The organism is Hymenobacter daeguensis (assembly GCF_054780555.1).
In genome coordinates, this window is the sequence record NZ_BAAGWC010000031.1 from 1 (window position 1) to 53,155 (window position 53,155).

Consider the following 53,155-nt stretch of genomic DNA (forward strand, 5'->3'; position numbering starts at 1 on the left):
TCCGGCGCGGGCGCCACGGTGCGGGCAGGCTGATTGGCCGCCGCTGCCAGGGCCAGCGTCGCGGCAATTTCGGCGGGCTGCAGGCGGCTGCCCGCCACGCCGGGCCCAGGCCGCCGGGCCGCCGGGATTTCAATATCCGATAAATCAATGGGCTCGAGCGCAGGCTCAGCGGCCGGCGCCGGGGGTTGAGTTGCGGGCCTGGGGGCTGGCTCGCCGCTTACCAGCATGGGGCCCCGGCCCAGCAGCAGCCAGTCGCGTGACACATTTGGGTATATCTCAAAAACCTTGCACAGCAGGTCGTAGCCGGGCTTATTGCGGCCATCGATGAGGTGCTGCACTACGCTGGCCGTCTTGCCCAGTGAGACAGCGAAGCTGTTCTTGGTCAGGCCAAACTGCTGAATTAGCTGCGCGAAGCGTTGGTCGATGGGCACGACGGGAGTAACAGGAGCGGCCATTTGCACAAATGAGTAGTTGTGCAAATGTATAAGAAAGCGCCGCAAATCACCCGGTCCCTATTCGTAGCGCAGCGAATCGATGGGGTCGAGCGCGGCCGCTTTGCTGGCCGGGTAGTAGCCCGAAGCCAGCCCCACTCCCACGCAGATAACCAGCCCCACCACCATCCAAATCCACGGCACCAGGAACGCGCCGGAGCCCACAAACTTGGCCACCAGATTGCCGCTGAGCACGCCCAGGATGATGCCCACCGTGCCGCCCAGCAGGCAGATTACAATGGCTTCGATTAGAAATTGCAGCCGGATTTGCTTGGCCGTGGCGCCGAGGGCTTTTCGAATTCCGATTTCGCGGGTGCGCTCCGTCACCGATACCAGCATGATGTTCATGAGGGCAATGCTGGCGCCCAGCAGCGCGGTGAAGGCCATGATGCTGCCGCCGGCCCGCACTTTGCCCGAAATAGATTCGAGGTCGTTGGCCAGCGACTCGCTGCTTTCTACCACAAAGCTGTCTTCCTGGCCCAGCTTGTCGTGGCGCACGGCGCGCATCATGCCGGTGGCCTGGCCCATCAGGAAGTTAATCTCGCCGTGCTTGTCGGTGGCCGTCTTCACATCGAAGGTAAGGGCACGCTGGCGGGGCATGTGGTTGCCGGTTTCGAGGGGCAGCAGGGCAATGCGGTCGGCGCCGCCCCCACCACCGGCGCCACTGCCGCTTTTTTCGAGCAGGCCCACTATCAGAAAGCGGCGGCCCATGGCCATCACGTACTTGCCTATCGGGGTTTGCTTGGGGAACAGCTTGAGTTTGATTTCGTTGCCCACCACCATCACATTGGCTCCGCTGTTGAGCTCGGCCTGAGAAAAAATGCGGCCTTCGGCTAGGTTGTAGCCTTCGATTTTCAGGTAGTTTTCATCGCCCGCAATCACCTGCATGTTGGGGTTGGTTTTGATGCCGTCGGCCTTCATCTCGACGGCGCCCGCAATGAAAGCCGACAGGCCCACCTGGGCATCGTCGCCCATGGCTTTTTTGTAGAGCTTGGCCTGCAGCAGGCTGATGGGCGGGTACTGCCGGGCCTGCACCCCGCCGCGCCGGAAGCGGTTGGTGTAGCCCTTGGCGTGCAGCTCAAAGGAGTTGGCCCCGAGGCTGGCAAAGGTGTCGGACAGCGAATTCTTGATGGCATCGATGCAGGTGAGGATGCCCACCAGCGCCAGCAGCCCGATGCTGAGAATGAGCGCCGTGAGAATGGTCCGCAGCAGGTTGGCACGGATGGAGCGGAAGGCTTCGCGGACGTTTTCGAAGGGACTCATAAGGATGCGGATACGGGATTTTCGGGGCGCTCGTCGGGTAGCCGGTTGAGCGCGAAGTTGCTTATCGCGGCGGTGGCTGGTTGAATTACAGCAGCCACTTCGGCGGCAACGGCAGCCAAAGTTCGGCGGCCGGCACCTAACTTGAACCACAGCCGCCGCAACGTCGTTGGGCTGGTGCGTTTCTTTTGCTAAAAATGATGCTCATTAAGCGACTTCTTTTCTTTATGCTGGTGGCCCTGGCCGGGATGGCCGCCCCACTGGCGGCCCGCGCCAACCACGTGTTCATTCCGATGGACAACACCCAGAAAGAGTGCCTCAAGGCCTATGGGGTTGCGTTCTGGCTGCTGCAGCGCGAGGTGCCCGTCGACTGGCTCCTGAACTACCGGGGCGGGTCCTTTGCCTTCGAGGCCGTGGCCGGGGCCGAGAATGAGCTGGCCGTGCGCGGCGTCAGCTACCAGGTTATCAGCGAGGCGCAGTACACCGGCATTCTGCAGGAAATAGCCGACCCGAACGCCAACATGGACGTGATGAAGCTGGAAAAAGTGCCCAAAATTGCGGTGTACACGCCCAAAGGCAAGCAGCCCTGGGACGATGCCGTGACCATGGTGCTCACCTACGCAGAAATCCCCTACACCCAGATTTACGACGACGAGGTGCTGAAGGGCGAGCTGCCGAAGTACGACTGGCTGCACCTGCACCACGAAGACTTTACGGGCGAATACGGCAAGTTTTACGCCACCTACCGCAACGCGCCCTGGTACCAGCAGCAGCAGCGCGACGCCGAAGCCGCCGCCAAGCGGAACAACTTCGCCAAGGTGAGCCAGATGAAAGGCGCGGTGGCCACCAAAATGCAGGAATTCATTGCGGGCGGCGGCTTTTTATTTGCCATGTGCTCGGCCACCGACTCGTATGACATTGCCCTGGCCGGCCTGGGTATCGACATGGTGGAAACCATGTACGACGGCGACCCTGCCGACCCGGCCGCGCAATCGAAGCTGAACTTCAACCGCTGCCTGGCCTTCCAGAACTTTCAGCTCGAGCGCAACCCCTACCAGTACGAGTATTCCAACATCGACATGCAGCCCAACGAGCGGGGCCTGGGCGAGCAGAACGACTATTTCTCGCTCTTCACGTACTCGGCCAAGTACGACCCGGTGCCCACCATGCTCACCCAGGACCACGAAAAAACCATCCACGGCTTCATGGGCCAGACCACGGCTTTCCGCAAGAGCCTCATCAAGTCCGATGTCGTCATTATGGGCGAGACGAAGCAGACCGGCGAGGCGCGCTACATCCACGGCACGCTGGGCAAGGGCACCTGGACCTTTTACGGCGGCCACGACCCCGAGGACTACCAGCACCTGGTGGGCGAAGAGCCTACTGATTTGGCCCTGCACCCCAACTCGCCCGGCTACCGGCTGATATTGAACAATATTCTGTTTCCGGCGGCCAAAAAGAAGAAGCAGAAAACCTAAGCCCTGCACCGTATTCCAGTTGAGAAGCTCCCGCTGACCCAGGCGGGAGCTTTTTTTTGGCACCATGTGTACGCGCATTGAGCCGTTATTTATCGGCTTTCGCTTGGCATAAGTGGGCACTCACCCATTTTTATCAGGCTCCTGCGCCAGAGGATTGTAACTTTAACAACCACCGTTACACCCTCCTTTCATGCCATTGTTTCTGATACGCTTACGGCTTGTTTTGTTACTGCTCGCCGGCTTGCCCGGCGCGGCCGTCTCTGCTCAGCAACTGCCTGTCGGCGCGGCCGATTCGCTGGTTCGTGCGCCGCGCCTGACCAGCAGCCAACGGGCCGCGCTGCGCATTGCCGTGCCGTCGGCGCTGGTGGCGCTTGGCGTGCTGGCGCACAGCCCCACCTATAATGAAACGCTGTGCCGGGCGAAGCAGGATATGCAGCAGGAAACCCAGGAAATGTTCCGGGGCTTCGATGCTCACGGTATTGACGATTACACCCGTCATGTGCCTTTAGCTATGGCGTATGCCATGATGGCCACTGGCCACAAGGGCGAACGGTCGGCGGTCGGATTCACCCTCATTTACCTGGCCGCGCACGAGCTGGACGCCGGCGTGGTGAGCAACCTCAAGCGCATCACCGCCGAGCCTCGACCATACAACCCCAACGACCTCAGTTCGTTTCCGTCGTCGCACACCTCGCAGGCTTTTCTCACGGCCACGCTGCTGCACGAGCAATACGGCCGCCAGTACCCTTGGCTGAGCGTGAGCGGCTACGCCGTGGCCACCGCCACCGGCGCTATGCGTCTGTTGGGCAACAAGCACTGGGCCACCGATGTGCTGGCCGGCGCCGGCATCGGCTTTCTTTCGGCCGAAACCATCTGGCACCTCTACCCGGCCCTCACCAAGGCGCTGCCGCCGCGCCTGGCGCACAAGCTGCTGCTGGTGCCCACTTACGCGCCCGGCGGCGGAGCCGGACTGGCCCTGGCCTTCACGCCCCGCTAAGCGTTTACAGACCTGAATATTACAACAAGAGCCGGCAGCGCTGCCGGCTCTTGTTGCTTTTGTCCCGTTGAGCGGCGGCTGCCGCGCCTGGCGCAGTCCGTGCACCACTGCTGGCTTATAGCCGTGCCTGCCGCGATGCTCCGGCCGCTGCAAGCGTGGCCGTGGTGCACCATGCAGTGGCAAGGGCCGTGTTGTTTACCTGCAGCTGAACGAGTACCCGGCCGGGCACCGTGCTGCTCACCGCCAGGTGCTGCATTGCCCGGTTCGCCGTAGAAACCGGCTGGCGCAGTACGGTTACTGCCGTCATGGGCACTACCAGCTCCAGCACCAGCACCTCCGCTTGCTCATCCTCAGCGGCAGGTCCACTGTCCATAGGTAAAGCGTTGTTATTATATGTTTTGTAAAGTTCTTGCATAGGAAAAGGCGGTAAAGTTTCGGGAATATGCACTAGGTAAATATGGGTAATTTTCGCCGATTTCCCAGCGGCCCTGCTTGCAATTCATGAAACATTCATAAAAAGGCAATTTGGCCGCCGCCCGAACCGCCCCGCCGCTTCGTGGGTTATCTTTGCCGTACGCCAGTTTCCGGCGCTTTGCTTTCGCCAATGACCATTACCAAAGAAGCCGTTCTCAAAGCCCTGAGCTACGTGGAAGAGCCCGACCTGGGCCAGGACCTCGTGACGCTCAACATGATTGAGAACATTGCCATCGACGGCCTCACCGTCGCGTTTACCGTGGTGCTCACCACGCCCGCCTGCCCGCTCAAGCAGCTCATTCACGATGCCTGCGAGCGCGCCATCCACACGATGGTGGACAAGGATGCCAACGTGGTGATTACCATGACCTCGCGCGTGACCACCGGCCGCCACAACCGGAGCGACCTGCTGCCCGGCGTGAAAAACATCATCGCCATTGCCTCGGGCAAGGGCGGCGTGGGCAAGAGCACCGTGACGGCTAATCTGGCCGTGGCCCTGGCCGCCACCGGCGCCAAAGTCGGCTTGGTCGATGCCGACATTTCCGGCCCCAGCGTGCCGGTGATGTTCGACGTGGAGAACGAGGCTCCGCACGTTTTTCAGGGCCCGAACGGCAAAAACCTGATTCAGCCCATCATCAAATACGGCGTGAAGCTGATGAGCATCGGCTTCCTGGCCCCGGCCGAAAGCGCCATTGTGTGGCGTGGCCCCATGGCTTCGTCGGCGCTCAAGCAGTTCATTACCGAGGTTGATTGGGGCGAGCTCGACTACCTGCTGCTCGACCTGCCGCCCGGCACGTCCGACATTCACCTCACGCTGGTGCAAACCGTGCCCGTGACGGGTGCCGTCATCGTGACCACGCCGCAGAAAGTGGCCCTGGCCGATGCCCAGAAGGGCTTGCAGATGTTCCGTCAGCCGCAAATCAACGTGCCGGTGCTGGGCGTGGTGGAGAACATGGCGTGGTTTACGCCGGCCGAGCTGCCCGACAACAAATACTTTATTTTTGGCGAGAATGGCGGCCAGCGCCTGGCTGCGCAGCACGATGTGCCGCTGCTGGGCCAGCTGCCGCTGGTGCAGAGCATCCGCGAAAACGGCGACCAGGGCCAGCCCGCCGTACTGGACCCGGAGTCGGCCGTGGGCAAGCTCTTTGCCGACCTCGCCGAGGCCGTGGCCCGGCAAGTAAGTATCCGCAACAACGTGGCCCCCAAAACGGCCGTCGTCCAGATGAACTCCTAACAGCCGTGGAAACGACAACCTCTCCCCCCCCTTTCGACCACCCGCTGATGCCCCGCATCGAAGCGGCCCTGGACACCCTGCGCCCCTACCTGGCCACCGATGGCGGCAACGTGCGCGTGGCCAACATCACCCCCGAAGGCGTGCTCCAGCTGGAATGGGAAGGGGCCTGCGGGGCCTGCCCCATGTCGACCATGACCCGCGCCGGCCTGGAAGACACCGTGAAAAAAGCAGTGCCGGAAATCACGGCCGTGGAAGCGCGGTAAGCCTGAAATTGCTCTCATTCAGAACGTCATGCTGCGCTTAGCCGAAGCATCTCGCGTGCTCAGGTAATTCAGCCCGTACTTACGACGGGGTTGCTTACCACAGGCGAGAAGCTTTGGCTGCGCTTGGCATGACGTTCTTCTCTTCACCCCCATCCCGTTACTGTTAATGCCCACCAACGCGCTCAACTCGCCCAGCCTCCGTTCCTGGATTGACATTCGCCCCGAAAGCGACTTTCCCATTCAAAACCTGCCCTTTGGCGTGTTTGAAACCGACGAGCGGGGGCCGCACCTGGGCGTGGCCATTGGCGGCTACGTGTTTGATTTGTACGCGGCCAGCCAGTTCGGTTTTTTTGAGGATTTGGAGGAGCTGGGCGACGCGCAGCCCAAGGTTTTTCGCCGCCGCTCGCTCAATGCGTTTTTGCGGCTGGGCCGGCCGGCCTGGCGGGCCGTGCGCCAGCGCGTGAGCGAGCTGCTGCGCCACGACGAACCCCGCCTGCGCGACAACGAGCTGGCCGTGCGCGACTGCCTCCTGCGCCAGACCGAGGTGCGCATGCTGCGCCCCGTGAAGCCGGCCAACTACACCGATTTCTACAGCAGCATCGAGCACGCCACCAACGTGGGCACCATGTTCCGCGACCCGGCCAATGCCCTGCTGCCCAACTGGCGGCACCTGCCCATTGGCTACCACGGCCGCACCAGCAGCATCGTGGTGTCGGGCACCGACATCCGCCGGCCCAACGGCCAGCGCAAGGCCCCCGATGAGGCAGCCCCGACGTTCGGCCCCAGCCGGCAGCTCGATTTCGAGCTGGAAATGGCTTTTGTGGTCGGCACCGGCACCCCGCTGGGCAGTACCGTGAATATTGACGCGGCCGAGGACCATATTTTCGGGCTGTGCCTGTTCAATGACTGGAGCGCCCGCGACCTGCAAAGCTGGGAATACGTGCCGCTGGGGCCGTTTCTGGCCAAGAACTTCGGCAGCAGCATCGCGCCCTGGGTGGTGACGCTCGATGCGCTGGAGCCTTTCCGGCTGGCCGGCCCCACGCAGGAGCCCACGCCGCTGCCCTACCTGGCCCAAAGCGGCGCCCACAATTTCGACGTAAAGCTCGAAGTAGCCCTCACGCCCGCCAACGGCCCCGAAACCACCATCAGCCGCACCAATTTCGGCCTGATGTATTGGAGCATGGCCCAGCAGCTCACCCACCACGCCTCCAACGGCTGCAACCTCGAAGCCGGCGACCTCTACGCCTCGGGCACCATCTCCGGCCCCACGCCCGATTCCCTGGGCTCGATGCTGGAGCTGGCCTGGCGCGGCACCCGCCCCGTGCCGCTGGCCGATGGCTCGGAGCGCAAATTCCTGCTCGATGGCGACACGGTGACGATGCGCGGCTATGCCGAGAAAGACGGCGTCCGCATCGGCTTTGGCGAAGTGAGCGGCACGGTGCTGCCGGCGCTGTGACCAGCCCGGCCGGTGGCAGCAGCGCCTCCCGCGGGCTTCTGCGGCAGCATTGTGATTGCGCGGGCATAGAAAATTTCTGCATTGTGCCGCACAGCTGACAGACCGCTGAGGAATTAGGCGGATGGACTATTTTGCGTGCTTAATTGCAAGCGCGGCAAAGGCGCCGGCTCAGGGCCCGTACCTTCGTCGATGATTACCACGTAAGGGGGCTGACGCTGGTGAGCTGAGCAGCTTCTTTGCTCGTGCCCATTCGTAGCCCGGCGGCCCGGTTGGCCCAGCCGAAACCGAAAATTTGCCCATGCCGTGAACCTTTTGGCGGGGCGCGATATTGATACCCATTGGACCAGGCCCGATAGCAAGGGACCGGGGCTTGGTCTTGTCCCCATCCCAAAAACGAATTAGTCGTACCATTACCGAATGAGACAGCTCAAAATCAGCAAACAGATTACCAACCGCGAAAGCCAGTCGCTGGACAAGTACCTCCAGGAGATTGGCAAAGTGAGCCTGGTGTCGATAGACGAGGAAGTAGAACTCGCCCAGCGCATTCGCGAGGGCGACCAGATGGCCCTCGAAAAGCTGACCAAAGCCAACCTGCGCTTCGTGGTGTCGGTGTCGAAGCAATACCAGAACCAGGGCCTGACCCTGGGCGACCTCATCAACGAAGGCAACCTGGGCCTGATAAAAGCGGCCAAGCGCTTTGACGAAACCAAGGGCTTCAAGTTCATTTCCTACGCCGTATGGTGGATTCGCCAGTCCATCCTGCAGGCCCTGGCCGAGCAGAGCCGCATCGTGCGCCTGCCCCTGAACCGGGTGGGCTCGCTCAATAAAATCAGCCGCTCATTCTCGGAGCTGGAGCAGAAGTTCGAGCGCGAGCCCTCGCCCGATGAGATTGCCGAGCTGCTGGAGCTGAGCACCTCCGAAGTGGTGGACACGCTCAAAATCTCGGGCCGCCACGTCTCGATGGACGCGCCCTTCGTGCAGGGGGAGGAAAACCGCCTGCTCGATGTGATGGAGAACGAGGACGCGGAAAGCCCCGATGCCGGCTTGCTGAACGACTCCCTGCGCCGGGAGGTGCAGCGGGCCCTCTCGACCCTCACCATGCGCGAGGCCGATGTTGTCACGCTTCACTTCGGGCTGAATGGCCACGCGGCGCTGACGCTGGAGGAGATTGGCGAACAGTTCACCCTCACCCGGGAGCGGGTGCGGCAGATTAAGGAAAAGGCCATTCGCCGCCTCAAGCACACCACCCGCTCGCGGGCGTTGAAGCCGTACCTGGGCTAAGTTCTTCCCAGCGGCCCCGGTGCGGGGCCGCTACTAATTTCGGCCCGGTTGTCCGCCCAGCGGATAACCGGGCCGAAACACTTTCGTCCGGGTGCGTGAGCAGCCAGTCTGTGGCGCTGGCGCCGTTTCTTTTTGAGTTCCGAAGCACGGGCGCCGGCAAGCACATCAACGGTCGCGAAAGGCGGATGATTACGGACGCGGCAGGACGTTTTGCTTGTCAGCTTCACGTCCGCGACCCACGGCCAGGGCAGCACGGCTCTATTAGTGCATCCGGTCGTCGCGCACCGGCAAATTCGTTACGATTTCGCCTTCAATTACCAGCAATTCCTGCAGCCGCTCATCCACGGTTTTAGGGTCGCAATATTCTTTGGCCAGGTCCACGTAGCTCACAAAATGGGCGGCTTCCGACACCATTAATTCGTAGTAGAATTTACTCAGCTCCTGGTCGGCGATATGTTGCCAGAGCAATTTAAACCGCTCGCAGCTGCGGGCTTCAATCAGGGCCGAAACCAGGAGCTGGTCCATGAGCTGGCGCTCGCGGGCGCCGCCTTTGCGCACATGGGCCAACAGCTGCACTACGTACTCGTCTTTGCGCGGGCGGCCGAGCGCAAAACCGCGCTTGCGCAGCTCCAGGAGCACTCTTTCGAAATGGCTCCACTCTTCGGCCACGAGGTCGGTCAGCTCGGCCACGAGGCGGGTTTTCTCGGGATAATGAATAATCATGCTGATGCCGGTGCTGGCGGCTTTTTGCTCGCACCAGGCATGGTCAACCAAAATATCTTCGATGTTTTTCTCGGCGATATTTACCCAGCGCGGGTCGGTATTCAGCTTTAGTTTCAGAATTGTTTTCTCTTTCATTTCTGTATTTCTAATTAAAGAAATTCCATTTCACCCCGAACTGAAACCGGCGTGGATACCCGGTGTAATATGGCGTGGTGAAATAGCCGTTATCGAGCACACCCTGGTTCAGATAGGCCATTTTCAGGAAAACAGAAACTGTTTTAATATCGGCTGATAAAAAAACATCCACCACCGGGTAAGGGCGAATGCTGAAATGGTCCTGCTGGTAAAACTGCTGCGTGCTGGGGCTGTAATCGTACGCCTGGAAACGCGACTGGAAATACATTTCGGCCCCAACCTGAGTAAACAGCGCCTTGCGGAAAATATAGCTTTCGTAATACACCCGCGAATTAGAAACCAGGCCGGGAATTCGAATTCCGTCTTTGTCGGCCTCGCCGCCGCGCGTGTAGGTGGCCTGGTTATCGAACCCAACGCGGCCTATTTTATTCAGGTAGCGGGCGTACACAATCAGCAGGTTGCGCGTGCTGCTGAGCTGCGTGGGCCGGCCGTCGGTGCCGTAATACACCAGGTTGATGATGTTGGCCACGCTGGCGCTGGCCTCAAAACGCTGGTCGGTGAGGAGGCCGATAGCAGGCAATTTCAGGCGCAGCCGGCCGGTGAGCTGCTGGGTGCTGGTGTTATCAAAGGAGTTTTCCCACGAATAGTTATTGCCGACATGCTTCTGCTGCATGAGCGTGGGCGAATATGAATTTACCAGCGCCTCGGCCGACAGCGGCCCGGTCCGGATGGATGCCCGCGCCCAGTATTCATTGCCGAGCTTGTATTCACCCGCGGCTTCAACAGCGTAGATTTTTCGGTAATTAAAAGCGGCAGTGCCACCTACGAATACCTGATTGAACGTCTCTTTGTAAACCTGCTCCAGGTTCAGGCCGGTAGCAATTGGGGCCTGGTACAGGCGCTGGTTGTTCTGCAGCGACTGTTCCACCAGGCTGGCGTTGCGGAAGCGGCCGTAAACCCGGTATTCCACGGCATCGGTGCGCCCCAGCAGGCCCACGGTGTTTTCGACCTGCTGGTATTGGGCGCGGTCCAGAATAGCGGCCGTGTTGCGCAGCGCCCGGGGGTAGAAGAATACCCGGGGTTGGTAGAAATTGTCGAGCAGCGTCAGCGCGGCATCGAAATAGCTGTTGTACTGGCGCTTGGCATCGAAGGTATGGTAGGCGGTGAAGCCCCGGCCGAGCAGGCGGTAGGTTTGGGTGAAGTACAGCTCGTCGCGGTCTTCGGTATTGACGGCCTGGCTCAGGTTGACCTTCTGCTGGGCATATTTGAACAGCTCCTGGGGCCGGTTTTCGCCTTCGACGCTGAACGTGCCATCGCCATTATCCACCGTGGTGGTCACGGGCCGGATGCCGCCCTGCTCCACCGCCCGGTGGCGCACGTTGGTGAAATTAACCAGCAAATGGTAGCGCTCATCATCGGTCTGGTAGCGCCCGAACAGCAGGATATTGGAGTGCTCCACCAGCCCGTCGCGCGAGCGCACGGGGTCCAGCACCTTGTTCGAGGCAATGCGCTCGTAGGCCACGCCGATGCTGAAATTCTTTTTCAGGCTGCGGCTGTAGCTGATTTCGAACACCTGCTCGCCCGCCCCGGACTGAATGTAGCGGAAGAACGAGTACGGCGACCGGGAGTCGTAGTAGGGCACCGTGGCGGCATCGCGGGCGTATTTGTCGAACACGTTGCGGCCAAAACGGGCCCCCAGCTGGTAATTGGGCTGGTAGAGCAGCGGGCGCGAGGCCGTGCCCACGGCCCCCAAATCCTGCTGAAACGTGGTGTCGTGGAACCAGAACCGCGCCTGCGGCCAGCGCGTGAGCGTGGTATCGAGCGGCGTGCCGGCGGTGGAGTCGCGCAGCACTTCCGATTCGTAGATGAGGCGCGTGGTTTTGGGGCCGTAAAGGACCTTGGTAGAGTCGTCGCGCACCTGCGCCCGGGCGGCGGGTGCCCCACCCAGCGCCAGTGCCAGCGCCATCAGCACGGCGGCCAGCACCCGCAGCCGGGGCCGGGTTATCGAAAATACTCCTTGGGGGGATGCGTTCAAGCGGGTAGCAAATATGCCGGGATGCAAAAGCAGCCGGCCGGGTCAACGTAATAATCAGGCAGCCGGGGCGGCGACAGCTGGCAGCAGCCGGCACAACGCTGCGCCGCCCTCGCCCAGAAACGCCACCCGCACCGGAATGGTATAGAAGGGCAGCCCGGCCCGCGCCGCCCGCAATTCCGGGCTTTGCAGGCGTGTAGCGTCCTTTTCCGTGGTAAAAATAGGCCAGCCCGGCCGCCAATGCACGCGCAGCGCCGCCACATCGGCCGGCGCGAAGGCATGGTGGTCGGGAAAGTTGGCGTGGTACCGAATGGCAAACCCCTGCTTTTCAAGCTGCTCGCGCAGCGGGCCGGGCTGCGCAATGCCCGTGAGCAGCAGCGCCGGGCCCGCAGCGGGCGCCGCTGCCGCCCCGGCTGCCAGCGCGAGCCGCTGCGGCGGCGCATAGGCGTAGGCCGAAAAAAGCACGGAAGCCGGGGACCGGGCATACCGCCGGATGCGCTGCGCCACGGCCGTACGCCGGGCTTCGGAAAGGTCGGGCGGGCACTTGGTTACGATGACGACATCGGCCCGCCGGGCTCCGCGGCGGCTTTCGCGCAGGCGGCCGGCGGGCAGCACGTAGTCCTGGTAAAACGGCCGGGCCAGCTCCGTGAGCAGAATGTTCAGGGTGGGCTGCACGGCGCGGTGCTGGTAGGCATCGTCGAGCACGATGACGGTGGTTTCCGGATGGCTTTGCAGCAATAAATGCGCGCCGAGGCGGCGTTTTTCGGCCACCGCTACCGGCACGCTTTCGGCCGAAAACTGCTCGAAATACTGCCAGGGCTCATCGCCCACCGTGGCGGCCGAATCCTGGGCGGTGGCCAGGCGCGGGCCTTTGGTCTGGCGGCCGTAGCCCCGGCTCAGAATGGCCGGGCGGTGGCCCTGGCGCAGCAGCTCCGCCACCAGCCAGATGACGTGGGGCGTTTTGCCGGTGCCGCCCACCCGCAGGTTGCCCACGTTGATGAGGGGTACGGCGAAGGTTTCGGCCCGTTTCCAGCCGATGTCGTAGAGCCAGTTGCGCACGGCCAGTACCCCAGCATAAAGCCAGGAAAACGGCAGCAGCAAATAAGTCAGCACAGACGGCATACTCAGCAACCCACAGCAATGGCCCGCAAAAGTACGGCCGCTTCCAGGCTACTTCGCCGTTAATCATACCCTCCGCTTCTTGCCATGGCCCTTTTTGCCAACCAGTTCCTGCATTTTCTCCGCGCGTTTCCCCTGCCAACCAGCCTGCCGGCCGACATTGAAGCCCGCAGCCCCTTCCGCGAGCCGGAGGTTTACGCGCTCCTGAGCCAGTTTGCGCATAAATTCTACCCCGATGCCCCACCGCGCGTAGCCGTGCTGGGCATCAACCCCGGGCGGCTGGGCATGGGCCGCACCGGCGTGGCTTTCACCGACCCCACCGCGCTGGCCGAATTTTGCGGCATTCCGAACAGCCTGCCGCGCCAGCGCCCCGAAACGTCCACCCAATTCGTGTACAAAGTCATTGCCGGGATGGGCGGGCCGGCAGCTTTTTATCAGCATTTTTACGTTGGCTCGCTGTACCCGCTGGTCTTGCTCAGGCGCGGGCTGAATCACAATTATTACGATTCGCCGGCCCTGACCAGGGCGCTGTGGCCCGATATTCAACTATCCTTGCGCCAGCAGGTGCAGGCGTTAGGTTTGCGCCGCGATGTGGCCGTGAGCCTGGGCAAGCGCAACGGGGAATTTTTCAACCGCCTGAATGCCGAGCTGGGCCTGTTCGAAAAAATCATCGTGCTCGACCATCCGCGCTACCTCATGCAATACAAAAGCCGCAACACCGATGCCAACGTAGCGCATTACGTGGAAACCCTGGGACAGCTTCTGCCCAGCTTATAACGCATCATCCAAACCTCAACACCTTATCAAGTGCCTACCATTCAAGACCTTGCCCGCCTGCTGGAGGCCGCCGCGCCCCTCGCCTACCAGGAAAGCTACGATAATGCCGGCCTGCAATGCGGTGACCCACAGGCCGAAATAACCGGCGTGCTGATAACGCTGGACTGCACCCCCGCCGTGGTGGCCGAGGCCGTGCGCCGGGGCTGCAACGTGGTGGTGGCGCACCATCCGGTCATTTTCCGGCCCCTCAAACGCCTCACCGGGGCCAATGAAGTAGAGCAAACCATCATTGCGGCGCTCAAAAACGACGTGGCCATCTACGCCGCCCACACCAACCTCGACAACGTGCGCGGCGGCGTCAACGACAAGCTGGCCGAAAAATTAGGGCTGTTGAAAACCCGCGTGCTGGCCCCGCAAAGCGGTACCCTGGCCCGCCTCGTCACCTACGTGCCCAACCGCCCCGAAGACCAGCAAGCCGACGTGGCGGGCCGCGTGCTGGCCGCCCTCTACGCCGCCGGAGCGGGCCAGGTAGGCCAGTATTCCGACTGCAGCTTCCGCACCGAGGGCACCGGCACCTACACGCCGGGCATGGGTACGCAGCCCGCCATCGGCACGCAAAACCAGCCCGAAGCGGTGGCCGAAGTACGGCTCGAAGTGCTGCTGCCGCTGCACCGGCAGGCGCAGGCATTGCGGGCGCTGCGGGCCGCCCATCCCTACGAAGAGGTTGCCTATGAGCTGATTAAGCTGGAAAACGTGCACCAGGAAGTGGGGGCCGGCCTGGTTGGTGAGCTGCCCGAAGCACTGGCCCCGGCCGAGTTCCGGCAGCTGCTGAAGCGGCAGCTGCTGGTACCGGTGGTGCGCCACACGGCCTTCGAAAAACCGATTAAAACCGTGGCCATCTGCGGCGGGGCGGGCGCGTTTCTGATTGGCGCGGCGCGGGCCGCCGGCGCCGACGCCTACGTGACCGGCGATGTGAAATACCATGAGTTTTTTGGAGCCGAAGGCCAGCTCATGCTCTGCGACGTGGGCCATTTCGAGAGCGAACAGTTTACGGGCGAAGTGTTCCGGGATTTGCTAACGGCCGGATTTTCGCGTACTTTTGCGGTCTTAATCGCCGAAACCCCTACGAACCCCGTTCAGTATGACTGCTAAAAGTGCCGCCGTGGCCCCCGCCGACGTTCCCGTAGCCGCCAAGCTCGAAGCCCTGCTCACCCTGCAGCACCTCGACTCGCAGCTCGACGAAATCCGGCGCGTGCGCGGTGATTTGCCCGAGGAAGTGAGCGACCTGGAAGATGAGATTGCGGGCTACGAAGTGCGCGTGAAGAAATTCGACGAGGACATTCAGGGTCTTAACGACTTCATCAAGAGCCGCAAGCAGGCCAGCAAAGACGCGGAGTCGCTCATCAAGAAGTACGACGAGCAGCAGCAGAACGTGCGCAACAACCGCGAGTTCGAAGCCATTGCCAAGGAAATTGAGCTGCAGCGCCTGGAAATCCAGATTGCCGACAAGAAAATCAAAGAGGCTCAGTACCAGATTGATGTGAAAAACGCTGAAATCAGCGGCACGAAATCGAAGCTGGACGAGCGCCGCAAGGACCTCGACACCAAGAAGAGCGAGCTCGACACCATCATCTCGGAAAACGAGGAGGAAGAGCGCAGCATCATGGCCCAGCGTGAGGAGGCCACCAAGCCGGTGGAAGACCGCCTGCTGACGGCCTACACCCGCATTCGCGGCAACGTGCGCAACGGCCTGGCCGTGGTGCTGGTGCGCCGCGATGCCTGCGGCGGCTGCTTCAACACGGTGCCGCCCCAGCGCCAGGCCGACATCATCTCGCACAAGAAAATCATCGTGTGCGAGCACTGCGGCCGGATTCTGGCCGATGTGGAGGCCCGCATCTCGTAATTTTAACCGACTGGTTTTGATTGAAAAAGGAACGGCGCTGCCGTTCCTTTTTTATTGTTTGGCTTTGCTGCTTCATGATGTATCGCCCGCTGGCTGATTTTGCAACCCGGATGCGCGCCTGCCGGGCGGGGCTGCTGCTGGCGGCTTTGGTGAGCAGCCCTGGCCCAGGCCAGGCAAGTCCGCGCTGGCAGCAGGCAGCCGATACTGCCCAACCGGAAATCAGCAGCCAGGGGTTCGATGCGCTCACCGCCAACAGCCGCCGCGCTTACGCGGAGGTGCTGAAGCTGCGCCTGAACGTCGCCCGCGACCAGCTCCGCCCGGAGCTGGCCAGTACGCCCACGGCCGCCGCGCCCCTGCTGGTGGCCAACTGTGCCGATTTTGTGGAGCTGCTCTGCACCCAGGATGCCAGCCGCTACGAGGCGCTGGTTGCCCGCCAGGAAGCCCGTCTGGACGCCCTGGACGATGCGCCCGCCAGCGCCCTGCGCGATTACGCCCGGGCCGAAATAACGCTGCACCTGGGGCTGAGCCAGCTGCTGTTCAAACACCTGGTGGTGGGCGGCTACCACCTGCGCAGCGGCTACCACCAGATGCAGGACGTGGTGAAGCGCTATCCCGGCTTTATACCGGCACGCAAGACGCTGGGGCTTTGCGAGTTTGCGGTGGGCACCCTGCCCGAAGGCTACCACTGGCTGCTGCGCCTGCTGGGCCTGACGGCCAATCCGGCCACCGGCCTCCAGCGCCTGGCCCAGGCCGCCACCCAGCCCAACGACTTCCAGACCGAAAGTCAGATTTACCTGGCCATGATTCGGGAGGGCTACTACAAAAAACCGGAAGAAGCCCTGCGCCTGACGGAGCGTCTGGTGGCCCAACAGCCCGATAATCTGCTGTTTGCCTACCTGCTCATCAGCACCAATAAGCGCCAGCACCACGGCGATGCCGCCCTGGCCGCCTACCGCAGCCGTCCCATCGGCACGGCTTATCTGGCCATCCCCTACCTGCACCACATGGCCGCCGATTTGCTGCTTTACAAAGGGGATTATGCAGATTCGGAGCGGGAAAACCTGGCTTTTCTGCGCGATTACAAGGGCCAGCACTACCGCAAGGACGCGGCCTTCAAGCTATACCTGGCGGCGTGGCTGGGCGGGCAGCCGGCTGCCACGGCCGCCCGCTACCGCGAGCTGATTAACCGCCCCGGCCCTGCCGACGTGGAAGAAGACAACTACGCCCAGCACTACTACCACGAGGCCGTGGCCCTCAACCCCGTCCTTACGCGTGCCCGCCTGCAAAGCGACGGCGGCTACAACCAGCAGGCGCTCAGCACCCTGCGCAGCTTCCATGCCACGCCCGGCACGCTGTGGCGCGACCGCATTGAGGAGCCTTACCGCCGGGCCCGCGCCTTCCAGGGCCTGGGGCAGCTGGACTCGGCCTGGTTTTATTTCGAACGCACCCAGACGGTGGCCGGGCCTAAGGCTCCGTACTATTTCGCTCCGCAGGCGGCACTGCAACAGGGCTACATGGCCCTGGGCGCGGGCAATAAGCCGGTAGCGCGCAGGTATTTTGAGAAAGCGCTGAACTATCCCTGGCACGAATATAAAAACAGCACCGACGCCAAGGCCAAACTGGCGCTTCGGGAGTTAAAGTAACCCGACCTTTGGGCCGGGCTTTCCTGATTGTTTGTTGTGTCAACTTCTTCCGAAGCTTTTTTTTCGATTGCCCTGGCCGAGCTGCCCGCTGATTTTCAGGCCCGGGCGCTGCGCTGGGGGGCGGGCTTTGCGCACTGCTGCTACTTCGAGCCCAATGACCTGGGCTATCCGCAGGGACCGTTCGAGCGCCTGCTCGCGGTGGCACCGACCGGCGCCGCGGCGGCTTACTCACTCGCCGAATTAGGAAGAATGTCGTCGTCGCAGGCAGCCGCCAGCTTGCGCTGCGGCTTCATTACCTACGACCTTAAGAACGATATTGAGGAGCTGACAAGCCGGAATTTTGCGGGCTTTACCTGGCCTACGCTTCACTTCTTCACGCCCCAGACCTGGCTGCACTGGCGCGCAGACCGGCTCGAAATTCACGGCCGCACTGCGGGCGTTCTGGCGCAGATACTGGCGCAGCCACGGGTGGCTCAGGCTGCGCCTCGGGTGCCGGCTCTGCGGCCGCGCCTGCCCAGGGCCGACTACCTGCGCGCCGTGACGGCCGTTCGCGAGGACATTCTCAGCGGCGAAGTGTATGAGCTGAACCTCTGCCAGGAATTTTACGCCGAACACGTGGCGCTGGAGCCCGTGGACGTATTCTGGCGGCTCATGCAGGCCTCGCCCGCGCCCTTTGCCGGCTTCGTGCGCTGGCACGACCATTTCCTGCTCTGCGCCTCGCCCGAGCGGTTTTTGGCGCACCGCCACGGCCAGCTGATTTCCCAGCCCATCAAGGGCACCATCCGGCGCGGCACCACGCCGGAGGCCGACGAGCAGCAGCGCCAAACGCTTTTCCACGACGAAAAAGAGCGCGCCGAGAACCTCATGATTGTGGACCTCGTGCGCAACGACCTCGCCCGCGTGGCCCAAACCGGCACCGTGCGCGTGCCCGAGCTGTTCGGCCTCTACCCTTTCCGGCACCTCTGGCAAATGATTTCGACTGTCGCGGCCGACCGCCATCCGGCCGCGAATCTGGAAGCTATTCTGCGCGCCACCTTCCCCATGGGCTCGATGACCGGGGCGCCGAAAATCCGCGCCATGCAGCTCATTGAGCACTACGAACGCAGCCGGCGCGGCCTCTACAGCGGTAGCATGGGCTACGTGCGGCCCGATGGAAGCTTTGACTTTAACGTCGTCATCCGCTCGCTGCAATACCGCCAGGACACGGGCTACCTGAGCTTTCAGGTCGGCTCCGCCATCACCTACGACTCCGACCCGGAGCGGGAATACGAGGAATGCCTGCTGAAAGCCAAGGCGTTGCTGGAAGTATTAGGGGCGACCATTGAGTAGGGTGCGGGGCTTGCCCCTGCCCACAATTCGCGCCGTTTTAACAATGCTGTTCAACGGCGGGCGTGGGCAAGCCCCGCGCCCTACATTATTCTGCCATTCTGTCATTTTATCCTTACCCACCGTATCTTTGTTGTCCGCCGAAACGCGTTTAGAATATGGCCCAACCCCTGTTAACCCTTGATTTTTTAGACAAAGCCGCGCCCACCGCCGAGGCTACGCCCAGCGGCGACGTGCGCGTGACGGCCGCTACCCGCACCGGCCGCCAGCGCAAGCTCTACATTGAGAGCTACGGCTGCCAGATGAATTTCTCGGACTCCGAAATCGTGTCCAGTATCCTGTTCGACGAAGGGTTCGATACCACCGACGACCTGGCCAACGCCGACCTCGTGCTGCTCAACACCTGCTCTATCCGCGAGAAGGCCGAGCAAACGGTACGCATGCGCCTCAAGCAGATTAACTCGCACAAAAAGCGCAGGCCCGGCATGCTGGTGGGCGTGCTGGGCTGCATGGCCGAGCGCCTGAAAAGCAAGTTTCTGGAAGAAGAGAAGATTGTGGACCTCGTGGTGGGCCCCGATGCCTACCGCGACCTGCCCGGCCTCATCAGCCAGGTGGATGGCGGCCAGAAGGGCGTGAACGTGCTGCTGAGCCGCGAGGAAACCTACGCCGACATCACGCCGGTACGGTTGAATTCGAACGGCGTGTCGGCCTTCATCAGCATCATGCGCGGCTGCGACAACATGTGCTCGTTCTGCGTGGTGCCCTTCACACGGGGCCGTGAGCGCAGCCGCGACGCGCACAGCATCATTCAGGAAGCCAGCGCGCTGGTAGCGGCCGGCTACAAGGAAGTGACGCTGCTGGGCCAGAACGTGGACTCCTACAAGTGGGCCTCGGCCGACGGCACCGAGCACGTCAACTTCGCCCAGCTGCTGGAGCGCGTGGCCCTCATCAGCCCCGCGCTGCGCGTGCGCTTCTCCACCTCGCACCCCAAGGACATTACCGACGAGGTGCTGCACACGATGGCCCGCTACGCCAACATCTGCAAGTACATTCACCTGCCGGCGCAGAGCGGCAACTCGCGCGTGCTGGCCCTGATGAACCGCACCTACGACCGGCCCTGGTACGAGGAGCGGGTGGCGAAAATCCGCGAGATTCTGGGCGACGACTGCGCTATCTCGACCGACATGATTGCCGGTTTCTGCTCCGAAACCGAGGAGGAGCACCAGGACACGCTCAGCCTGCTCGACCTGGTGAAGTACGACATGGCCTACAACTTCTTCTACTCGGAGCGCCCCGGCACGCTGGCCGCCCGCAAGCTGGCCGACGATATTCCGCTCGAAACCAAGAAGCGCCGCCTGCAGGAAATCATCGACCGCCAGCAGCTGCACGCCCGCGCCCGCTACGCCCGCATGGTGGGCAAAGTGCATCAGGTGCTGGTGGAAGGCCCCTCCAAACGCTCGGCCGAACACCTGAGCGGCCGCAACGACCAGAACCAGGTGGTGATTTTCCTGAAGGGCACCGCCCAAAAAGGCGATTATGTAAACGTGCTGGCCACCAGCACCACCGGCGCAGCCCTGCTGGGCGAGATTGTGTAGGAACGCGCCACGGCGCGTTCGGTAACTGCGCACCCTCCCGCGCTGTTTTAGAGGCATTCCCAGGCAAGAACGCACCGTGGCGCGTTCCTCCCATTTTATTCATTCTGCTTTTCCTTTGACACCTTCCGAAATTCAATCCATCAAGCTCCGGTTCGGCATCATCGGCAATGCGCCGGCGCTGAACTACGCCATTCAGGTGGCCGCCCAGGTGGCGCCTACGGATATGACGGTGCTCATCACCGGCGAAAGCGGGTCGGGCAAGGAGTCGTTTTCCAAGATTATCCACGCCTTGTCGCCGCGCAAGCACGGGCAGTTCATTGCCATCAACTGCGGCGCCATTCCCGAAGGCACCATCGACTCGGAGCTGTTTGGCCACGAGAAAGGCTCTTTCACGGGGGCGAATGAGGCCCGCAAGGGCTACTTCGAGGTAACCAACGGCGGCACTATTTTCTTGGACGAAATCGGCGAGATGCCGCTCGGCACCCAGGCCCGCCTGCTCCGCGTGCTGGAGAATGGCGAGTTTATCCGCGTCGGCTCTTCTAAAGTCCAGAAAACCGATGTGCGCGTAGTGGCGGCGACCAACGTGAATCTGCTTGACCGCGTGCAGGCCGGCACCTTCCGCGAAGACCTCTACTACCGCCTCAATACGGTGCCCATCACGGTGCCACCGCTGCGTGAGCGCGGCGATGATATTTACTTATTGTTCAGGAAGTTTGCTTCCGATGCAGCGGAGCGATACCGGACGCGGCCCATTACGCTCACGCCCGACGCGGTGCCGGTGCTCACGCGCTTCCGCTTCCCCGGCAACATCCGCCAGCTCAAGAACATTGCCGAGCAGATGTCGGTGCTCGAAACCGACCGCGACGTGGATGCCCGCCGCCTCGCGCCCTACCTGCCGCAGGACCAGGCCAGCCGCCTGCCCATGCTCCTCGGGCCGGGTGCCCCCGATGGCTCGGCCGCCGGCTACTCGGAGCGGGATTTGCTCTATAAAATCCTGTTCGATATGCGCCGCGACATGACCGACCTCAAGAAGATGGTGCTGGAGCTGGCCACCGGCCAGCGCCCCCACGAGGCCCAGGAATTGCTGCGCCAGAACAGCCACCTGTTCAACAATACGGCGGCGCCCGGCGCGTTTGAGAGCAGCCCGGGGGCCGAATACTTCCTGCCGCCGGCTTCCGGCCCTTACAACAGCGAGCCCGCCACGAGCTACGAGGATGCCACGCCCGTGGAGGACATTCCGCACGAAACCGAGGAGGAAACGCTTTCCCTCGACATCAAGGAGCGCGAGATGATTCTTAAGGCCCTGAAAAAGCACAACAACAAGCGCAAGTACGCCGCCCACGACCTGGGCATCTCGGAACGCACGCTGTACCGCAAACTGAAGCAATATGACCTGGAGCAAGTTTAGTAGAGCCGCCTGCCTGCCGCTGTTTGCGCTCTGCTTTTTGCTCAGCGGCTGCGGCATCTACTCCTTCAACGGCACCAACATCGACCCGGCGGTGCGCACCATTTCCATTGCCACCATCACGAACAATGCCCCGCAGGGACCGGCTTTTCTCACGCAGCGCTTCACCGAGGACTTAAAGGACTACTTCCAGCGCAACACCAACCTCAAACTGGTGCCGCGCGACGGCGACCTGCAATTCGATGGCAACATTGTGGCCTACGATTTTGCGCCGGCTTCCATTCAGAAGGTTAACGGCGTGGACCAGGCCGGCTCCAACCGCCTCACCATTCAGGTCAAAATCCGCTTCACCAATACAAAGGACGACAAGCAGAGCTTCGAGCAGGTGTTTCAGAATTTCGACGACTACGCCTCCAATCGCAACATCGCCACCATCAACAACGACCCGAGTGCCGTGAAGACCACCACGGATAAAATCATTACCGACATTTTCAATAAGTCGGTGGCTAACTGGTAAGCGCCGAATCAGTTGGCCCATACAGCGGCGGCTCACCGGGTGGTGAGCCGCCGCTGTTTTACCGGGAATGCCGATTTTTTTACGAGAAAGCAGCGCGGCTATTTGCGTAAATTAGCGTAATGTTGCGCCCCGCTAACGCACCTGCCATCCGGATTTCAGGCCATTTCAATCCCTGACAACGGCCCTTATTTACGCTACCCCCTCCCCGTGACCCGCGCCACGCTCCTGCACGTTCTCGACCGTCCCACGGCCCTCGGCCCGGCCGAAGTGCGCGAGCTTGAACAGCTGGCCCAGGCGTTTCCGTACTGCCAAACGGCCCACCTGCTGCTGGCCAAAGCCGCCCACGACCAGGGCACCATGCTGGCCGGCCAGCGCCTGCGCCGCGCCGCCACCTACGCCGCCGACCGCACCCTGCTGCGCCGCCTCATTGAGCTGGTAGAGCCTGCGGCCATCGAACCTGCCCCTCAGGCAGCGGCCCTCGCTGCGCCCGCCGAAATGGCGGAGCCGGCCCGGCCCCAGCCAGCTGCTTTGGCCACGCCAGCCGCTCTTCCGACTCCGGCCCCCGTAGCCAGCGCGCCGGAAGTACCAGCACCGGTGCCCACCCCTATTCCCGAAGCAGCCCCGGCAGCCGCACCGGCAGTGGTTGCGGAAGCCGCTGAAGAAGCCGCCGCACCGGAGCTCCCGGTGGCCGTTGCTGCGGAGCCGGTTCCGGCGGTGCTGGCTCCGGCCGTTGTGGCTCCGGAAATACTTTTTATTTCCGACACGCCAGCCCTGGAGCTGCCCGTCGAAGCGCCGCTGCCCGCCATTGCCCAAGCGTCAGAGGCCCCAACCGAAGCACCTGTAGCGGAAGCCCCCCTGCCGGTAGCGCCGCCGCTTATCAGCACCCCAGAACCCCTGACGGCACCATCCGCACCCCAGCCAGCGGCCATCACACCCGTCGATTTGGTTGACCAGAAAGGCGTTAGCATTCAATCGGCTGCTCAGGCTGCGGAAACCGCGCCGGAGGACAGCCTGGCGCCAGAACCAATGCCTGACGAAGCCGATTTGCCGGCGCAGGCGCCCGCCATCCGGCCGCCCGTGGAGGTTGGCGAGGCGCGCTTTGAGTTCGGCTTAGCGGAGCCGCCGCCGGCAGTGGTGCCCACTTATGAGCTGCCGGGCCTGGTAGATGAGTTTGCCGCCTCAGCGGTTACGCTCAGCCTCGGCAGCATCGGCGCGCTGCTCCCCGCAACCGAGGAGGCTCTGGAGCCCGCTTTCACGCCTGCCGCCTTCACCGGCGATGCAGCCGTGGGCTATTCTTTCGGTGAAAGCAGCCGCCTGGGACTTTCCATGCAGCTGCTGGACCTGCTGGCCGCCCAGGCCGAAGCGGCCGAAGCTGCCACGGCCGTAGTAGCCGCTGCTCAGCCGCCGGCCATGGCGCTGCCGCCCACCGGCACCTATTTCGAGCCCGACCCGCTGCTGCTCGACCACTGGGCCACGCACTGCCCGCCACCGCCGGCCCAGCCCTCATCGCTCGACCTGATTAACAACTTCCTCAAGCGCCAGCCGCGTCTCACTCGGCCGGCCATGCTGCCCCCCACCACCGGCGGGCAGACCGACCTGAGCGCCCGCAGCACCAACGCCGCCCCCGACCTGGTTTCCGAAAACCTGGCCCGTATTTTCGTGCGACAGGGGAAAATTGCCCGCGCCATTGAGATTTATGAAAAGCTCATGGTGAAGCAGCCGGAAAAAATGGCGTACTTTGCAGCCCAAATTCAGTCTTTGCAACCTTCTGCGTAATTCGCAGCTTTAGCTTTTCCCCTTTCATGTTCGTCGCTCTCATCATTCTCATTCTCGTTGTGTGTTTCCTGCTGGCCCTCGTGGTGCTGGCCCAAAACCCCAAAGGCGGCGGAATTTCCAGCCAGTTCAGCGCCGGCGGGGCCGCCAGCATGATGGGCGTGAAACGCACCGGCGACCTGCTCGAAAAACTCACCTGGGGCTTCGCCATCGGCCTGGTTGTGCTGTCGCTCGGTTCGCACATGCTTACCTCGACGGGCGGTGGCCCGGTGCGCAGCGTGAACCAGCAGCGCGCTTTGGAAACCAAGCTGCCCGCTCCTACGGCTCCGACCGGCCCGGCCCCGGCCGCGCAGGCGCCGGCTGGTGCCAGCACCGCGCCCGCCACGGCTCCGACCGAGCAGCCGGCTCCGGCTCCCGCCCCGGCCGACAAGAACTAACTGCAGCGCTACCGGCGCTATTCGTTTTGAGAAAGCCGATGTCTCCCTTGCGGAGGCATCGGCTTTTTCTTTGCTTACCATCCCGGGCTTCAGGCCGGTTGGCTGCTGCCTAATTGGTAGCAGCGGCGGCCGCATCCGCCACTTCTGCCACCTGGCAGCGTCGGAATGTGTCCATTTTGTCAGGTTTGTAGGGCTGGCACGAGAAGTGACGCAGGGCCGAACACAAAAGATTTCCACTTAATTCAACCCAAATACACCCAAAATGGCACTGGACTATAAGCCTAATGCAGACAAAGTGGTGGTACGCCCCGCTGCTGCTGAAGAGAAAACGAAGTCTGGAATTATTATTCCTGATACTGCTAAAGAGAAGCCACAACGCGGCGAAATCGTAGCAGTTGGTGAAGGGAAGTTTTCTCCACAAGGTGTTTTGATTCCAACCCAACGTAAGGTTGGAGAAACGGTCCTCTACGGTAAATATGCCGGCACTGAAATCACCATTGAAGGTGAGGATTACTTGATTATTAAAGAGGAAGATATTCTCCTCATTAAAATCTAATCCACAATCATCTTCACAAACTCAAGTATTTTCCCTGAAAATGGCTAAGAACATCCAATTCGACACCGAAGGCCGCGCCCGTTTGCAGGCCGGTGTGAACAAACTGGCGAACGCCGTGAAAGTGACCCTCGGCCCCAAAGGCCGCAACGTCATCATCGATAAGAAATTCGGCGCTCCCTCCATCACCAAGGACGGCGTGACCGTGGCCAAGGAAATTGAGCTGCGCGACCCGATTGAAAACATGGGCGCTCAGCTCGTGAAAGAAGTGGCCTCGAAAACGGCCGACCAGGCTGGCGACGGCACCACCACGGCTACCGTACTGGCCCAGGCCATCTACACCGCCGGCTCGAAAAACGTGGCCGCCGGGGCCAACCCGATGGACCTGAAGCGCGGCATCGACAAGGCGGTTATCGCCGTGGTGGCCAACCTGAAGTCGCAGTCGAAAAAGATTGAAAACTCGGCGGAAATTGCCCAGGTAGGCGCTATCTCGGCCAACAACGACATGGAAATCGGCAAAATGATTGCCGACGCCATGGATAAAGTGGGCAAGGAAGGCGTCATTACGGTAGAAGAAGCCCGCGGCACCGAAACCGAAGTGAAAACGGTAGAAGGCATGCAGTTCGACCGCGGCTATCTCTCCCCCTACTTCGTGACCAACCCGGAGAAAATGGAGGTGGAGTTTGACTCGCCCTACGTGCTCATCTACGACAAAAAAGTGAGCACCATGAAGGAGCTCCTGCCCGTATTGGAGCAGGTTCTTCAGACTGGCAAGCCCCTCGTCATCATCTCGGAAGATGTGGACGGTGAAGCTCTCGCTACGCTGGTGGTGAACAAGCTGCGCGGCTCGCTGAAAATTGCGGCTGTGAAAGCTCCTGGCTTCGGCGACCGCCGCAAGGCCATGCTCGAAGACATTGCCACCCTCACGGGCGGTACCGTCATCAGCGAAGAGCAGGGCTACAAGCTCGAAAACGCGACCCTGGAATACCTGGGCACGGCCGAGAAAATCATCATCGATAAGGACAACACCACCATCGTAAACGGCAAGGGCTCGAAAGACGCCATCAGCGGCCGCGTGGCCCAGATTAAGGCCCAGATGGAAACCACCACCAGCGACTACGACAAGGAGAAGCTGCAGGAGCGCCTCGCCAAGCTGAGCGGCGGCGTAGCCATCCTCTACATCGGTGCCAGCACCGAGGTGGAAATGAAGGAGAAGAAAGACCGCGTGGACGATGCCCTGCACGCCACCCGCGCTGCCGTGGAGGAAGGCGTGGTGCCCGGCGGCGGCGTGGCCCTGGTGCGCGCCCTCGATGCTCTCGAAGCCGTTGACACCCTCAACGCGGACGAGCGCACCGGCGTGAACATCATCCGCACCGCCCTGGAAGCGCCCCTGCGCACCATCGTGGCCAACGCCGGCGGCGAAGGCTCGGTGGTGGTGCAGAAGGTACGCGACGGCAAAGGCGACTACGGCTACAATGCCCGCGAAGACCGGTACGAGAACCTGGTGGCCGCTGGCATCATCGACCCGACCAAGGTGACCCGTCTGGCCCTCGAAAACGCTGCTTCCATCGCCGGCCTGCTGCTGACGACCGAAGCCGTGATTTCGGACGAGCCCGAGCCCAAAGAGGCCGGCCATAGCCACGGCGACGGCGGCATGGGCGGAATGGGTGGCATGGGCGGCATGATGTAAGCCGAGCCGCTGGCAGCCCCTTGCTGTTAGTTCAGGAAAAAGCCCCGCTGGCAGTGCCAGCGGGGCTTTTTTTGCGGAAGCCAGCCATCTATTTTTGGGGCTTAATGGCTTTAATTTTCAAAAACGATAGCGCCACGATGAAGACAACCGCAGCGCCTAATCCAATCCAGTTGTAATGAAGCGCCTGGCATAAATCGCGACCATCTACTGTTGAAATGCAGTTGCTGGCTTCCGTTTCGTATTTAAGGCTAACCATTGTGCTTACAATGCCCAGCGCGCAAAACAGGAAGGCAAGTGCCGCCAGTACCTGCAGGGAACGATGGAGTCTTAGGGACATTGGCAGTGCGATAGCATTTGCATCGAAGATAGAGAAGAATCGTTGCTGCTTAGGCGGCAGCGCTTTTTTGCGTCTTAGGCATTTAGTCCGGAAGCCGTTGGCGAGCGGTTGGAATCCTCGGCTTCGTGCTGGCGGCAACTGGTCGGATGGCTTCACTATTGGATTGGGCCGGGCGAGGCTTGCTTGCTATTTTAGCCGGTATTTTTGGCTGGCTGTGCGTTTCTTTTCCTTTCGATTTCTGGTGTTGCTGCTGGGGCTGCTGGTGGCGGACCGCGCCGGGAAGGCGCAGACCTGGCGGCGCGACCCACTGCTGGGCCGCCTGCTCATCCACCAGATGGTGCAAGATGCCGCCGGGCTGCTGTGGGTGGCGGCCGATGAGGGCGTATTTCGCTACGATGGCTACGAGCTGGTGCCCCTGGCGGCCCTTACCGCCACGCCGGCCCCGGCCGCCATCGGCTATGCACAGGCGTTGGTATTTGATGAGCAGCAAGGGCTGTGGATTGGCAGTGCGCAGGGCTTGTTTTGCCTGCAGGGCCAGCGGCTGATGCCGGTGCCGCTGCCGGGCCGGGGCACCGCGCCGACGCATGTGTATGCCTTGGTGCAGCACCCGCGCTCCCACGACATCTGGGTGAGCTACGACAACCAACTGGCCCGTCTGCCCGGCGGGCAGCTGCCCGCGCAGGCCGTCCCCTCGGGCCTGAGGGCCCCGGCCACCTGGCTGCACCCTGATGGAGCGGCGAGTGTGTGGGTGGTGTCGGTGCTGCACGAGCTGGGGCATGGCACGGCAGCGGGCATTGCAGCGGAACGGGTGCAGATGCGGGGCGAGTTGCAGCCCGTGGCGGGCACGCAGCCGCTCCAGCTCATGGGCTCGAATGCGCTGTATGAGGCCCGGCCCGATGGCTCGCTGCGCGAGGTGTTGCGCTGGTTGCCAGGGCCGGATGTCAACAATTTTGCTCCCGGCCCTACGCCGCACGGCTGGCAATGGGTGGTGGCCCGCCAACTGGTGCAGCTCAGCTGGAAGCCCGGCCAGCGCCTGCCCACCGTGGCGCAGCACCCGGTGGCGTTTGAGCGCGAAGGCCAGCTCAGTCGGCAATACACCGTGTACACCGACGCCGGTGGGCTGCGCTGGAGCGCCAGCACGGGGCAGCGCGGCTGTTTTAAGGAGCGGGCGGCCGGGGCAGCCATCGAATTAGTGCCGAGCCGGCCGCTGCCCAGCTACAGCACCCGCGTCATCAGCCGCCTGCCCGATGGGCGGTTGCTGGTGGGCGCCTACGGGGCCACGCTGGTGCAGGCCGCCGATAGCCCGCGGGCGCCGCTGCATCCGCTCCCCCTGAGCGAGGATGGACGCCCCACGGATGCAGTGCTGCTGGATGTGGCCATTGCGCCCACCGGGCAGGTGCTTTTTTCGGAAGAAAACCATGCGTTTGGCAAGCTCACCCCGCACACCGGGCAGGTGACGCGCCTGGCCTGGACGGGCACCACCGGCGAGTTTACCAGCAGCCTGTGCGTGCTGCGCGACCCGCGCGGCCGGCTGTGGGGCGGCACCACCCGGGGCCTCTACGTGCTCGATGCCGTGAACCAGAAGGCCCGGCCCTATCCCGATTCGGCGGTGGCGCGGGCGCTGGCCGGGCAGGAAATTCAGAAGCTGGCCGCCGGGCCCGATGGGCTGCTCTGGCTGGCCACCAGGCACGGCCTCTACCGCCTCAATCCCGAAACCCACGCCCTGACCCACTACGGCACCACGGAAACCGGCCCGCATTTGCTGCCCGCCGACGATGTGCTCTGCCTCTGGCCCACGCCGCAGGGCGAGGTGTGGCTGGGCACCCGCGACCAGGGCCTGCAGCTGCTCAACCCAACCCGGGGACTGGTGCGCCGCCTCACCACCGAAAATGGCCTGACCAGCAACACCGTGGCCACCATCCAGCCCGGCGGGCCCGACGAGCTGTGGTGCGGTACCTACACCGGCCTGCTGCGCTACAACCTACGCACCCGCCGCCTCACCCTGCTCACGGAGGAAGACGGCCTCGCCGATGCCGAGTTTAACCGACTTTCGGCCTACCGTGCCCCCGATGGCACGCTGTATTTTGGCGGTGTGGGCGGGGTGTGCCGCGTGAATCCCACCGTGGCGCAAACCACGCTGCCGAAAGTCCCGCAGCTACTGCTCACAGGCTATACTCAGCATTTGAGTGCGCTTGATACCACCCAAACCTTCTACCTCGCGGGCCGCCGCACACCGGCCCTCACGCTGGCCCCGCACGATGCTTTTCTGGAATTGAGCCTGGCCCTGACCGACTACCTCACGCCGGAGCGGGCCCGGTTTCAATACCGCCTGCTGGGGGCCGGCGACCCGCGCTGGCGCACGCTGGGCACCACGCATGTGCTGGCATTGCAGGGACTGCCGGCGGGCACTTACACCATTGAAGCGCGGGGAATTTCGGGGCGGGGCGAGGCGGCCCAGAACCACCTGCGCATCCCGCTGCGGGTAGAAGCGCTGTGGTGGCGGCAGCCCTGGACCTGGCTGCTGGCGGCCAGCGCGGTGGTCGCCGGGTTCTATGTCATCCACCGCCGTCGCGTGGCGCGCGTGCAGCACACCGAGCGCCTGCGCAATCGCATTGCCGCCGATTTGCACGACGAAGTGGGCACCCTGCTGGCCCGCGTGAGCATGCAGGCCGAGCTGCTGTCGCATACCCAGCCCAACCCCAGCCCGGCCCTCGACCGCCTGCTGACCAACAGCCGCGCCGCCGCCAGCACCATGCGCGACATCGTGTGGGGCATCGACGCGCAAGCCGATACCGCCGGGGCGCTCCTTGACCGCATGCGCGACCACCTCGACCAGACCGCCCGCCCCGCCGGCCTCAACACCCACCTCAGCATCACCCACCTCCCCGACCACCTGGCCCTGCCCCCCGAGCTGCGCCAGCACCTCTACCTCGTGTTTAAAGAAGCCGTGACCAACGCCGCCCGCCATGCCCACCATGCCACTGACTTATGGGTGACGCTGGCCCGCGAAACCGGCCAGCTGCGCCTCACCCTGCGCAATAATGGCGAGGCGGCCGGCACGTCCCGCAGCGGCATGGGCCTGCGCAATATGAAGCAGCGGGCTGCTGCTTTGCGGGGCACGCTGGCAGCCGGGCCGGGGCCGGATGGAGGGTTTTGGGTGGAGCTGGTGGTGCCGTTTTAGGAGGATTGAGTGGTAGAAAACATCATGCCCAGCGTGATGCGCTGCTTACATGAGCTCCCCTACAAATGCCCACGTACTGCCCGGCTCACCAGCTCCGTGCGGCCGTTTACCTGGAGCTTCTTATAGATGCGCTTGACGTAAGTGCGCACGGTTTCGACCGATAAATCCAGGCGGGCGGCCACCTGCTTATCGCCCAGCCCGTCGATGATGGCCTGCACCACTTCGCGCTCGCGGGCCGATAGCAGGTCGGATTGCACCGAGGGATTGGGCTTGAAATGGGCCAGCACCTTGCGCGCCACGGCCCGGCTCATGGGCGCACCGCCCCGCTGCACTTCCAGCACGGCGGCTTTCAGCTCGGGCAGGGGCGTGTTTTTGAGCACGTAGCCGCTGGCCCCCGCGCACAGGGCCTGGTAGATGCGGTCGGCATCGTCGAACACGGTTTGCATGAGCACGTCGGCATCGGGCAGGCGCTGCCTGATGATGGGCAGGGCTTCAATGCCGCTGAGGCCGGGCAGGTGAATGTCGAGCAGAATGACTTCGGGCGACTGGCGCACGTCGGGCAGCTCGCGCAGGAAGGCCTCCACCGAATCTGCTACCAACACACACTCCAGCTCGGGCTGACGGCACAGGTAGTCGTGCAGCAGCTCGCGCACTTCGGGGTCGTCTTCAACAATGGCCAGGCGGATGGGAGTCATAGCGGCAAGGTAGCACGTGGGGCGAATGAGCACATTTGCAGATATAACCTATTGCCGGCTGACGCGCAGCTGTACCGTTTGGCCGGGCAGCGCCACGGTGAGCAGGTAGAGGCCGGCCGGCAGCTGGGCCGCGTTGGCTACGGTTAGGTCTTGCAAGCCAGCAGCGGGCAGGTGGGTGGTTTGGCGCAGCACTTCGCGGCCCATCAGGTCGTGCAGCACCAGCTGCGCCAGACCGGCGGCCGGCGCTACCACCCGCACGGCCAGATTTTGGGTAAAGGGATTGGGGAAGGCGCTGGCTTCGGCGCGGCCCTCGGCCGCCGGGGCCACGGTCAGGGTTCGCACCGGCGAATAGCTGCCCGCGCCGTCATTGTCAACCTGATGCAAACGGTAGTAGAGCTGCGCCGCGCCGTAGCTGGCAATGGCCGCGTGGCGCAGGCTATACGCCTGGGCCGCCTGCGTGGTGCCGTGCCCAGCCACCCGGCCGATGGGCGTGAACGTGGCACCATCGCGGCTCACCTCGGCTTCAAAATACCGGTTGTTGCGCTCGGAGGCGGTAGTCCAGCGCAGCACGGCATCGGGGCCGCTGGCGGCTACGGCAAAGCTGCTCAGCTCCACGGGCAGCGGCGTAGGCGCGGGGCCGCTCAGCGTCCAGCCCGAGAGGTGCGTGAGGCCCGTGAGGCGGATGGTACCGGCCGAATCGGGCGCGACCGGGGCCAGCCGGGCGCTCACGGCTTCGGCGGTCCAGGGGCCGGTGGGCGTGCCGGGCGTGTAGGAATTGCTGCCGGTCAGCGGGCTGCTGAAAGGGCGCAAATCTGCGGCGGCAATGCCGTTGCGCTCGTGGGCGAAGTAGTGGAAATCCATCGTCAGGTCGAAGCCGCTGTCGGGCCCCCCGAGGTCGGCCACGTAGTAGCGCAGGATGCCGGCGCGGCCATTCACGCCGGGCTGGGCCGTGCCGGTGTAGCGGTTGAGCCGGACCCCGCCGGGCGTGTTGCTGCTGCTGGTAGAAAGCGTCAGGCCCAGGCCGCTGAAGTCTTCGGCCACGCCCTGGCCCACGGCGCGGTTGGTTTGAATGCGGCCGACCACGTAGCTGGTTTCCGACTCGTGCACCAGCTGGGCCGAAGAGAAGAATTCGCCCGCGAACAAATTGTCGTTGTACAGCTCAATCCAGACCCGGCCGGTGTTCAGAACGCCACCGTCCATCGTGAGGCGGTGGTCGAGGCGCAGCTGGGAAGTGAGCGTGGCCGTGCTGGTCGAGCTCATGCGCAGGTCGTACAGCTCACCCAGGCCCGACACCTGCTGCGGCGCACTGCCGCGCAGCTCCACCGTGCCGCCCACCACCGCAGAAGGGTCCGACGAATTGAGGAAACTGGCGTAAGGCTCGCGGCAAAGCAGGTTGCCCGACACGGCCAGCGTCCCGCTCAAAAAGCTGAACTGCGTGTACTTGTCGATGCTCAGCGTGTGTACCTCGGCCGTGGCGCTGGTGCTCAGGCTGGGCCAGTGAGCAATGCCGCCGGTGTTGAGCACCGAGGCGTTGGTGAGGGCCGTGGGTACGCCCGCGCTCCAGTTGGCCGCATCAAACCAGTTGCCGCTGCTGGTGCCGGTCCAGGTGGTGGTGGGCAGGGCATCGTCGGTGGTGGCGCAGAGGGCGAAGGTATCGTGCTGGTAGTTGCCGGCTATCCAGGCCCGCACGTAGAGCACTTCGCCGGGCGTGCGGCCGGTCAGGCGCACGTAGGAATAGCTCACGCCGCTGCCGTTGTCGTCGCAGGTCAGCGGCGTCAGGCTGCCACAGGTGCCGGCGTACACGGCCAGGCCGGTGTTGTACACGTTGCTGCTGCTCTCGCTGGTTTCGAGCATGATGATGCCATTGGCCGGCACCGTGACGGTGTACCACAAGTCGCTGCCCTGGTAGTTGGCGCAGCTGGGGTCGGCCACGCCGGTGCTGGCGCTGGCCCCTTCGGTCATCACCACCGGGGGGGCCGTGCAGGCCAGGCCCACGGGCAGGGCAATGGCACCGGCACAGTCGTCGTTGGCCGGTGCGGGGCCGGTAGTGAAGCTGACCGAGGCGCTGGTCGGCTGGCTGCTGCCGCAGTCGCTGGAAACGTCCACGGTATAGGCCGTGGCGGGCAGCAGGCCGGTAATTTGCTGGGGAGAGCCGCTGGTCGTCGTCGTTTGGGCCGAGCCGCCGACGGGCGTGTAGGTGATGGTGTAGCCGGTGGCCAGCGCGTTCGGCACGAAGCTAATCGTGGCTTTGGTGGCGCTGATGCCGCTCACAGCCACGCCCGTGGGCGCACCACAGGGCGGAATTTCCTGCACGCACAGGCCAAACTGACCTTGGGTGTAATTGCCGTACGTACTGGCCCGTAGGTAGAGCACCTGGCCGGGCGTGAGGCCACTCGCCACCAGGCGGGAGAAGTAATTATTCCAGTCGATGTCCTCGTTGCAGCCCACTTCGCTCAGCGTGCCGCAACTGCCGCTGTAGAGCGTGAGCTGGGTGTCGTCGACGGGGCTGCCGGCCACCGCGCTGCTGGTTATCTGCAGGTTGCCGGACGCGGGCACGGTGAGGGTGTACCACACGTCGCCGCCCTGGTAGTAGGCCGCGCAGGTGGGGTCGGCCAGGCCGGGCGTGTCCGTGGCGTTGGCGTTGGAGGCCGTGAATGGGGTGCAGCCGCTGCCAACCGGGGCTACCGGCAGGACGATGGCTCCGGCGCAGTCGTCGTTGGCAGGGGCTTGGGCGTGCGCCTGGGCGGCCATAAGCAGGCTGCCGGCAAGCAGGAAGCGGCTAAAAAGCCGAACAGTAAAAGTGAGCATAGAGGCGATTAAAGATGCAGAAAACGACAGCAGGACTGCAACTGCCCGCAAAATTCCCCTGGCTCGTCCTTCCCATCCAAGCGGGGGCTGTACCGCATTTGCGGGTATTGCCCCTCCCCAAATGCGGTACAGCCCCCGCTTGCAGCCTGGCCTGTAGAGCCGGAAAATTTGCATCGCCTTACGCTTCAGCCCTCTTCATCAGCTTCCGTTATCTGCAATTCCTCAGTCCATGAAAAAACATCGACTCTTCCCCGCTTTCATCCTGGGCATTGGCCCGCTGGCGGCCCTGGCCCAAACGCCCATTACGCTCACGCAGAGCAATTTTCCGGCCGCCGTCGGCACCGTGGAGCGCTACCAGGATGCCAACCTGCCGGCCGGCATGACCGCTACCCCCACCGGGGCCAGCCAAACCTGGGACTACCGCACCCTCACTGCAGCCGGCGCGCCCTACACCATTGCCTACCTGCCGGTGCCGAGCGGCAGCCCCTTCGCCACCGCGCAGTGGGCCCGCGCCCGTACGGCTGCCCTGGGCAGCTTCAGCTACAATTTCACCTCCTACTACCAGTTAAACAGCACCGGCCGCCTGGGCCTGGGCCGCACCATTTTGCGGCAGGCTACCTCGCTGGGATTGCTCACCGGCAACTCTACCGACTCAGTGGTGGTGAGTCGCCAGACCATTCCCTTCACCACGGCCAGCGGCACGCCCTACCGCGACATTCCATTGCCGCTCACCGCTGGCAGCCGCGAAATCGGCAACCTGCGCTTCGGCACCACCGGTATCCTTACGGTGGCGGCGCTGGGCCTGACCCGGGCCCCGTTCCGCATTGTCCAGCGCATTGTGCAGGTCGATTCGGTGGCTGGGTGGGGCACGGCGCGCGTGCCGGTGGCTGGCAGCAGCACCGGCTCGGCACCGCTGGCGGTGCTGCAGGTGCGCGAGCGCATTGTGCAGCAAGACAGTATGTACCTGAACGGCGCCCCGGCTCCGGCACTGCTACTCGCCGCCCTGGGCCTCACGCAGGGCCAGACGCGGACTTACTTCACCGACCTGTTTTTCCGCAGTGGCTCGGCCCAGCCTGTGCTCGACCTGTACTATAACAGCCGCCTGTTTGGTACGCCAAATGCCGCCGACTACTCCACCGAAAGCACGCTGCTGGCCAGCCGCCTTTCGGCCGCCGCAGCCGGTTTGGCCATTGTGCCCAACCCCGGCAGCACCGCCACCGCCACCGTGCTGATGGCCCTCGATGGCCGCCACGAAGCCCTGCGCCTAACCGTGCGCGACGTGCTGGGCCGCGTCGTAGCTTCGGCCCCGGCCCGCACCAACGAGCCCATCCCCGTGCTCGACGGCCTGCCCGCCGGAACCTACCTGCTTGAAATACTGAGCAACGCAGGTGCCGCCAGCATCTTGCGCCTGGTGCGGGAGTAGTGCCGACTGCACTGCATAAAAGAGCCCCGCTGGCAGTACCAGCGGGGCTTTTTTAATGGGAGAAAACCGATTCGTTAGGGCTGCTCGATGGCCATTGGTGCGGGGTAGTTGCGGGCGTCCATCATCTTGGCCAGCTTGCCGCTGATGAGGAACAGAATAACCGCAGCGGCCGCCGCCGAAACCACGAATACCATGAAGAAATCGTAGAGATTGGTGATGTGGAAGCCCAGCAGTACCGGCGCGGGGGCCGTCGATTTGGGGTCGGGATACAGGCTGCTCATGTAGCCAGCGAGGTAGTTGGCAGCGGCGTTGGCCAGGAACCACACGGCCATCAGCAGCGAGGCAAATTTGGCGGGGGCCAGCTTGTTTACCAGCGACAGGCCGATGGGCGACAGGCAAAGCTCACCCACCGAGTGCAGGAAATACAGCGCCACCAGGAAGAACATGCTCACCTTCACGCCGGGCTGCAGGTTGTGTACGCCGAAGCACATCACGAGGTAGCCGGCGGCCAGCATGGCCAGGCCAATGGCCATTTTGAGAGGGGACGGCGGCTCGGCACCACGGCGGCCCAGGGCCGTCCAGACGGCAGCCATGATGGGCGCACCTACCACCACGAAGATGGCGTTAAGGTTCTGAAAAATACTGGCCGGCAGCGTGAAACCGAAAATGGTTCGGTTCATCTGCTCATCGGCAAAGAAGGTAAGCGAGGCCGGAGCCTGTTCGAACGCCGCCCAGAAAAACACCACGAAGAATGACACGATGAAAATCACCATGATGCCCTTGATGTCGGCTCCGCTCAGGGATTTATCGCTAAAAATCATGTAAGCAATGCCCACCACGGCTACGCCGAGCAGCGGTGCAATGGTGGGAAACTTGGCCGAATCGAGCCACAGAATGCCCAGGATGATGGCCAGCAGCACCGGCAGCAGGGCATAAATACCCATCACCCCGCCCGACTCCACGGGCGTTTCGCCCACCTGCACGCCGTCGGGCGTATGCAGGTATTTGCCCTTGCCCCAGTTGAAAATGACCGTGCCCAGCAGCATGGCAATGCCGCAGGCCAGGAAGGCCCAACGGAAGTCGGCCGGGTTACCAGTGTCGCCGATGAGGCTGGTGATGGTGTTGCCGATGAACGAGCCCAGGTTGATGCCCATGTAGAAGATGGTGTAGGCCGCGTCTTTGCGCTTGTCGGCCGGGCTGTAGAGCGAGCCCACCATCGAGGAAATATTGGGCTTAAAGAAGCCGTTGCCCACAATCATCACGCCCAGGCCCAGGTATAGCATCCAGTGGCTGAAGGCATGGGTATCGGCCGAGCCGTAGTTGGAGGCTGAGAAGAACAGCGTGAACTGGCCCAGCGCCATCAGCAACCCACCGGTGAGAATGGAGCGCCGGTTGCCCCAATACCGGTCCGATATGAAGCCCCCGATAAGCGGCGTGAGGTACACCAGGCTGGTGTAGCCGCCGTAGAACTTGGATGCGAAGGCCTTGTCCATCATCATGGCCTTGGTGAGGAACAGCACCAGCACGGCACGCATGCCGTAGTAGCTGAACCGCTCCCACATTTCGGTGGCGAACAGCAGGTACAGCCCGCGCGGATGGCTGGTGGATTGCTCGGTGGGAGCAGAAATAGTTTGCATAAGGGAAACTAGGGTGAGAAAATGAGTTGAGAGAGGCGAAACCCAGGCCCGTTGCGCAAGCAGTGCAATGCGGGCACGGTAAATCTAGGAAAGTTTCGGCATTGTGAAGCTTCACGGCCGGGCAAGGGCCTGCATTGGGCCGCTGTCGGGAACGCACCACGACGCATTGCGTCATGGTACATTATCTGTGATAATCAATCCATTCCGCTCCCGCCCCACTGGCTAAACGCGCCGTAGCGCGCTCCTAGCCAGCTTTCGTATCGTTCCGGTACGCCTTCGCCCGGTAGGCGCCCGGGGCCATGCCGGTTTGCTTGCGGAAGAACCGCGTGAAGTAGCCGGGGTCCACAAACTGCAGCTCGTAGGCAATTTCAGCCACCGAGAGCGAGGTATATAAGAGGTAGTTGTGGGCCTTGCGGATGGTGTGCGCCTGCACAATCTGCTGGGCCGTTTTACCCTTCACTGCCTGGCAGATGCGGTTGAGGTGCACGGGTGTAATTTTTAATTCCTGGGCGAAATCCGAAATTTTCTTCTCGAAGGGCGCCGTCTTGGCAATGGCTTTCTGGAACTCGCGGAAGTAGTGCAGGGCGCGGTTGGGGCTTTCCTCTTTGCGGCGGTTGTGGTGCAGCAGCCGGAATATCTTCACAAACAGCAGCTTAAAATAGCCATTGATAGCCAGCTGCTTGCCCGGCAGCTCCGAATAGATTTCCTCGTGCAGCTGCTGCTCCAGCGCCAGCAAATCGGCAAAGCTGACTTCGGCGTTGAAATCCGACAGAATATGCACTGTGTTCAGCTCGACCAGCACGCCGGGCGTGGCCTGCAGAATGGTGTCGAGCAGCGCCTCCGAGAGCGTGAGCGTGCGCCCTTTCACCTGCGGGCTGAAGGTGAAGCCGTGCACGGTATTGGCCGGAATGATGACCAGGCAGGGTGTGCGCAGCTCCACCAGTTCGGTGGCTTCGAAGGCCGCCCGGCCGCTTTCCAGAAAAAACAGCTGGAACAGGTTTTCGTGCAGGTGTGGCTTCAGGCCCCAGTCGGTGAGGCGCTGGCGGGGCACGATGAGCTGACTTTGCAGGTAGTCGTGCGAAATCTGGGCCCGGCTGTCGCCGTAGATTCCGTTGTAGCGGGCAATATCGGTGCGCATGGACAAAGGTGCGAAAGACCGGGACAAACCAAACCTAAAGATAAGCAGGCGTTGCATTATTCCCACCCTGGCGGCTTCTCAGGCGCCCTATTCGCAGCGGTAGGCACAAATCAACCATTCATGGTTCGATTTGTCCTGCTAAAAAAACAAATTGTTTCACTGGTAACGTTTGCGGCGCCTGTACCTTTGCAGCAGAAGTCACGAGAATTCCCACCCAACACTTTCAGGGCCATGCAAAAAGACTCCCAACTTGCCGCCGAAACCCGCAATCGTTTGCAGCCATTGGGCTTCAGCGAAACGGCTACCGTTCACCTCAACCTCACCCCCGCCGAGCTCGTCGAACACGCCCTGCGCAAGCAGGAAGGCACACTCACCGATACCGGCGCCCTGATGGCCGACACCGGCAAATTTACCGGCCGCTCGCCCAAAGACCGGTTTGTGGTGCGCGACGCCAACACCGAAAACAGCGTGTGGTGGGGCGACATCAATATTCCCTTCGCCCCCGACAAATTTGACCAGCTGCACCAGAAAATGGTGGCTTACCTGGCCGATAAGGAAATCTACGTGCGCGAAGCCTACGCCGGGGCCAACCCCGACTACCAGCTCAAGCTGCGCGTGGTGAACGAGCAGGCCTGGCACAACCTGTTCTGCTACAACATGTTTCTGCGCCCCGCTGAAGGTGCCGATACCAGCTGGACGCCCGATTTCAGCATCATCTGCGCGCCCGGCTTCGAGGCCGACCCGGCCGTGGACGGCACCCGCCAGCCCAACTTTGCCATCATCAACTTCACCAAAAAGATGATTCTGATTGGCGGCACGGGCTACGCCGGCGAGATGAAAAAAGGCATTTTCGGGGTGCTGAACTACCTGTTGCCCCATGAGCACGATACGCTGCCCATGCACTGCTCGGCCAACGTGGGCAAGCAGGGCGACACGGCCATTTTCTTCGGCCTGTCGGGCACCGGCAAAACCACCCTCTCGGCCGACCCGAACCGCGGCCTCATCGGCGACGACGAGCACGGCTGGACGCCCGAAGGCAATATCTTCAACTTTGAGGGCGGCTGCTACGCCAAGGTGATTGACCTGAGCAAGGAGAAGGAGCCCGAAATCTGGGATGCCATCCGCTTCGGCTCCATCGTGGAGAACACGCGCTTCGTGCCCGGCACCCACACCGTGGACTACGCCAACAAGTCGGTGACCGAAAATACCCGCACCGCCTACCCCATCAACTTCATTCCCAACGCCATCGAGCCCGGCGTTGCCAAAGCGCCGAAGAATATTTTCTTCCTCACGGCCGATGCCTTCGGCGTGATTCCGCCCATCAGCAAGCTCGATAAGTCGCACGCCATGTACCTGTTCATGAGCGGCTACACGGCCAAGGTGGCGGGCACGGAAATGGGCGTAACCGAGCCGCAAACCACGTTCTCGGCCTGCTTCGGCGCGGTGTTCCTACCGCTGCACCCCACCAAATACGCCGAGATGCTGGGCCAGAAAATGGACGAGAATCCGGACATCAACGTGTGGCTCATCAACACGGGCTGGACGGGCGGCAGCTACGGCACCGGCCACCGCATGAAGCTGCCCTATACCCGTGCCATGATTACGGCCGCCCTCAACGGGCAGCTCGACGAGGTGAAGTTCACCAAGCACCCCATTTTTGGCATGGAAGTGCCCGGCGCGGTACCCGGCGTGCCCTCCGAAATTCTGGACCCGCGCAATACCTGGGCCGACAAAGACGCTTACGACCACACCGCCAACTCCCTGGCCGATAAGTTCGTCGAAAACTTTAAGAAGTACGCCGAGTTTGCCAATGAGGAAATCATGGCCGGCGCTCCCCGCGTAGCCGTCGAGGCGTAAGCCTCAGCGCAGTTCACTCACCATTGAAAAGCCCCGCCAGTTGCAGCTGGCGGGGCTTTTGCTGTGCCTACTACCCATCAATGTATCTTTGTTGTAAACAAAGATTTAATGATTCCTAAATTATATTCCCTGCTTCTACGCGTCGCACTTATAATCGCGCTTCTACCATTTATTATTCTGTGTTTTTATAATCAACCCTATTGGGACGACCTTTTAATTGCCGCTAGTTCCCGTCAGACTGGAATTTGGCAAACGCAATACAACCTGTTTTTTCATGATGCGGGAGGGCGCTTTGTTTCAATGTTCTTACTTTCCGCCGCTAACCCGCTTACCTATGGCTGGTGGCATGGCGTGAAAATCACTGCATTACTCTTCGAACTAGCGACTGCCGCTACCATCTTTTTTGGACTACGGCGACTAACTTCCGGGAATATGAGTCGCAGTCAGGCTGGCTGGATAACCTGCCTTCTACTATTGGTATATATTGCAGCAATACCTGACATCCATTCTAGTCTCTATTGGTTTTCTGGGCAGGTAGTGCATCAGATACCGATGCTGCTTTTAATAATCATACCTGTAGCGGTAGCCAGGGCGCACCAAACTATAGGAACCACACGAAAAGCGTGGCTGAGTTTGTCAGGACTGGGTACATCCATCGTTGGGGGCTCGAGTGAGTTGGGTATCATCCTCCTTGCCCTTTTTCTGATGTTGGCTATTGGTTTGAGCATGCATCGCCGGCAATTGAATAGCTTAATTATCTGGGGAGTGTTGTTGATAATCCTTGGCCTCACGACCGGGATTCATGTTGCAGCTCCTGGGAATTACGTTCGTCTTTCCGCTTCCACATCCCGGGTGCCTATCCACTTTACCACCTTATTGGTAGCAATAGGAAAAAGTCTGCGCCTCGTTTTATGGCAACCAACGGCTCTTCTGCTTTTAGCCGTTCCCATTTTGTTTGCCAGCCAGCAAGGCTTATTGCGTCAGCACCAGCCAGCGGGATTAAGGCTGCCTTTACCAATCGGAATAACTGTACTACTGATTGGCTTGGTCAGTGGAATTACACTTATGCTCACAACAATAGGTGGACCTCCACTGCTGGCCCGTGCAATTAATTTCTTGCTTTGGTGGCTACTGATTGGCTGGTGCATGGCATGTTGGGCCGCACTGCCTACAGAATCATTTCCACCTGTTCAGCATCGTTTAGCAAAAATCAGCTATGTATTGGTGATGTTACTTTTGGTCATGACCATGGCCCCGGTCATTCGGGCGTGGCAAGAAGTACTGGTAGATGCTCCCAAATGGGCACGCCAATGCGATGCACGCTTGCCCATATACGCTGCCGCGTCAGGTCATCACGGCGTGCTCACTGTTACGCCCATTGTAGGAGTAGTTCCACGCTATGTGTTAGTGCGAGGATATGATATTCAACCAGGACCTGGGCACCCTCTAAACGTAGCTACTGCAGCTTATTTCCGTATTGACTCTGTTAGAACCGGCGGCCCACAAAGACCGGCCTTCTAAGAGGTATTATGGTGCTGATTTGCCTCCGAACTTTGCCTCATGCTCACCTGCTTCGCGCCCGACCTCACGCCCACTGCCGCCACCTACCAGCTTTCCGAAGAAGAGAGCAAGCACGCCGTGCGCGTGCTGCGCCTGAGTACGGGCGATGCCGTGGCGCTGCTTGATGGCCGGGGCGGCCACTACCGCGCCGAAATTGCCGAGGCCAACCCCAAGCGCTGCCAGCTGCGCATCAGCCACCACGAGGCCGTGGCGCCCCGCCCCTGGTTTACCCACGTGGCGGTGGCGCCTACCAAAAACCTCGACCGCATGGAGTGGTTCGTGGAAAAGGCCGTGGAGGTGGGCGTCGAGCGCATCAGCTTCCTGCGCTGCGCCCGCTCCGAGCGCCGCGAGCTGAAGCTGGAGCGGCTGGAGAAAATTGCCATCAGCGCGCTCAAGCAGTCGGGCCAGGCGTGGCTGCCGCAGCTGGATGAGCTGACGGATTTTAGCGCTTTCGTGGCCGCCGTTTCGCCGGCAACCACATTCATCGCGCATCTGGAAGAAGGCGAGCGCACGGCACTGGCGCAAGTGGCCGGCGCAGGGCCGGGCTGCTGCGTGCTCATCGGGCCGGAGGGCGATTTTACGCCGCAGGAGATTGCGCTGGCCCTGGAAAAAGGCATCCGGCCGGTGACGCTGGGTCGTTCACGGCTGCGCACGGAAACGGCAGCGCTGGCAGCCGTGTTCACGGCTCAGATTGCGCGGGAAACTGCGCGCGCATAAACGCTCCGGCGCCATCATTCCTGCGGCTCAACGTGAATCAGCACGTTGCCTAGCCGGGGGATTTCCCGTTGCAGCGTGTCCTTCAGCCGGTGGGCTATTTCGTGGCCCTGGCGCACGGTCATGTCACCGCTCACGCTGGCGTGTAAATCGACCTGGTACTGCATGCCGGTTTTGCGAACGAGGCATTTTTCGGTTCCAAGGACCCCATCCACCTGCTGCGCCACGGTCCGGATTTCCGCCACCAAATCATCGTACATGTGCTCATCCAGAATCTCACCCAGCGCGGGCCGGAAAATCTGGTAGCTGTTGTAGAGGATAAAGCCGGACGCAAATAGCGCCGCCCAGTCGTCGGCCGACTCGTAGCCTTTGCCCAAAAACAGCGCAACGGAAATCCCGATGAATGCCGCCACCGACGTGATGGCGTCGCTGCGGTGGTGCCAGGCGTCGGCTTTCAGCGAGGACGAATTGGTTGCCTCCGCCTTTTTCATCACCGTGCGAAACGAAATTTCCTTCCAGATGATGATGCCACCCAGCACCAGCAGCGTCCAGGCGCGGGGCAGCGCGTGCGGCGTGCCAATGTTCTGAATGCTTTCGTAGGCAATAATGGTGGCCGACGTAATCAGAAATCCCACCACCAGAAACGTCACCAGCGGCTCGATGCGGCCGTGGCCGTAGGGATGGTTTTTATCGGCCGGCCGGTGCGCGTATTTAATTCCCAGCAGCACCAGAAACGACGAGAATATGTCGGCCGTCGATTCAATGGCATCGGCTATCAGCGCGTAGGAGTTGCCAAAATAACCGGCCGCGCCTTTCAGCAAAGCCAGGCTGGCATTGCCGGCGATGCTGAAATAGGTGGCTTTGACGGCAGTTTCTTCGTTGGTCATGGCGTGGCTGGGTGCGGCAAAGGGGCGGCCCGCCGCCGTGCCGCTGGCGGGCATTGGCGGCCGAAGCCTGGCCTGGCGGCCTTATTTCAGGTAGTAGGTTTGCAGGAATTGCAGCGCTTCCTTCTCGTTCTCGGCGCACTCCCGGCAATACGTACCCACGCCGTTTACCGGGCCTTCGTATTGCCAGACAAAGAGCTTGGGGGCCTCGGTGGCGTCGGTTACTTTCAGCGCCGTGCCGCTTGGCGCTACGGTCATCGTGTGGTTGTTGGGAAACCGCACCACAAATCCCGCGGCGCCGCCCACGTTTTTCTTGCCCACGTACTTGAGCTTCACTTCCTTCTGGTCTTTGCCGTAGGCGTAGTACACGTCGGTGCGCTTGCCCTTATCGGCCCAGAAGCTGAGCTTCTCATAGGCCACGGTGCCGGGCTCCCCCACGGCGTATTGGGCAACTTTCATTTGTGCCCGGACGGTGCCACTGCTCAACACACACGCTGCCGCAAGGGCCACTGCTGTCTTGTTCATAGTCGGGTTTGGCGGAGGTGAACCAACGCCCAGCGCTGGCAACGATGGCTAAGCTTACTAAACAGGCAGGGAAAAAGTTACCAGTGGCGTGCCGGGGTGCACTCGCGGCGGGATGTCCTTTCGCCGAAACTGCCCCGCTGTTTCTTAGCCCTGCTGCGCGTTTGTCAAGCCGCTGCTTTGCAGGAATCGACGCCGCTTTTCCTGTGGCATACTTCAAAGCAGCAATGGATTCCGGTCGAAAGCTATTTCCTTTTTCGCCCTGCATCATTTCAAGCCAGCGTGAGCTCTTTCCGCTTGTTGCTCATGGGACTTTCTGACGGGCAGAAGAAAATCAGTAGTTTCAATCCCAAGAACTACAATTCCCTGCAAACCGTTTTCGAACCCGTATTCCTCCGCTAGCTTTCGTTGATGTTTAAATCCCTGCTGCTCACCCTGTCGCTGCTGCTTACCCTCACAGCTGCCGCGCCGCCTGCGCCCAGCTTCCGCATTGCCAAGCTGCACTACGGCGGCGGCGGCGACTGGTACGCCAACAAAACCTCGCTGCCCAACCTCATCCGCTTCTGCAACCAGGCCCTGCATGCCAACATTGCCCCCGACGAAGCTACGGTGGAGCTGGATGCACCCGAGCTGCTCACCTACCCGTTTGTGCACATGACCGGGCATGGCAACGTGAGCTTCAGCGCCGCCGAGGCCAAAAACCTGCGCCAATACCTCATTGGCGGCGGCTTTCTGCACATCGATGACAATTACGGGCTCGACAAATTCATTCGGCCCGAGATGAAAAAGGTATTTCCCGAGCTGGAATTTGTGGAGCTGCCGTACTCGCATCCCATCTACCACCAGAAATACCAGTTTCCGAAGGGCCTGCCCAAGGTGCACGAGCACGACGGCAAGCGCGCTCAGGGCTTCGGCCTGCTCTACAAAGGCCGGCTGGTGTGTTTCTACTCGTATGAGTGCGACCTCGGCAACGGCTGGGAAGACGTGGGCACCTACCCCGAAGACTCGCCCGCCGTGCACGAAGAGGCCCTGCGCATGGGGGCCAACCTGGTGAGCTACGCCCTGACGCAGGACTAAGCCCAAAGCCACCAATTACGCCGACGGCCTTATTTTAGCAGCTTGAATCCCTCCGAACAACTCATGGCGCTTTCTGCGGAAAGCCAACCCCTCTTGCCCCGCCTGCGCTTGGAAACCAGGCCGTATCATGATGCTGTTGAAGCCAATGCCTTCAACACGGCCTTGACGGCGGGTACGGTGACGCAAGCCGAAACCGCTCAGTTTCTGGCCCGCATGTACGGGTTTATGCAGCCCTACGAAGTGGCCCTGCGCCTGCATGCGGCCGGCTTCGGCCCGGCCTGGCAACTGGCACAACGCTACCGCGCTCCACTTATCCTGGAAGACCTGGCCCACCTGGGCTTTCCGGCCGAGCCGCCACTGTGCAATACCATGCCCCCGCTCGGCACCCGGGCGCAGCTGCTGGGCGCCATGTACGTCATGGAAGGCTCGACGCTGGGCGGGCAGGTCATTGCCCGCCAACTCGACAAGGCGGGCATCTCGGCCCATGCCTTTTTTACGGGCCGCGCCGAGCGCACCGGGCCGCTCTGGAAAAGCTTCTGCCAGCTGCTGGGCGAAGCGGCTACGGACGCGGACCAGGCCGCCATCGTGGCCTCGGCCATTCTTACGTTTCAAACCCTCTCCGCATGGCTAAATCAGCCGTAAGCTTTTCCGACGAAAGCCTCGTTGGAAAACCCATCGACCTCAACAACTGCGACCGGGAACCCATTCATATTCCGGGCTTAATTCAGCCCTACGGCTTTCTGCTGTGCCTTGATGAGGAAACCCGGCGCGTGGTGCAGGCCAGCGCCAACACCAAAGCCCTGCTGGCCCTCACCCCCGAGGAGCTCATTGGCGGCGGGCTGGGCCAGCTGCTGGAGCCCGAGCAGCTGCTCGAAGTGGAGCGCATCTGGCCCACGCTCACTGAGCAAAGCCGGCTGCTGGGCATTCGCCTGGGCCGCGTGCTCAACCGGCCGTACTACAAGCTCATTCTGCACCGCTACGATGGCCTGCTGTGGGTGGAAGGCGAGCCCGTGGCTGACAACGACACCAGCTCCTTCGACCTGCCCGCCCTCAACCTGACGCTGGGCCAGCTGCTGGCCGCCGACACGACCCTGGCCATGTGCCAGGCCGCCGTGGAGCAGGTGCGCACCCTCACCGGGTTCGACCGCGTGGCGGTGTACCGCTTCGCGCCCGACGACAGCGGCGAAGTCATTGCCGAAAGTGTGCGCGAGGACCTGCCGCCCTGGCTGGGCATGCGCTACCCGGCCACCGATATTCCGAAGCAGGCCCGCGCCATGTACCTCAAAAACTGGCTGCGCTTCATTCCCGATGCGGCCTACGTGCCCACGCCGCTGCTGCCGGCCCACCGGCCGGGCACCACGCGCCCGCCCGACATGACTTATGCCGTGCTGCGCAGCGTGTCGCCCATCCACATTCAGTACCTGCAAAACCTGGGGTCGCAGGCCACCATGACCATCTCACTCATTGAGGATGGAAGGCTGTGGGGGATGATAACCTGCCACCACGAAAGCCCGCGCCTGGTGAGCTACGAGCTGCGCGACCTGTGCCAGTTTCTGGGCAAAACCATGTCGGCGCTGCTCAAAACCAAGCAGCAGCACGACGAGCTGGCCTACCAGCAGCATATCACCCAAACGCAGACGCGCCTGTTTGAGCTGGTGAGCACCCAGGCCAACTTCATCGATGGCCTGTACCGCTTCTCGCCCACCCTGCTCGACATATTTGCGTGCGGCGGCGCGGCCATTTGCTTTGAGGGCGAAACCATTACCCTGGGCCACACGCCCAAAAAGGACCAGATTGCCGAGCTGGTGGAATGGCTGCGGGCCAACACCCGCCAGGACGTGTTCTACACCGATTCCTACGCCAATATCAACCCGGCGGGGCGCGTTATCCGGGCCACGGCGAGCGGCATTCTGGCCATTGCCCTGGCCCAGGACCCCGGCGAGTACATCATCTGGTTCCGGCCCGAAGTGATTCAGACGGTGACCTGGGCCGGCCGCCACGAGAAAAACCAGACCACCGTGGACGGCGAGATTTTTCTCTCGCCCCGGCAGTCGTTTGAGGCCTGGAAGCAGACAGTGGAAGACACCGCCGCGCCCTGGCAGCCCATCGAAATTGAAGCGGCCCGGGAAATCCGCCTGTTTATTTCGGACGTCCGGCTGAAGATTTTCAACGAGCTGCAGGCCCGCGCCACCAACCTGGCCACCCTCAACGCCGAGCTGGAGCGCAGCAACGACGAGCTGGATTCTTTTGCCTACGTAGCCTCCCACGATTTGAAGGAGCCGCTGCGGGGCATCCACAACTACTCGCTGTTCCTGCTCGAAGACTACGCCGACAAGCTCGATGCCGACGGCGTGAGCAAGCTCCAGACCCTGGTGCGCCTCAGCCAGCGCATGGAGGCGCTCATTGAGTCGCTGCTGCAGCTCTCGCGCGTGAGCCGCCTCGATTTATCGGTTGAGACGGCTGACCTGAACGAGGACCTGGCCGACGTGCTGGACCTGCTTTCGCCCCGCATCGAGCAGACGCACACCACCATTGCGGTGCCCGCCCCCCTGCCCACATTGCGCGTTGACAGGGTGCGCCTGCGCGAAGTGTTCAACAACCTGCTCACTAACGCCATGCGCTACAACGACCGCGAGAAAAAGCGCATCACCATCGGGATGGCCCCGGCCACCGTGCGCGGACCAAAAGGCACCGGAAATCCCACCGATTTTTACGTTTTCTACGTACAAGACAACGGCATCGGAATCGCGGCCAAACACCACGACAATATCTTCAAAATATTCAAGCGCCTGCACTCGCAGGAGAAGTATGGCGGTGGCACCGGCGCAGGCTTGTCCATTGCCAAAAAAATGGTAGAACGCCACGGCGGTGAACTCTGGGTAGACTCCGTTGTTGGCCAAGGCTCCACGTTTTATTTTTCGCTTTCCAAGCACCTCTAGATGAACTCTGCATCCCAAACCCCCATCCTCGTGGTGGAAGACAGCCTCGAAGACTTCACGGCCCTGAGCCGGGCGCTTCGCAAAAGCGCGGTGACCAACCCCGTGCTGCGCTGCGAAGACGGGGAGCAGGCCCTGGAGTATTTGCAGGGCCACGGCAAGCACCCCAACTGGCCCAGCCAGCTGCCGGCCTTTGTGCTGCTCGACCTGAACATGCCCGGCCTGGACGGCCGCGACGTGCTTGGCGTGCTCAAGCAGGACGTGGCGCTGAACTCTATTCCGGTTATTGTATTTACCTCCTCCTCCAATGCCCGCGACATTGAGGAATGCTACCGCCTCGGGGCCAACAGCTACCTCACCAAGCCGATTGCTTACAGCGCACTGGAAGAAAAAGTAGGGCTTCTGACCAGCTATTGGCTGGGTGCGTCGGAGCTGCCTGCTGCCAGCTAGCCCGCCGCGAGTGAAGAGAATACTGCTTATCGACGACAATCCGGAGGACCGGATGCTATATCGCCGCTACCTGGGCCAGGGAATGGCTACCATGCGCGTAGAAATTGCCGACGCTTCTTCGGGAGAGGAGGGCTTGGCCAGGTTCCGGGAATGGCAGCCCGACTGTGTGCTGCTCGACTACAACCTGCCCGATACCGACGGCCTGGACATGCTGGCCAGCCTGCAGAAAATAGCCCCGCCCGATTCGCTGTGCGTGGTGATGATAACCGGTGGCGGCAGCGAAACCCTGGCCGTGCGCGCCCTCAACAGCGGCGCCCTCGACTATCTGGTGAAGCAGGCATTTGACCGCGAGCTGCTGACCAAAACCGTGGCCCATGCCATCGAGAAAAACGAGTGGCGGCAATACGTGGCCCGCTACCACACCGAATTGCAAACCGTGAACCGCCAGCTGCGCGACTCGCTGGCCGAGCTCACTGCCATTCGGGAGGAACTGCACGATAAAAACGACCAGCTCAGCAGTGCCAACGCGGCCATCATTGCCCGCAACCAACAGCTGGCCCGCACCAACCAGGACCTCGACAATTTTGTATACGCCGCCAGCCACGACCTGCGCCAGCCGGTAAACAACCTCAACGGCCTGTTTGAGGAGCTGCGCCGCACCGCCACCTTCCACGACCCCGAGGAGGCCGTGGTGCTGCGCCTGATTGATGATTCGCTCCAAAGCCTGTCCACCACCATCACCGACCTGGCCGCCGTGGTGCAGGAGCAGCGCAGCCATGGCGAGCAATTCACCGAGTCCGTTGCCTTCGCCGACGTAGCCGCCGACGTGCTCCAGGCCCTGCAGCCGCAGCTTCTTGCCACCGAAGCCACGCTCGAAACCGATTTCACGGCCCTTCCCAGTCTGACCTACGTGCGCAGCAATCTGCGCACGGTGCTGCTCAACCTGCTCAGCAATGCCCTCAAGTACCGCGACCCCGCCCGGGCTCCTCAGGTGCGCGTGCGCAGCTACGAAGCCGATGGCTTGCCCACGCTGGAAGTTACCGATAACGGCTTGGGCATGAACCTGAACCGGTACGGCAACGAGCTGTTTCACCTGTTCCGGCGCTTCCACCCGCAAGTGAGCGAGGGCACCGGCGTTGGCCTGTTTCTGGTCAACCGGCTGGTGCAGGGCCACGGCGGCAGCGTGGCCGTCGAGAGCCAGGAGCACGAAGGCACTACGTTCCGGCTAGTGCTGCACGGCCAGCACGGCCCGGGGTAGCACGGCCTGGCCGAAACATGAAAAACGCCATGCCTGGGCTCCGCTCCGCATGGCGTTTTTTTTACGCGCTTTCCAGAACTGGCTACCGCACCCCCTGGTCCGGAAAGCGGCCTGATTTTGTGCGGTAGAAGGCCTTGATTCTGGCTTCGTCGGCCTCGTAGTCGCCGGTCGGCCACACGGCTTCGCCAATACCGGCTTCTTTTTTCGCGTAATCCAGGTAGCCCAGCCGAATGGGCACATGAGCGCCCAGCGCGGCGTAGTAATAGCCCTTACGCCAGCGCGGCTGGTAAGCCCGGGTGCCTTCCGGCGTAATCATAATCACCAGCTCGTCGTGCTCGTTGAAGAGCTTGACCATGCCATCGACAAGGCTGTTGTTGCGGCTGCGGTCCACGGGCAGGGCGCCAATGGCCTTCACCAGCCAGCCCAGCGCCCAGTGCTCGGTCCACTCTTTTTTCACGGTGAAGCGTACCGGCACGCCCATCAGGTAGAAGGCCGCGCGGGCAATGATGATGTCCCAGTTGCTGGTGTGCGGGGCCGCAATCAGCATGCTCTTCTTGATTTCCGGGTTGTGAATCTCGCCCAGGTGCCAGCCGGCTACCTTAAAAACGAGCTGCGCCATGGCATACCAGAAGGGAGATTTTTCGCGGGCAGTCATCAATTGGGTTGTGAGGTAAGTTCGCGGCCACCGGCGGGCCAAAAATCCGGTGGGAAATGAATCAGCTGGCAAAACTAGGCATTTGAAATAATTCCGAAACCACGGCCCGGCCCAGACAGCACGGCCAACGGCCTACAAACCGCCAGCGCACCCTCACAGCAGGGCCGCCAGGGCCGCCGCCTGGCTCATGGCATAGCGGTAGCCGATATCGAACAGCTCCGGCCCGCGCTTGTAGCCCAGCGGGCGGTAGTGGCGCAGCTCGGGCGGCTCCAGCAGCAGGTCGCACTGGGCTTTGCGAGCCGGCGTATTGGCATTGATGGCCAGGTGCAAGGTTCGCTCAATCAGGCGGCGGAAGGTGGGAATGCGGGCTTCCGGATTGATGGGGTTGCAGTGCACGCCCACCACGCGCAGGCCCGGCCGGCCCAGCAGCGGCTCCACGGGCAGGTTGTTGAGCAGGCCGCCATCTACCAGCTGCCGCCCCTGGTACTCCACCGGCCGGTAGATAATGGGCACCGCCGACGAGGCCAGCAGCGGCGGCAGCAGCGGCCCGGTGCTGAAATACACCGACTCCCCCACCATCAAATCCGTAGCCACCAGCGTCAGCGGCCGGCTCAAGTCCTCGAAATTGAGCGTGTTGCCCAGGTGCCGGGCCAGCAGCTGCTCCACCGCATCGAAGTGCAGCAGCCCAAACCGGCTGAACGCCGGCCGCGTGAGCCGAAACACGTTGGTGGCCATCAGCAGCCGCAGTATCTCGCGCGGCGAAAACCCCGCCGCGTAAAACACGCTGGCAATAGCCCCGGAGCTCACGCCGGCCAGCTCGGCCACCGGCAGCCCCAGCTCGTCGAGGGCTGCCAGCACCCCCAGATGCGCAATGCCCCGGGCCCCGCCGCCCGATAAAGCCAGGCCCAGCTGCGGAGTGGCGGAGTGATGGAGTGACGAAGTGGATGGCTGGTGAGGAAACTGCACGTTTGTTTTTACCGAGATTTATCCTACAATACGGTCATTCCTTCAATCCATTACGCCACCACATCACAAATCTGCCAAACGCAGCGTTTGGTCCAGCCGAATGCCTTTATCCGTCAGCTGAACGGTGCAGGCTTCGTTGGTGGGGTCGTGTTCCAGCAGCAGCACCCAGTTGTCCTCAGCCGCCCGGCGCAGCACGGCCTCCTTCTCGGGCATGGTCAACAGCGGGCGCACGTCGTAGCTCATCACGTAGGGCAGCGGAATGTGCGCGGCGCTGGGCAGCAAATCGGCCATAAAAGCCAGCGTGCGGCCCTTGTAGTCCATCACCGGCACCATCATTTTCTCGGTATGTCCATCGGCCACGATGATTTCGCGGAACTGCGGCAGCGCATCGGGCACGCCCTTTTGCAGGTCGATGAACTTCAAGTGCCCGCTTTCCTGAATCGGCAGAATGTTTTCCTTCAAAAAGCTCGCCTTCTCACGCGGGTTGGGCGTCACGGCCCAGTCCCAGTGCGCCTCGTTGCTCCAGTAGGTCGCGTTCGGAAACGCCAGCTGCAGCACGCCATCGGGCCGGCGCTGCACCGAGCCGCCGCAGTGGTCGAAGTGCAGATGCGTCAGAAAAACGTCGGTAACGTCGGCGCTGGTGAAGCCCAGCTTGCGCAGCGATTTTTCCAGCGTATCGTCGCCGTGCAGGTAAAAGTGGCCCCGAAACTTCTCGTCCTGCTTGTCGCCAATGCCGTTGTCGATGAGCAGCAGCCGGCCGCCGTCCTCAATCAGCAGGCAGCGCATGGCCCAGGTGCACATGTTGTTGGCATCGGGCGGGTTCAGCTTCTGCCACATGCTGCGCGGCACCACGCCAAACATGGCTCCGCCATCAAGCTTGAACAGGCCGGTATCGAGGGTATGGATTTTCATTTTAATGAGGAATGAAGAATGAGAAATGAGGAATTGAGGCCGACCTCAGATAATTCTTCATTCCTCATTCTTCATTATTAATTCAATTTATTCCACCACCACGCCCATTGCCGAGAACTTGTCGATGCGCTGGGAGATGCGCTCCTCTGCCGGAATGGCGGCCAACTCCTTCAGCGTCTTGAGCAGCGTGTTTTTCAGGGTTTCAATCATCCGCTCCGGGTCGGTGTGGGCCCCGCCCAGCGGCTCTTTCACGATGCCATCCACCAGGCCCGCATTCTTCATATCGGTGGCCGTGAGCTTAAGCGCCTCAGCTGCCTGCTCCTTATAATCCCAGGAGCGCCACAAAATGCTGCTGCACGATTCCGGCGAAATCACCGAATACCAGGTATTTTCCAGCATCAGCACCCGGTCGCCAATGGCAATGCCCAGCGCCCCGCCGCTGGCGCCCTCGCCAATGATGACGCAGATAACCGGCACCTTCAGCATAAACATTTCCTTCAGGTTGCGGGCAATGGCCTCGCCCTGCCCCCGCTCCTCGGCCTCCAGGCCCGGAAACGCGCCGGGCGTATCAATCAGCGTCACCACCGGCACGTTGAATTTCTCGGCCAGCTTCATCAGGCGCAGCGCCTTGCGGTAGCCCTCAGGGTTGGGCATCCCGAAGTTGCGAAACTGGCGCTGCTTGGTGTTGTGGCCCTTCTGCTGGCCGATGAACATGACGGTGTGCCCGTCAATCTCGCCGAAGCCGCCCACCATGGCCTTGTCGTCGCCCACGGTGCGGTCGCCGTGCAGCTCCACAAACTTTTCGGCCATGCCTTCTATATAGTCCAGCGTGTAAGGCCGCTCGGGGTGACGCGAGAGCTGCACGCGCTGCCAGCGCGTGAGGTTGGCATAGGTTTCCTTTTTAAGGTCTTTGATGCGCTTTTCCAGCGCCGCCACCGCTTCGCCTACTTCCACGTCGCTGTCGGCAGCGAGTTTCTGCATTTCGAGAAGCTTGCCTTCGAGGGCAGCGATGGGTTGTTCAAAGTCGAGGAGCATGAGCTACGGTTAGGTTTACGGGGAGTGGGAAGACGAAATTAACGGATGACGCAGTCTGGGCGGGATTTTATCCGCTCGCTGCACCTGCAGAGGCCGCGGTTCAGGCGCATGGCAAAGGTAAAACATCCATCGTTGCGGCCCGGCGCAAAAATTAATCAGCCTGAGAAACAACCATCAAGCTCATTTATGGCATCTTTTTTGAAGAAATGTTTGCTCCAGGCTTGCAGGACGCAGTTTTCTTGCCCTACCTTTGTATCACCAAAACGGAAAAGCACACGGCTTCTCCACCAAGGCAAACGGTTTGGTAGTTCAGTTGGTTAGAATGCCGCCCTGTCACGGCGGAGGTCGCGGGTTCGAGTCCCGTCCAGACCGCAGACGTTTGCAAGAAAAGGCCATTTCCAGAGCGGAAATGGCCTTTTTTATTGCTCAGACAAAAAAGGGTGGCAGATGGCTATTCGGTTTTGACGTACTTAGGAAGTGTTAACAGTAGGTATTAATTTGTGGCATGGATTATCTGCTCACAGACGCGCAGTGGGCCCGCATCGCGC

Annotated in this window: 44 protein-coding genes, 1 tRNA gene and 1 pseudogene; 29 read left to right on the forward strand and 17 right to left on the reverse strand. The window is 62.0% G+C overall.

Features of this window, described 5'->3' with window-relative positions:
• Positions 1–455: pseudogene (locus ACYVHT_RS20565) on the reverse strand (hypothetical protein); the annotation flags it as partial.
• Positions 456–512: 57 nt separating this feature from the next.
• On the reverse strand, positions 513–1,754 hold the full coding sequence (locus tag ACYVHT_RS20570) for an ABC transporter permease (RefSeq protein ID WP_460556597.1): 1,242 nt from the start codon (positions 1,752–1,754) through the stop codon (positions 513–515).
• Positions 1,755–1,951: 197 nt separating this feature from the next.
• Here ACYVHT_RS20570 and ACYVHT_RS20575 point away from each other — a divergent pair, with 197 nt between their 5' ends.
• Positions 1,952–3,229: an asparagine synthetase B gene (locus tag ACYVHT_RS20575; protein WP_460556723.1), complete on the forward strand. Its 1,278-nt coding sequence runs from the start codon at positions 1,952–1,954 to the stop codon at positions 3,227–3,229.
• Between the two features lie 223 nt (positions 3,230–3,452).
• Positions 3,453–4,226, forward strand: coding sequence for a phosphatase PAP2 family protein (locus tag ACYVHT_RS20580; protein ID WP_460556600.1), 774 nt, complete (start codon positions 3,453–3,455; stop codon positions 4,224–4,226).
• Between the two features lie 115 nt (positions 4,227–4,341).
• Here ACYVHT_RS20580 and ACYVHT_RS20585 read toward each other — a convergent pair whose 3' ends face one another.
• Positions 4,342–4,599: a hypothetical protein gene (locus ACYVHT_RS20585; protein ID WP_460556603.1), complete on the reverse strand. Its 258-nt coding sequence runs from the start codon at positions 4,597–4,599 to the stop codon at positions 4,342–4,344.
• A gap of 231 nt (positions 4,600–4,830) precedes the next feature.
• Between ACYVHT_RS20585 and ACYVHT_RS20590 the strand changes: the two genes are divergently transcribed.
• From ACYVHT_RS20590 to ACYVHT_RS20605, 4 genes are all read left to right on the forward strand, one after another.
• Entirely contained in the window at positions 4,831–5,934 is a 1,104-nt protein-coding gene (locus tag ACYVHT_RS20590; protein WP_460556607.1) for an Mrp/NBP35 family ATP-binding protein, read from the forward strand.
• 47 nt (positions 5,935–5,981) lie between these two features.
• The gene (locus tag ACYVHT_RS20595; protein WP_460556610.1) at positions 5,982–6,197 is read left to right on the forward strand and encodes a NifU family protein; all 216 of its coding nucleotides are present in this window, start codon (positions 5,982–5,984) and stop codon (positions 6,195–6,197) included.
• Positions 6,198–6,363: 166 nt separating this feature from the next.
• Positions 6,364–7,653: a fumarylacetoacetase gene (gene fahA, locus ACYVHT_RS20600; protein WP_460556613.1), complete on the forward strand. Its 1,290-nt coding sequence runs from the start codon at positions 6,364–6,366 to the stop codon at positions 7,651–7,653.
• 417 nt (positions 7,654–8,070) lie between these two features.
• Positions 8,071–8,934, forward strand: coding sequence for a sigma-70 family RNA polymerase sigma factor (locus tag ACYVHT_RS20605; protein WP_460556616.1), 864 nt, complete (start codon positions 8,071–8,073; stop codon positions 8,932–8,934).
• A 261-nt stretch (positions 8,935–9,195) separates the two neighbouring features.
• On the opposite strand, the gene ACYVHT_RS20610 is transcribed toward ACYVHT_RS20605, so the two are convergent.
• Genes ACYVHT_RS20610 through lpxK form a run of 3 tightly spaced genes read right to left on the reverse strand, consistent with a single transcriptional unit; the run spans position 9,196 to position 12,937 of the window.
• On the reverse strand, positions 9,196–9,792 hold the full coding sequence (locus tag ACYVHT_RS20610) for a MiaE family protein (RefSeq protein WP_460556619.1): 597 nt from the start codon (positions 9,790–9,792) through the stop codon (positions 9,196–9,198).
• A gap of 10 nt (positions 9,793–9,802) precedes the next feature.
• Entirely contained in the window at positions 9,803–11,827 is a 2,025-nt protein-coding gene (locus tag ACYVHT_RS20615) for a putative porin (protein WP_460556622.1), read from the reverse strand.
• A 54-nt stretch (positions 11,828–11,881) separates the two neighbouring features.
• The gene (gene lpxK, locus ACYVHT_RS20620) at positions 11,882–12,937 is read right to left on the reverse strand and encodes a tetraacyldisaccharide 4'-kinase (protein WP_460556624.1); all 1,056 of its coding nucleotides are present in this window, start codon (positions 12,935–12,937) and stop codon (positions 11,882–11,884) included.
• 93 nt (positions 12,938–13,030) lie between these two features.
• On the opposite strand from lpxK, the gene ACYVHT_RS20625 reads away from it, so the two are divergent.
• The 12 genes from ACYVHT_RS20625 to groL all read left to right on the forward strand — a co-directional run bounded on the left by ACYVHT_RS20625 (position 13,031) and on the right by groL (position 26,562).
• Entirely contained in the window at positions 13,031–13,720 is a 690-nt protein-coding gene (locus tag ACYVHT_RS20625) for a uracil-DNA glycosylase family protein (RefSeq protein ID WP_460556627.1), read from the forward strand.
• Positions 13,721–13,750: 30 nt separating this feature from the next.
• Positions 13,751–14,872 (forward strand): Nif3-like dinuclear metal center hexameric protein, encoded by a 1,122-nt coding sequence (locus tag ACYVHT_RS20630; RefSeq protein WP_460556630.1) that lies wholly within the window; start codon positions 13,751–13,753, stop codon positions 14,870–14,872.
• Positions 14,862–15,623, forward strand: coding sequence for a zinc ribbon domain-containing protein (locus tag ACYVHT_RS20635; RefSeq protein WP_460556633.1), 762 nt, complete (start codon positions 14,862–14,864; stop codon positions 15,621–15,623). Before ACYVHT_RS20630 ends, ACYVHT_RS20635 begins: the two co-directional genes overlap by 11 nt.
• Before the next feature lie 74 nt (positions 15,624–15,697).
• Positions 15,698–17,266, forward strand: coding sequence for a tetratricopeptide repeat protein (locus tag ACYVHT_RS20640; protein WP_460556635.1), 1,569 nt, complete (start codon positions 15,698–15,700; stop codon positions 17,264–17,266).
• 36 nt (positions 17,267–17,302) lie between these two features.
• Positions 17,303–18,595 (forward strand): anthranilate synthase component I family protein, encoded by a 1,293-nt coding sequence (locus ACYVHT_RS20645; RefSeq protein ID WP_460556638.1) that lies wholly within the window; start codon positions 17,303–17,305, stop codon positions 18,593–18,595.
• A gap of 155 nt (positions 18,596–18,750) precedes the next feature.
• The gene (gene miaB / locus ACYVHT_RS20650) at positions 18,751–20,187 is read left to right on the forward strand and encodes a MiaB/RimO family radical SAM methylthiotransferase (RefSeq protein WP_460556641.1); all 1,437 of its coding nucleotides are present in this window, start codon (positions 18,751–18,753) and stop codon (positions 20,185–20,187) included.
• Positions 20,188–20,302: 115 nt separating this feature from the next.
• On the forward strand, positions 20,303–21,595 hold the full coding sequence (locus ACYVHT_RS20655) for a sigma-54 interaction domain-containing protein (protein WP_460556644.1): 1,293 nt from the start codon (positions 20,303–20,305) through the stop codon (positions 21,593–21,595).
• Positions 21,576–22,109 (forward strand): LptE family protein, encoded by a 534-nt coding sequence (locus ACYVHT_RS20660; protein ID WP_460556647.1) that lies wholly within the window; start codon positions 21,576–21,578, stop codon positions 22,107–22,109. The genes ACYVHT_RS20655 and ACYVHT_RS20660 overlap by 20 nt, the downstream gene beginning before the upstream one ends.
• Before the next feature lie 207 nt (positions 22,110–22,316).
• Entirely contained in the window at positions 22,317–23,885 is a 1,569-nt protein-coding gene (locus ACYVHT_RS20665; protein ID WP_460556650.1) for a hypothetical protein, read from the forward strand.
• Between the two features lie 26 nt (positions 23,886–23,911).
• Positions 23,912–24,319, forward strand: a complete 408-nt coding sequence (secG, locus tag ACYVHT_RS20670; RefSeq protein ID WP_460556653.1) for a preprotein translocase subunit SecG — start codon at positions 23,912–23,914, stop codon at positions 24,317–24,319.
• A 262-nt stretch (positions 24,320–24,581) separates the two neighbouring features.
• Positions 24,582–24,875 carry a co-chaperone GroES gene (locus ACYVHT_RS20675; protein ID WP_460556656.1) on the forward strand — a complete coding sequence of 98 codons (294 nt, stop codon included), beginning with the start codon at positions 24,582–24,584 and terminating at the stop codon, positions 24,873–24,875.
• A 40-nt stretch (positions 24,876–24,915) separates the two neighbouring features.
• Positions 24,916–26,562 (forward strand): chaperonin GroEL, encoded by a 1,647-nt coding sequence (groL, locus tag ACYVHT_RS20680; RefSeq protein ID WP_460556659.1) that lies wholly within the window; start codon positions 24,916–24,918, stop codon positions 26,560–26,562.
• A gap of 88 nt (positions 26,563–26,650) precedes the next feature.
• Here the strand turns inward: groL and ACYVHT_RS20685 are convergent, their stop codons facing one another.
• Positions 26,651–27,055 (reverse strand): hypothetical protein, encoded by a 405-nt coding sequence (locus tag ACYVHT_RS20685; protein ID WP_460556662.1) that lies wholly within the window; start codon positions 27,053–27,055, stop codon positions 26,651–26,653.
• Positions 27,056–27,113: 58 nt separating this feature from the next.
• On the opposite strand from ACYVHT_RS20685, the gene ACYVHT_RS20690 reads away from it, so the two are divergent.
• Complete coding sequence (locus ACYVHT_RS20690) at positions 27,114–30,080, forward strand: sensor histidine kinase (protein ID WP_460556665.1); 2,967 nt, start codon at positions 27,114–27,116, stop codon at positions 30,078–30,080.
• 59 nt (positions 30,081–30,139) lie between these two features.
• Here the strand turns inward: ACYVHT_RS20690 and ACYVHT_RS20695 are convergent, their stop codons facing one another.
• Positions 30,140–30,775 carry a response regulator gene (locus ACYVHT_RS20695; RefSeq protein ID WP_460556668.1) on the reverse strand — a complete coding sequence of 212 codons (636 nt, stop codon included), beginning with the start codon at positions 30,773–30,775 and terminating at the stop codon, positions 30,140–30,142.
• A gap of 48 nt (positions 30,776–30,823) precedes the next feature.
• Positions 30,824–33,583: a fibronectin type III domain-containing protein gene (locus ACYVHT_RS20700; protein ID WP_460556671.1), complete on the reverse strand. Its 2,760-nt coding sequence runs from the start codon at positions 33,581–33,583 to the stop codon at positions 30,824–30,826.
• Between the two features lie 229 nt (positions 33,584–33,812).
• Here ACYVHT_RS20700 and ACYVHT_RS20705 point away from each other — a divergent pair, with 229 nt between their 5' ends.
• Positions 33,813–35,006: a T9SS type A sorting domain-containing protein gene (locus ACYVHT_RS20705; RefSeq protein WP_460556674.1), complete on the forward strand. Its 1,194-nt coding sequence runs from the start codon at positions 33,813–33,815 to the stop codon at positions 35,004–35,006.
• Between the two features lie 74 nt (positions 35,007–35,080).
• Here ACYVHT_RS20705 and ACYVHT_RS20710 read toward each other — a convergent pair whose 3' ends face one another.
• Both ACYVHT_RS20710 and ACYVHT_RS20715 read right to left on the reverse strand, forming a co-directional pair.
• The gene (locus tag ACYVHT_RS20710; RefSeq protein WP_460556677.1) at positions 35,081–36,643 is read right to left on the reverse strand and encodes a peptide MFS transporter; all 1,563 of its coding nucleotides are present in this window, start codon (positions 36,641–36,643) and stop codon (positions 35,081–35,083) included.
• A 244-nt stretch (positions 36,644–36,887) separates the two neighbouring features.
• Positions 36,888–37,781 (reverse strand): AraC family transcriptional regulator, encoded by an 894-nt coding sequence (locus ACYVHT_RS20715; RefSeq protein ID WP_460556680.1) that lies wholly within the window; start codon positions 37,779–37,781, stop codon positions 36,888–36,890.
• Between the two features lie 231 nt (positions 37,782–38,012).
• Here ACYVHT_RS20715 and pckA point away from each other — a divergent pair, with 231 nt between their 5' ends.
• The 3 genes from pckA (at position 38,013) to ACYVHT_RS20730 (ending at position 41,915) form a co-directional block, all read left to right on the forward strand.
• A complete protein-coding gene (gene pckA / locus ACYVHT_RS20720; RefSeq protein WP_460556683.1) occupies positions 38,013–39,638 on the forward strand; it encodes a phosphoenolpyruvate carboxykinase (ATP) in 1,626 nt (541 codons plus the stop codon).
• 63 nt (positions 39,639–39,701) lie between these two features.
• On the forward strand, positions 39,702–41,159 hold the full coding sequence (locus ACYVHT_RS20725; RefSeq protein ID WP_460556685.1) for a hypothetical protein: 1,458 nt from the start codon (positions 39,702–39,704) through the stop codon (positions 41,157–41,159).
• A 39-nt stretch (positions 41,160–41,198) separates the two neighbouring features.
• A complete protein-coding gene (locus tag ACYVHT_RS20730) occupies positions 41,199–41,915 on the forward strand; it encodes an RsmE family RNA methyltransferase (protein ID WP_460556688.1) in 717 nt (238 codons plus the stop codon).
• A 14-nt stretch (positions 41,916–41,929) separates the two neighbouring features.
• Here the strand turns inward: ACYVHT_RS20730 and ACYVHT_RS20735 are convergent, their stop codons facing one another.
• Entirely contained in the window at positions 41,930–42,799 is an 870-nt protein-coding gene (locus tag ACYVHT_RS20735) for a cation diffusion facilitator family transporter (RefSeq protein ID WP_460556691.1), read from the reverse strand.
• 81 nt (positions 42,800–42,880) lie between these two features.
• Positions 42,881–43,255 (reverse strand): hypothetical protein, encoded by a 375-nt coding sequence (locus ACYVHT_RS20740; protein ID WP_460556693.1) that lies wholly within the window; start codon positions 43,253–43,255, stop codon positions 42,881–42,883.
• A gap of 474 nt (positions 43,256–43,729) precedes the next feature.
• On the opposite strand from ACYVHT_RS20740, the gene ACYVHT_RS20745 reads away from it, so the two are divergent.
• The 5 genes from ACYVHT_RS20745 (at position 43,730) to ACYVHT_RS20765 (ending at position 49,039) form a co-directional block, all read left to right on the forward strand.
• A complete protein-coding gene (locus ACYVHT_RS20745) occupies positions 43,730–44,395 on the forward strand; it encodes a DUF4159 domain-containing protein (protein WP_460556696.1) in 666 nt (221 codons plus the stop codon).
• A gap of 63 nt (positions 44,396–44,458) precedes the next feature.
• Positions 44,459–45,037 carry a biliverdin-producing heme oxygenase gene (locus ACYVHT_RS20750; protein WP_460556699.1) on the forward strand — a complete coding sequence of 193 codons (579 nt, stop codon included), beginning with the start codon at positions 44,459–44,461 and terminating at the stop codon, positions 45,035–45,037.
• Positions 45,019–47,334: an ATP-binding protein gene (locus tag ACYVHT_RS20755; RefSeq protein ID WP_460556702.1), complete on the forward strand. Its 2,316-nt coding sequence runs from the start codon at positions 45,019–45,021 to the stop codon at positions 47,332–47,334. The genes ACYVHT_RS20750 and ACYVHT_RS20755 overlap by 19 nt, the downstream gene beginning before the upstream one ends.
• Positions 47,335–47,781 (forward strand): response regulator, encoded by a 447-nt coding sequence (locus ACYVHT_RS20760; protein WP_460556705.1) that lies wholly within the window; start codon positions 47,335–47,337, stop codon positions 47,779–47,781.
• 10 nt (positions 47,782–47,791) lie between these two features.
• Positions 47,792–49,039: a sensor histidine kinase gene (locus ACYVHT_RS20765; protein WP_460556708.1), complete on the forward strand. Its 1,248-nt coding sequence runs from the start codon at positions 47,792–47,794 to the stop codon at positions 49,037–49,039.
• A gap of 82 nt (positions 49,040–49,121) precedes the next feature.
• Here ACYVHT_RS20765 and ACYVHT_RS20770 read toward each other — a convergent pair whose 3' ends face one another.
• From ACYVHT_RS20770 to ACYVHT_RS20785, 4 genes are all read right to left on the reverse strand, one after another.
• On the reverse strand, positions 49,122–49,694 hold the full coding sequence (locus ACYVHT_RS20770) for a lysophospholipid acyltransferase family protein (protein WP_460556711.1): 573 nt from the start codon (positions 49,692–49,694) through the stop codon (positions 49,122–49,124).
• A gap of 153 nt (positions 49,695–49,847) precedes the next feature.
• On the reverse strand, positions 49,848–50,660 hold the full coding sequence (locus ACYVHT_RS20775) for a patatin-like phospholipase family protein (protein ID WP_460556714.1): 813 nt from the start codon (positions 50,658–50,660) through the stop codon (positions 49,848–49,850).
• A 63-nt stretch (positions 50,661–50,723) separates the two neighbouring features.
• A complete protein-coding gene (locus tag ACYVHT_RS20780) occupies positions 50,724–51,572 on the reverse strand; it encodes an MBL fold metallo-hydrolase (protein WP_460556717.1) in 849 nt (282 codons plus the stop codon).
• Positions 51,573–51,659: 87 nt separating this feature from the next.
• Positions 51,660–52,607 carry an acetyl-CoA carboxylase carboxyltransferase subunit alpha gene (locus tag ACYVHT_RS20785; protein WP_460556720.1) on the reverse strand — a complete coding sequence of 316 codons (948 nt, stop codon included), beginning with the start codon at positions 52,605–52,607 and terminating at the stop codon, positions 51,660–51,662.
• Between the two features lie 298 nt (positions 52,608–52,905).
• On the opposite strand from ACYVHT_RS20785, the gene ACYVHT_RS20790 reads away from it, so the two are divergent.
• Positions 52,906–52,979: transfer RNA gene (locus ACYVHT_RS20790), tRNA-Asp, on the forward strand.
• Positions 52,980–53,155 lie beyond the last annotated feature (176 nt).

Coding starts and splice junctions, on each gene's coding strand:
- ACYVHT_RS20570 (WP_460556597.1), bottom strand. CDS start 1,754: ATGAGTCCCTTCGAAAACGTCCGCGAAGCCTTCCGCTCCATCCGTGCC.
- ACYVHT_RS20575 (WP_460556723.1), top strand. CDS start 1,952: ATGCTCATTAAGCGACTTCTTTTCTTTATGCTGGTGGCCCTGGCCGGG.
- ACYVHT_RS20585 (WP_460556603.1), bottom strand. CDS start 4,599: ATGGACAGTGGACCTGCCGCTGAGGATGAGCAAGCGGAGGTGCTGGTG.
- ACYVHT_RS20590 (WP_460556607.1), top strand. CDS start 4,831: ATGACCATTACCAAAGAAGCCGTTCTCAAAGCCCTGAGCTACGTGGAA.
- ACYVHT_RS20595 (WP_460556610.1), top strand. CDS start 5,982: ATGCCCCGCATCGAAGCGGCCCTGGACACCCTGCGCCCCTACCTGGCC.
- fahA (WP_460556613.1), top strand. CDS start 6,364: ATGCCCACCAACGCGCTCAACTCGCCCAGCCTCCGTTCCTGGATTGAC.
- ACYVHT_RS20605 (WP_460556616.1), top strand. CDS start 8,071: ATGAGACAGCTCAAAATCAGCAAACAGATTACCAACCGCGAAAGCCAG.
- ACYVHT_RS20610 (WP_460556619.1), bottom strand. CDS start 9,792: ATGAAAGAGAAAACAATTCTGAAACTAAAGCTGAATACCGACCCGCGC.
- ACYVHT_RS20625 (WP_460556627.1), top strand. CDS start 13,031: ATGGCCCTTTTTGCCAACCAGTTCCTGCATTTTCTCCGCGCGTTTCCC.
- ACYVHT_RS20635 (WP_460556633.1), top strand. CDS start 14,862: ATGACTGCTAAAAGTGCCGCCGTGGCCCCCGCCGACGTTCCCGTAGCC.
- ACYVHT_RS20640 (WP_460556635.1), top strand. CDS start 15,698: ATGATGTATCGCCCGCTGGCTGATTTTGCAACCCGGATGCGCGCCTGC.
- miaB (WP_460556641.1), top strand. CDS start 18,751: ATGGCCCAACCCCTGTTAACCCTTGATTTTTTAGACAAAGCCGCGCCC.
- ACYVHT_RS20660 (WP_460556647.1), top strand. CDS start 21,576: ATGACCTGGAGCAAGTTTAGTAGAGCCGCCTGCCTGCCGCTGTTTGCG.
- secG (WP_460556653.1), top strand. CDS start 23,912: ATGTTCGTCGCTCTCATCATTCTCATTCTCGTTGTGTGTTTCCTGCTG.
- ACYVHT_RS20675 (WP_460556656.1), top strand. CDS start 24,582: ATGGCACTGGACTATAAGCCTAATGCAGACAAAGTGGTGGTACGCCCC.
- groL (WP_460556659.1), top strand. CDS start 24,916: ATGGCTAAGAACATCCAATTCGACACCGAAGGCCGCGCCCGTTTGCAG.
- ACYVHT_RS20695 (WP_460556668.1), bottom strand. CDS start 30,775: ATGACTCCCATCCGCCTGGCCATTGTTGAAGACGACCCCGAAGTGCGC.
- ACYVHT_RS20700 (WP_460556671.1), bottom strand. CDS start 33,583: ATGCTCACTTTTACTGTTCGGCTTTTTAGCCGCTTCCTGCTTGCCGGC.
- ACYVHT_RS20705 (WP_460556674.1), top strand. CDS start 33,813: ATGAAAAAACATCGACTCTTCCCCGCTTTCATCCTGGGCATTGGCCCG.
- ACYVHT_RS20710 (WP_460556677.1), bottom strand. CDS start 36,643: ATGCAAACTATTTCTGCTCCCACCGAGCAATCCACCAGCCATCCGCGC.
- ACYVHT_RS20715 (WP_460556680.1), bottom strand. CDS start 37,781: ATGCGCACCGATATTGCCCGCTACAACGGAATCTACGGCGACAGCCGG.
- pckA (WP_460556683.1), top strand. CDS start 38,013: ATGCAAAAAGACTCCCAACTTGCCGCCGAAACCCGCAATCGTTTGCAG.
- ACYVHT_RS20730 (WP_460556688.1), top strand. CDS start 41,199: ATGCTCACCTGCTTCGCGCCCGACCTCACGCCCACTGCCGCCACCTAC.
- ACYVHT_RS20735 (WP_460556691.1), bottom strand. CDS start 42,799: ATGACCAACGAAGAAACTGCCGTCAAAGCCACCTATTTCAGCATCGCC.
- ACYVHT_RS20740 (WP_460556693.1), bottom strand. CDS start 43,255: ATGAAAGTTGCCCAATACGCCGTGGGGGAGCCCGGCACCGTGGCCTAT.
- ACYVHT_RS20745 (WP_460556696.1), top strand. CDS start 43,730: ATGTTTAAATCCCTGCTGCTCACCCTGTCGCTGCTGCTTACCCTCACA.
- ACYVHT_RS20750 (WP_460556699.1), top strand. CDS start 44,459: ATGGCGCTTTCTGCGGAAAGCCAACCCCTCTTGCCCCGCCTGCGCTTG.
- ACYVHT_RS20755 (WP_460556702.1), top strand. CDS start 45,019: ATGGCTAAATCAGCCGTAAGCTTTTCCGACGAAAGCCTCGTTGGAAAA.
- ACYVHT_RS20760 (WP_460556705.1), top strand. CDS start 47,335: ATGAACTCTGCATCCCAAACCCCCATCCTCGTGGTGGAAGACAGCCTC.
- ACYVHT_RS20770 (WP_460556711.1), bottom strand. CDS start 49,694: ATGACTGCCCGCGAAAAATCTCCCTTCTGGTATGCCATGGCGCAGCTC.
- ACYVHT_RS20780 (WP_460556717.1), bottom strand. CDS start 51,572: ATGAAAATCCATACCCTCGATACCGGCCTGTTCAAGCTTGATGGCGGA.
- ACYVHT_RS20785 (WP_460556720.1), bottom strand. CDS start 52,607: ATGCTCCTCGACTTTGAACAACCCATCGCTGCCCTCGAAGGCAAGCTT.